The following is a 57671-nucleotide window of genomic DNA, read 5'->3' on the forward strand; positions in this document are numbered from 1 at the left end:
GACGAAGGCGAAGTCGCTTTCGAACCCGGCGCCGCTCACCGTACGTCGGCACGCCGGTGTCCTCCGGCCGCAGCTGGGAGCGCCGGGCCTGGAGGAAGTCGCCGAGCTGTCCTCTCGCGTTCATGGCTCGAAGTATTGCGAGCCCTGCCGGCCCCAGCCACTCCCTGCCAGGGGTAGGCACCGCAGGCGACCGGTACCGGTCGAGGCGATCAGCGGGCGGCGTCGCTGCCGCTGGCGGCGCCGGCGCGAAGGCCCTGATCGATGAAGTTGATCAACCAGGTGAAGCTCTCGTCGACGGACACGTCGATCTGGAAGCCACCGGCCGCCTCCAGGGTGGCGAAACCGTGCAGGACGCTGCGCAGCGTCCGCATGGCGTGGATCTCCTGGCCGGGATCCAGGCCGTACCCGCTCAGCATGGCCGCCCAGGAGGCGAGCACCCGTTCGCTGGCCGGGATGAACGGGTCGTCGGGGCCGGTCGGGCGGGTGGCGTTGGCGGCTGCGTATCGGCCCGGGTGTTCCCGCACGTACGCCCGCATCGCCTGCGCGCCAGCGGCGAGGGCATCGCTGCCGGACCGGCCCTGGATGCCGTCGCGGATGGCATCGCCGGCCTCGGTCATGGCCAGGACGGCGATCCGGTGCGCCAGCTCGGCCTGGCTGGTGACGTGCTTGTAGAGCGAGGGGGTCTTGACCCCGAGCCGTTCGGCGAGCAGACCCATGCTGAGGTTGTCGAAGCCGACCTCGTCGACCAACGCGGCCGCGGCCTCGGTGACCGATGCCGGGGTGAGCCGGGCCTTAGGCATTGGTCAGCGTCCGGGCGAGGAAGGGCAGGGCCAGGGCGAGGACCTCGTCGGGCGTCTGGGCGTGCGGGTAGTGGCCCGCCCCCTCGATGACAGCCAGCTCGCCGAGCCCTCGCGGCAGGTCGGCGAGGATGCGCTCCCCCTCGGCCCGCGGGTCGGCCCAGTCCGGGTCGGCGCTGCCCTGGATCACCAGGACCGGGCAGGTGACGTTGGGCAGTTGCCGACCGGCGTCGTCCGGGCTGCTCTTGGCCATGGCCTGGAGGACCTTCATCCGGCCGGGCTCACTCATCGTGGCCTCGATGCGCGTCAGCTCGCTGTGCCAGTCGGCGGGCTTGGTGGGGTACGCCAGGTCGAGGTACCTACGCCAGTTCGCCAGGCTGCCCCGCAGGAGAACCTGCGCCAGTTGGGTGAATCCGGCCCGGAAGCGCTTCACCCGCACCAGCCCGCCAAGGTCGAAGGACTGTGCGCGGGTGAACGGCGCCAGCTCGATGGCGCCGACGATCAGCTCGGGCGCGGTGGCGGCGGCGATGGTCGCGGCACCCCCGCTGATCGACTGGCCGATGATCACGGCCGGCCCGCCGAGATGGCGCACGACCGCGACGAGATCACCGGCGATGTCGGTACGGCTGTAGCCGTCCCAGCCGAGGCTGGAGTCGCCGCAGCCACGGATGTCGACGTTGGCGACCCGGTATCCGGCCGCGGCCAGGGCCGGGGCGAGGAAGCGGTAGGAGTGCCGGGTGTCGCCCATGCCGTGCGCCAGGACGACCAGTGGGCCCTGCCCGGTGACCTCGTAGGCGATGGTGTTGCCGGCAATGTCCAGGTATTCGGTCATGACGTCCTCCAGTGAAGCTAACGTGATTAGCTAAAGGCTAACCGCGTTAGCTTCAGAAGGCAAACGCCGGTCCCCGCTACTTCCCTCCGCCCATGCCGAGCTGGGGATAGAGGGCGTCGGGGGCGGCGACCGCTCCAGCCGGCCGAGCGACAGTGACTGTCGTACCGAAGTCGCTGTAGCGCAGCGACGCGTTCGGCAGCCCGCTGGCCTCCGGCATCAGGAAGCTGACCAGCCGACCCTCGGTGTCCAGCGATGCCCGGAACGCGTGGCTGCGCGCGCTGTCCGGGAAGACGGCACCGGGACCGGGGCGGAAGCTGATCCCGTTACCGGCGCCAATCCGGGTCGCGTCGAGTGTCCCCGAGATCTGCGGGCCGTCAGCTCGTGCGGTGACGATGGCGTCGATCAGGCGGCCCGAGCCGCCGGAGTCGTTCCTGCCCGGCGCGAAGCTCAGGCCGAAGTCCGACGGCATCCGGGCCGGGTCGAGGGCCATCCACCCGTCGCCGACACCGGGCATGGGTAGACCGGTCTTCATGTAGACCTCGTCGTCGATCATCCGGATCTCGATGACCCCACCCGGCGCCGAAATCTTGGCGTTCAGACGCTTGTGGACGTTGTCGGTGTGCGACAGCGTCGTGATCTGGCTGGCGATGTCGACGTCGCTGCGATAACTCGTCTGATTGACGAACGCCGTGCCCCCACGCAGCAGACCGATCGCCTCAGCCGTCGTGGTGGCATCAGCACTGGCGGCCGACATCGGGGCGGATTCAGTCTTGGGTGCGTTCTCGGTCGGCGCGCCAACCGAGCAACCCAGCAGGAGCAGGCCCGCAGAAATGCCGGCCAGTGTGGCTCGACGCGTCATGGCCATCACGGTAGGCCGCCTCAGCAAGGTCTGGTGCCCCATATAGTGCCGCGATGGAAACGGACACTGTACGGCAGGCTTACGGGTCCGTCGCGGAGCTCTACATCGAGCTGTTCGGCACGGGCCAGCAGGTGGACACCGACGACCTCGCCCTCATCAGACGACATCTGGGCAGCCGACCCGGCCGGGTGCTCGATCTGGGGTGCGGGCCCGGCCACCTCACCGCCTACCTTTGTGAGCTGGGCGTCGACGCAACGGGAATCGACCTGGTCCCCGAGTTCATCGCGCATGCGCGCGCGTCCCACCCGGGCGTCGAGTTTCACATCGGTTCGATGGAACGCCTGGACGCCGCCGAGGACTCCATCGACGGCATCCTGGCCTGGTACTCGTTGATTCATCTCCCGCCGCCGGAGGTCGACGGCATGCTCAAGGAGTTCCGGCGGGTGCTGGTCCCGGCCGGGCGGTTGGTCCTGGGCGTCTTCGACGCCGAGGAGGTCGGCGCCTTCGACCACAAGGTCCTGACCGCCTACCGCTGGCCGGTCGACGAGATCTCCGAACGACTCGGCCGGGCCGGTTTCCAGGAGGTCGAACGCCTCCGGCGACCCGGCACCGACGAGCATCGACGGCTTGCCGCCGTCGCGGCGATCGCGGTGTGAGGACGCCGAGGGCCGGCCTCCCCTCGTGGGAGACCGGCCCTCGCCCGGCTGAGCACCCGCGTGGACGCGGGCGTCCGTTAGAGCGCCAGCGCGATCAGGCGCTGAGCTTCCCGGCGATCTTGACGACCCGCTCGGCCATGTGGTCGAGGGCAGCGAACTGGGCGTCGCCCAGCGGGGCGTCGTTGCTTCCGCCGGTGACGTGCGAGACGCCGTACGGGTTTCCGTCGGCGAACTTCAGCGGGTCGGTGTAGCCCGGGGCGACGACCAGACCACCGAAGTGGTGAACGGTGTTGTAGAGCGCCAGAAGGGTCGACTCCTGACCGCCGTGCGCGGTCATGGATGCGGTGAAGCCCGCGTACACCTTGTCGGCGAGCAGGCCCTGCGCCCACTGCGGGCCGAGGGTGTCGATGAACTGCTTGAGCTGGCTGGCCACGTTGCCGTAACGGGTGGGCGTGCCGAACAGCACAGCGTCCGCCCAGACGACGTCGTCGGCGGTGGCCTTCGGCTCGTTCTTCGTGGCGTCGAAGTGCTGGCTCCAGGCGGCGTTGGAGGCGACGGCCTCGGCCGGGGCGAGCTCCGGAACCTGACGCAGCCGCACCTCGGCGCCCGCCTTCTCGCCGGCCTCGGCGAGGCGCTTGGCCATGGCGTGGAGGGTTCCGGTGGACGAGTAGTAGATGACGGAGAGCTTGGTCATCGGAGGCATCCTTCCCAAAGTAGTTGCCGCTGATAAATTTGCGGCCGCAACAATCTCGACTGTAGCAGCCGCCTCTGCGGCACCCCAACGTCCTGACCATGCCCACCTGCGTGACGCAGCACACCACTCGACAGACGGGGGCGGACCGCGGCCGCCCGGCCGATGAGACGGAATGATTCGGGCCCCTACGATGAGGCGATGGACCCCGCGGGGGCGCCACCGGCGGCGCGGTACCAACTGCTCGGGCCGGTCGAGGTGCGGTCGGCCTGCGGGGAACGGCTGGCCCTCGGCACGCCGATGCGGGTGCGCCTCCTGGCCGTACTGATGTCGCAGCCGGGCGCCGGGTGGTCCATCGACCAACTCGTCGACGAGCTGTGGCAGGGACGCCCACCGAAGACGGCAGCCGGCAACGTGAAGACCTATGTCTGGGCGTTGCGCCGGGCGCTGCGCGCCCCGGGCTTCCCCGACCCCGCCATCCTCGCCGGGCCCACCGGCTACCGCCTCGCCCTGGACGGGCTGACAGTGGACAGCGTGGCCTTCGACGACCTGGCCCAGCGCGGGTATTCCGCGCTGCGGCACTGTCACTGGGCAGCCGCCCAGGAGTCGTTCGAGGCCGCGTTGGCGCTCTGGCGTGGGGAGCCGTTCGCGGGCCTCCCCGGCTGGGGCGTGTTGCTCTCCGTCCGAGCGCGGCTCCAGGAGCAGCGGTCGAGCCTGGCCGAAGAGGTCGCGGACCTCCAACTGCGCGCCGGACGGCATCACGAGCTGATCGAACCGCTGCGGAGCCAGGTCGACGACGATCCGCTGCGCGAGCGCCCATGGGGGCAACTGATGGTGGCCCTGGCGCGGACCGGCCGGCGGGCCGACGCGCTGGCGACGTACCGGCAGCTCCGCCACCTCCTCGCCGAGGAGGTGGGAGTCGAGCCCGGTCCCGACATCCAACACCTGCACACCCGCATCCTGCGGGCGGAGCGAGAGCTGTTGACATCCGATCCGCGGCCACCGGAGAGAATCGCGCCGCGAATCGTCCCCCGGCAACTGCCGGCCCCACCGACGTTGTTCACCGGCCGGGCCGGGGACCTGGCCCGGCTCACCACGCTGCTGCTCGGTGACTCCCCCTCTGCCAGCATCGTCGTCATCACCGGTACGGGCGGCGTCGGAAAGAGCTGGCTGGCACTGCGCTGGGCGCACGACAACCTGCATCACTACCCCGACGGGCAGCTCCACGTCGACCTGGGGGGATTCGGCACCGCGACGCAGGAGGCGTCACCCTCAGCCGTCGTCGTACGCTCGCTTCTGCCCGCCCTGGGTGTGAAACCCCTGGAGATCCCGGCGGAGCCGGCGGCCCAGTTCGCCCTGTACCGCAGCCTGACCGCGGACCGACGGCTGCTCGTGCTGCTCGACAACGCCCGCGACGCGGAACAGGTGCGGCCGCTGCTTCCGGGGTCGACAGGCTGCGGTGTGCTCGTGACGAGTCGCCACACCCTGCCCGGCCTGGTCGCCACCGACGGCGCCCATCCCCTCGCGCTGGACCTGCCCAGCGACGACGAGGCGCGCCAACTGCTCGTCCGCCGACTGGGTGCGCAGCGGGCCGCCGCGCAGCCGGCAGCGGTGGACGAGCTGATCCGACGTACCGCGCGGTTGCCCCTGGCCCTGTCCATCGTGGCCGCCCGAGCCGCCGCCCGGCCCACATTTCCGCTCCAGGCCATCGCCGACGATCTGGCGGCGAGCCGGGGCGGGCTCGCCGCCCTGGCCACCGACGATGCCGCCACCGATGTGCGCACCGTGCTCTCCTGGTCGTACCGACTGCTCAGCGTGGACGCGGCCCGACTGTTCCGCCAGATCAGCCTGCACGCCGCCCCGGACGTCAGTGGGGCGGCGGCGGCCAGCCTCGCCGGGGCGCCACCGCACCTGATCCGGCCGGCGCTCGACGAGTTGACCCGGGCGAACCTGCTGGCCGAGCTGTCCCCCGACCGCTACCGCTGTCATGATCTGCTCCGCGCGTACGGGGAGGAGCTGACGCACACGCTCGACCGTCCGGCCGACCGTAGCGCCGTCCGCAGGCGCGTGCTGGACCACTACCTGTGTGTCGCTCACGACGCGGCGAGGCTGGTCGACCCCGGCTGGCAGCCGCTCGATCCGCCGCCCCTGCGCGCCGACGCGTCACCGTCGGCGTTCGCCGACCACCGGGCCGCGTTGGCCTGGTTCACCATCGAAGCGCGGGTGCTGCTGGCCGTCGTCGACGACGCGGTAGCGCACAGCTTCGACGCCCACGCCGGGCAGCTCGCCCAGTCCCTCACGCCCCTGCTCAGCCGGCTCTCGCAGTGGCACGACCTGGCCACCGTGCAGGCCGTCGCGGTCACTGTCGCGCAGCGTCGCGCCGACCCCCGGGCCGAGGCGCTGGCCCACCGGGATCTCGCGCTGGCTCACATCCAGCACCGCCGGTTCGGTGCGGCCCACCATCACCTCCAGCGCGCGATGGCCCGGTACGACCAGGCCGGCGACCGCCCGGGGCAGGCCAGCACCCACCTGCACCTCGCCTGGCTGTCCGACATCGAGGGCGACGCCGGGGCGGCACTGCCGCACGCCAGGCGGGCGCTGGCGCTGGCCAGCGGCACCGACGACCGGCTCGGCGAGGCGGCGGCGCTCAACGCCATCGGCTGGAGCCACGCGCGGCTGGACGAGCACGCTCGCGCCATCACCTATTGCAAGCAGGCGCTCGCGCTCTATGAGGAGGCCGAGGACCGGCTCGGTGCGGCAAACACCTGGGACAGTCTCGGGTTCGCCCATCACGGCCTCGGGAAACACCAGACCGCGGCGGACTGCTACCGGCGCGCGCTCACGCTCTATTCCGATGTCCAGGACCCGTGCGGAAGGGCGGACACGCTCGTCCGCCTCGGCGACATTCATCAGACGGTGGGCGACCACGACACCTCGGTCGACCTGTGGCGGCAGGCGTTGGCGATCCTCGACCGCGTCGGTCATCCACAGGCCGCGGTGCTGTCCGAACGACTGGCCGCGTACCGATGAAATCCCCGCGCCGGCCGTCCCCGGACCGGCATGGATCCGACGTGGACCGGCCGTCGGCAGGCTGGACGAATGTTGACCACGAAGAGAACCACCTTCCGGCATCCGCCCGGGGTTGATCGTCGACGGCGGCGGCTCCTCGGCAGCCTCTCGGCCGTCGTCGCGGTCCTCGTCGCCCTCTCGCTCAACGCCCCACCGTCGCTCGCGGGCACCACGCCAGCCGACGCCGACGGCACCGGGCCGGCCACCGTAGACACCACCGGCGGGTGGAACGGTCGGATCGACTGGCAGGCGTGCCCGGAACGGCCCGACGATCCGGGCACGCGGTGCGGCACCCTGCGCCTGCCTGTCGACTGGGCCCGACCGGGAGGGGAGACCTTCCCACTGGCGCTGGCTCGGCGCACCGCCACCGACCCGGCCGCCCGCATCGGTGCCCTGGTCTTCAACCCCGGCGGTCCGGGCCTGTCCGGGGTGGACGTGGCACTGACGGCCGAGAGCCAGCTCGGGCCGGACGTGCTGCGCCGCTTCGACATCGTCGGCTTCGATCCCCGGGGCACCGTCCGTAGCGCGCCGGTGCGCTGCTCATCGGCGCTGCTGGCCCGGCACCCCTCCCTGACGCCCGCCGACGCGGCGGAGTTCGAGCGGCTCCGCACCTACAACCGCCAGCTGCGCGACGACTGCCGCGCCCAGAGTGGCCCCCTGTTCGACCACCTGGACAGTGTGAGCGTCGCGCGCGACACCGACGCCATCCGGGCCGCACTCGGTGAGCGGCAGCTGAGCTTCTATCAGTGGTCCTACGGCACCCTGATCGGGCAGTCCTACGCCGAACTGTTCCCCGACCGTGTCCGCGCACTGGTCATGGACAGCGTGATGGACCACAGCCAGGGGGTGCGGGAGTACTTCCGCGGTGGTGCGGCCAGTAACGAGGAGCTGTTCCACGAATTCGTGACCTGGTGCGAGCGGAACTCTGGTTGCGCGCTGCACGGACGTGACGTGCCGGCGCTCTACGACCGCCTGATGCGCCGCGCCGACGCCGGCACGCTTGTCGACGCGACCACCGGCGCCCCGCTGACCTGGTTCGAGCTTGGGTTCGCGACAGTCGTCAACTTCTTCGACGCGACCTGGGCCGATCTCGCGAACATGCTGCTCGCGCTGGAGCGGGGCGAGGCCGCCGCACTCGCGTCCCCGATGGTGCCGGTCGACGGCGACGAGACCCTGACCGAGTACGCCCTGCCGGCGTTCTGCCAGGACTGGTCGCTGCCCGTCGACGGGTTCGCCGACTGGAACCGGTACCTCGACCTGTCCCGCGCCACGGCACCGCACCTGCGGGCCTCCCCGTTGGCAGTCCGCTTCGCCGCGATCTGCCTGGGCTGGACGGCGAACAACCCACAACATCGGCTGCGGGTCCGGACGAGCGCGCCGCTGCTGGTGCTCAACGGGCGGTACGACCCGGCCACCCCGTACGACGGGGCCCAGCGGGTGGTACGCCAGCTCGGCAGCCGTGGCCACCTCGTCACCTACGAGGGGTCGGGCCACGCCAGCTACCCACGGACCGAGTGCACCCGTCGTCAGGTGGAGCGGTACTTCATCACCAGAAGCACACCGCCGGTCGGCGCTAGCTGCCCGGCCGCCCCGGTCTGACGGGTCGACGTCATCACGGTGACGCCCCAGCTCACGGCAGGTGGTGCGACCGGTCCGACGGAGCGTCGGTCAGGTCCCCTACCCCGTCGGCTGGGGCGTCGCCGCAACCGTTTCCGGTCAGGAGCCGTCGGGCGGGTCGGCGGGCTGCTGTCCCGGCCAGAACGGCCACTCCTCGAATGAGCGGCACCGCCCGTCGTCAGCGAATCGCATGACCCACAGGTCGCGGTACTCCTGGTCGACCGGGTCGCCGTAGCGGACCTCCTGGCACGACACGGCGGTGTCACCCTCGACCGCGACGATCTTCGTGGTCAGCTGGAACACCTCGTCGGGGCCCTTGCGCTGCTTCTCCCACATCCGGGCGATGGCCGGCAGGCCGACGACGGGCGTCCAGTACGGCCCCTGCTGGTAGCTCGCGTCCTCGGTGAAGAGCGTGACCAGCGCGTCGGTGCCCGGGGTCCGCCAGAGTCGCTCGTAGGTGGCCAGCCAATCCGCGACGTGCTTCCTGTCCATGGCCCTCACCTTGCCATCCGAGCGCCGGTCAGCTGGGAAAACCCGCAGGCCGCAGGTGGTGCACCCATCGAGGCGCTGGCCGGCCTCGGCCCTGGACACCCTTGACATCGAAAGCTTCAGCCAGCCACACTCCCGATGCTAATTCGATTTAGCGACCATCGAAGCCCTCAACTCCCCGCACCGGACCAGACCGCGACGAGCGACCACCACAAAGGAGTCTTCGCGCATGAGGGAAACGACCGGAAGACGCAGGCTCCGGCTTGCGATCTCGATTCTCGCGCTCACGGCACTCGGAGCGGGGGCCGCCGTCCCCACGCCGGCTGCCGCCGCCGGCAGGCCCGCACCAGTGCCCGGTGCGACGGTCAAGGCGGACCGCACCTCACCGACCGGACAAACAGTCACCTTCGTCTACCGCAATCCCCACGCCACCCAGGTCCGCCTCGCCGGAGACCTGACCCTGCTCGACGTCAACACCGGCACCACGCGCTACCAGCCGGAAGAGTGGCAGCCGGGGCGCTACCACGCGGGCGGCACCGAGTTCCTCCGAGAGATGACCAGGGACCCGAAGGGGAACTGGTCGGTCTCGGTCCCGCTGCACGCCGGAGGTCTCAGCTACTGGTACCGGGTCTGGGACCCGACGCGGGGCTGGGAGAACAAGCGCATCTGGGACCCCGCCTCGACGAACCCCCGGCCGCCGGGCGACTCCTCGTTCCGGGTCAGGAACAACGACGTGCTCGACGCCGTGCACGTGCCGTACGCCAAGAAGCAGGACGACCCGGTGCTGAAGGCGCGTGCGGACTACGAGTTGCCCGTGGTCGACCGCGCGAAGCGGGGAACCGTCCGGTACGTCCCGTACACCACGATCCTGGGCGACAGCGGCCACTACCTCGGCGTCTACCTGCCGGCCACCTACGACGCCAACCGCGCGAAGCCGTACAAGGTCGCGTACCTCGCCCACGGCATCTTCGGCGACGAGACCGATTTCATGGTCCCCGCGAACGTCCCGAACATCCTGGACAACATGACGGCCAGGGGCGAGATCGAGCCAACGGTGGTCGTCACGATGGGCAACCACTTCACGGGCACCGGCCTCGGCTTCGCGTCCTACAACCAGACCAACGCGGCAAACAACCTGGTCCAGACGATCCTGCCCCTCATCGAGAGCAGCTACAACGTCTCGACCGAGCGCTCCGGGCGGGCCTACGCCGGGTTCTCGTACGGCGGGATGACGGGCGGCGTCGTCATCAGGAACTACCCGACCACCTTCGCGTTCTACGGACACTTCTCCGGCAATCCGTCGCTCACCACGCAGGACTACGACACCATCGCGAACGCGGTCGGGGACGACAACCTGTCCGTCTTCCTCGGCAATGGCATCTTCGAGGGCAACCTCAACGCCCAGAACGCCATCGCGAACAACTTCCGGGCCAGGGGATACGCCGCCGCGACGACCCAGGTCCCCGGCGCGCACGACGGAATGACGGCGGGCCAGCTGTTCACGATCTTCGCCCGGGATCACCTGTGGTCGGGGGTGGACTCCGTGTCGGTGACGCCGGCGACGGTGAACCTGACGAAGGGCTGGAACTGGGCCAGGCAGTTCACCGCCCAGGTGAGGACCAACGAGGGTGTCAGCCCGGCGGTGACGTGGTCGGTCCAGGGAGCGACCTCCACCGGCACCACCATCTCCGCGGCGGGTCTGCTGTCGGTCGCCGCCGCGGAGACCGCGTCGTCGCTCACCGTCGTGGCGACGTCGGTGGTCGATCCGACACAGTCACGCTGGGCTGAGGTCACACTGACGCCTCCGGGCCCGGCACGGGTCGCGGTGCAGGCGAAGGCCACGCCGGCCTCGGTCGTCAGCGGTGGCACGTTCACGCTGACCGTCGACGTACGGGCACAGTCTCCGCACCGCAAGGCTCCGAAGGTGACCGGCGAGGTCGCCGTCACCTTCGGCGGCACCACCCAGGTCGTTCCGCTCCGTGGTGGTGCGGCCGTCGTCGAACTGCCGACCGGCGGGCTGCCCGCAGGGGTGTACCCGGTGCACGTCGCCTACTCCGGCGACAGGGTCCACGCCCCCACCGCAGCGGTCCACCAGCAGCTACGGGTTCGCTAGCCAAAGGCGGTGGTGGGCCGGCGACCTGTCGTCGTCGGCCCACCGCCAGTTGTCCGGCCGGACCGTCAGCTCACGCCCCGAACCGCCTCGATGATGGTCTCGGCGACCTCGCTCGGCCGGGCCACAGCCATCGCGTGGGAGCCGCCGACGACCTCGCGCTGCCCCCGGGGGTTGGCCCGCTCGGCCATGAACCGGTGCACGTCGGCGGGGATGTTCTTGTCAGCGTCCCCGAACACGAACCAACTGGGCAGCGACCGCCAGGCGGGGTCGCCGGTGAGCTTGCCGCCCAGGCCTTCTTCGGTGATCGGCCGCTGGGTCCGGGCCATCAGCGCGGCCACGTCGTCCGACGAGTCCGCGCAGAACTGCGCGTGGTACTGGTCCTGGCCGATCGCCACCTCGTTCCCACCGCTCGACAGCGGGTACTGCACCAGCGTGTCGGCGAGCGTGCTGCCGGGGAACTTCGCCGACAGCGTCATTGCCGACTCTCCCGTGTCCGGAGCGAAGGCGTTGACGTACACGAGGGCCCGCACCGAGGTGTCGCCGGCCGCGGCCTGCGTGATCACCATGCCGCCGTACGAGTGGCCGACGAGGACGACAGGACCGCCGATCCCGCTGACGACATCCCGCACGTACGCGGCATCGCCCGCGACGCTCCGCAGCGGGTTCGCGACGGCCACCGAGTCGTACGCGGCGCCCAGCCGCTCGAGCACACCGTTCCAGCTCGCCGACTCGGCGAACGCACCGTGCACGAGCACGATGGTGGGCTGTGGATCAGGCATGACAGGTGCCCCCTCACTCCGTGAAGCTGTTCACCGCCGGTCGCACTGGTACGCCTGGATACCCGTTACGCGAGTGTGAAACGTTCGGCCCGACGGCTTGCGCCCGGCCTGCTGAACGTGTCGGTCGGGGCCGCGCCGGGCGTCCGGTGTCCCACCGTCGCCGTAAGGTGCACCAACCCGACGGGAAGGAGGCTGTGGTGGCTGCGACGACGTCGACTGAGACGGTGGCCGAGGTGATGGCCGAGCTGGCCGAGTTGGAGGACCCGAAGGCACGGGAGGTGAACGCCAGACACGGTGACGATCATGCGGTGCACCTCGGCGCGCTTCGCGCGCTCGCGAAGCGGCTGAAGACGCAGCACGACCTCGCGCGCCAACTCTGGTCGACGGGCGATGCCTCGGCGCGGCTGCTGGCAGTTCTGATCTGCCGTCCCAAGGCGTTCGAGCGGGACGAGTTGGACGTCATGGTGCGCGAGGCGCGCACCCCGAAGGTGCACGACTGGCTCGTGAATTACGTGGTGAAGAAGAGCCCGCACTCCGAAAATCTGCGGCGGGCCTGGTTCGCCGACCCCGATGCCGTGGTCGCGAGTGCCGGCTGGGCGCTGACCACCGAACGTGTGACGAAGAAACCCGAGGGTCTCGACCTTCCGGGGTTGCTCGATGTGATCGAGACCGAGATGAAGGACGCGCCGGATCGCCTGCAGTGGGCGATGAACCACTGCCTGGCGCAGATCGGCATCGAGCACGCCGAACACCGCGCTCGGGCGATCGCCATCGGCGAACGCCTTGAGGTGCTGAAGGACTACCCCACCTCCCCCGGCTGCACGTCTCCGTTCGCGCCCACCTGGATCGGCGAAATGGTGCGCAGAGCGGGATAGGCAGCGGGTTCTCGGTCAGCCCGCATCGGCGGGGTCGACGCCGTCTCCCGCGCGCCCCTATAGTGAGTTCCATTATGGGACTTACTGCGTTCTGGCGATGGTGGGTCGCCGGCACGACGAGCCAACTCGGCTCGGCGGTCGGCACACTGGCCCTGCCGCTGACCGCGCTGACAGTGCTCCACGCGTCGGCGTTCGAAATGGGTCTGATCACGGCGGCGGGCTACCTGGCGTACCTTCTGATCAGCCTGCCGGCGGGCGTGATCGTGCAGCGCCTGCCGCTGCGCGGCATGCAGGTCGTCCTGGATCTGGTCCGGGCCCTCGCCATCGCGTCGGTCCCGCTGGCCTGGTGGTACGACATGCTGACGGTGGCCCAGCTGGTCGCGGTCGCCCTGGTGGTGAGCTTCGCCAATGTGCTGTTCGACGTGGCGAACCAGACCTTCCTGCCGGAGATCGTGCCGCCCGCGCAGTTACAGGCCCGCAACAGCCTCACCTCGGGCACACACGCCGCCACCGCGCTGGGCGGGCCATCCCTGGGCGGTCTCGCCGTGCAGGTGCTGGGTGCGGTGCCGACGCTGTTCGTGGACGCCGTCAGCTACCTGCTCTCCGCCGTGCTGCTGCGCACCCTGCCGGCCCGGCGGGTGCAGCGACCGGCCGAGCGGCCGCCGATGATCACGATGATCCGCGAGGGCTGGCACTTCGTGCTTCGGCACCCGATCATCGGACCGGCCATGTGGGACGCCACCGCGACGAACTTCGTCAACGGCGCCATGCTCGCCCTGTTCCCCTTCTACCTGGTGCGTGAGCTGCACGCGTCGCCGCTCATGGTCGGGCTGTTGATCGCCGCCGACGGCCTCGGCGCGCTCATCGGCGCGGCGTTGACGACCCGCTTCACCGATCGGTTCGGCACCGCACGCGGCCTGATCATCGCGGCCTTCGTCGGCGTGGTCGGCGCGCTCATCATCCCCCTGGGCACCGGCACCGCCGCGTTCCTGGCCTTCGCGGTCGGAAACCTCATCTTCGCGAGTTCCACTGTGGTGCTCAGCGTGACCACCCGCACCTACCGGATGCTCGCCAGCCCACCGGAACTGCTGTCCCGGGTGATCGCCACTGTCAAGTTCGTGTCCTGGGGCGCCATCCCGCTCGGCGGCCTGCTCGCCGGCATCCTGGCCGGGCCACTCGGCGCGCGAACCACCCTGTTGATCTTCGGGGGGCTCACCGTGTTGTCCCCGATCATCTACCTGTCGACGCCGATCCGCCGACTGCGCGACCTGCCGCTCGACCCCACGCCGACACCCGCCGAGGCGAGGGTGTGACCCGATCGGGTGCGCTCCCGGTCCGTCCACATCGTTCACCGGAGATATCGACAGAAGGTGTAGCCCCCGGTCCCCCGGGGCAAGAACCCGCACATGGAGGGAACGGCAGGGTGCGAGGGTCAACAGCTCGGCCGGCGGCACCGCACCGGTGAGCCGGACCTGGCAGGCCTGGCGACCGCGCTGCCGGCGGCCTCCCTCTGATGCGGCTGAGGCACAGCCTCCCCCCGGTGGCGCTCGGCGCGGTGGCGCTCGGCGCGGCTCTGGGCGCCAACCCTGCCCACGCCGACACCCCATCGCCGTCGCGGCTCCCGCTGGTGGAGGTCGCCACCTCGCCGGAGGCCATCACGGTTTCGGTGGCCGACCTCGTCGAGGTGCGGCTGACCGTCCCTTTGCCCCTGCCGACCGCTGCCGTCTCCCTGCCCCTGCCCCTGCCCCTGCCGTCGACGGACCCGCTGCCCCTGCCGTCGGCCGTTCCGCTGCCGACGCCGTCGGCCGAGCCCTCCACCACCCGGCCAAGTCGGCCGGCCGGCACACCGTCGCCGCAGGCCACACCCGCGCCCTCGGCATCCCCGAAGGCACGGATAGCCTCACCGCCATCGCCGGCACCGTCGACGCGTGTACCGGCGACGGCGACCCGAAGCGGCGCTCGTGGCACGTCCGATGGTCACGCGTGGGCGCAGGCACGGGCGACGATGACCGCCGTCACCGGACAGCGGCCCAACCCGCCCGTCCGTCCCGCACCGGGGCCACCGGCGTTCGTGCTGGCGCTCGCGTCCGCACCGACCGGCGTCGGCGGCGGCGGCGCTGATCCACCCACGTCAACAGCCGAAGTTTCGCCGCCCATGTCGCCGCTGCGGCCAGGTCTTACCGTCACCGCCGTCGACAGGCGCGCTACCAGCCGTCCCGTCGAGCGGGGTCCTCCCCCGCCCCGACACCTCCTGATCACCCACTCGCGTCCACGACGTTGATCAGGAGAGGTTCATGGAAATCGCCGTTATCTGGATCCCCGCCCACATCGAGCCGTCGGAGCCCGCCGTCGCGAGGTGTCTCAGCCACCTTCGCGAACACTCCTACCGATTCGCAGGAATCATGCGGGCACCCTGGGAGACCGTCGAGCAGACGATGATCGACGGGGAGGTGGATGTCGTCGTCATCGCCGACTTCGCCCACCTCCCGCCGGATCGGTCCCCCCGGATCGAGCTGGCCAGCTCCCCCGACGGCGTCGCGGACGAGGACCGAACGGTTCCGGACCCACAGCTCGACTGACACCAGAAAGCGCCCCGTCCGCTATGGACGGGGCGCTTCGTCGAAGTAGCAATCTGCCGTCGTCCACGGCGTCGCGCTCATCGGCGAAGTGTCGGGGCCGAGAGGGCAGAATGTCGGGCGGTGGCATCATGCCGCCATCAACGGGACTGACAGGGAGCAGACCATCGGCACCTCCGACACGATCACGCTGTGGCGGCCCACCGGGCAGGCCGAACTCGACCTCGTGGCGGCGGCCGGCTGGCGGGCTTGGCCACCACGCCTTCCCGACCAGCCGATCTTCTACCCCGTGCTCAACCGCTGGTACGCCACGAAGATCGCCCGCGAGTGGAACGTCCCCGCCAAAGGCGTCGGTTACGTGACCCGGTTCGACGTGCGACGTTCCTACCTGGACCGCTACGAGGTTCAGCAGGCCGGTGGTCGCGATGTGCTGGAGTACTGGATTCCCGCCGAGGAACTCGACGACTTCAACGCCAACATCGCCGGCGCGATCACCGCCGAGGCCGAGTATCGGGGGGCAGTCGACGACGAGGAGTTCACCGACGCGGAGGAGGCCCTGGGGCGAGCGCTGCCCGAGGCGTGGCGCACCTACCTGCGGGGCGAGTCGTGGTTCCGGCGGGGTTGGATGGCCACCGAGGCGTACGTGTGGCTCAATTCCCCACGCGAGATGCTCGAGCTGCATGAGGCATGGGACCAGGCCACCGCCGCGCACCCCGGTATCGCGATCATCGGCGGTGACGGCTCCAGGGAACAGCTCGTCCTCGACCTGCGCAGTGACCCCGCCCCGGTGCTGCTTGTCGACATCGCCAGTGGCGGGTGGGACACCGCCATCCGGCAAGCCGACGATGTCAGCCAGCTCATCGACCGCATCGAGGCGGGCACCTTCGCGTTCGACCTGGAGGACTGACCCGAGCCGGGCAACGAGCTACCGCTGCCCCGGCCCGGTCACGACGCCCCGGCGAATCCCCGGGTCAGGCAGCGACGGCCGCCCGGACGTCGTCGTCGGCGGCGCGCAGCCGGGCGGCGGCCTCCTCGGCGGTGCAGTTCGCCAGCAGCAGCACGATGGCCGTCTTGGCGTGCCCGTTCGCCGCCGCGAGCGCCCGCGCGGCCGTGTCGAGGTCGGTGTCGGCGGCCTCGGCGACGATCCGCCGCGCCCGGTCGACGAGCTTCTCGTTCGTGGCGTTCATGTCCACCATCAGGTTGCCGTACACCTTGCCGAGCCGTGCCATCGTGGCAGTCGAGAGCATGTTGCAGACCAGCTTCTCGGCGGTGCCGGCCTTGAGCCGGGTGGAGCCGGTGAGCACCTCGGGGCCGGTGGGCACCTCGATGGCGACGTCGGCGTGCCGGCTGGTCACCGCGTCGGTGTTGCAGGCCACCGAGACGGTCGCCGCGCCGAGCGCGCGGGCGTGATCCAACCCACCGACCACGTACGGGGTACGGCCGCTGGCGGCGAGCCCGACCACAGTGTCGCGGGCGGTCAGGCCGACGGCGTCCAGGTCGGCGACGGCGCGGGTCGGGTCGTCCTCCGCGCCCTCGACGGCGACGCCGAAGGCTCGTGCCCCGCCGGCGAGCAGACCGATGACCCGCTCGGGCGTCGTACCGAAGGTGGGTGGGATCTCGACGGCGTCGAGCATGCCGATCCGGCCGCTGGTGCCGGCGCCGAGGTAGATCAGCCGTCCGCCCTGACGGAGCGACGCCACTATGACGTCGACGGCGGCGGCGATGTCCGGCACGGCCCGGCGGACGGCGTCGGCGACCGTCTGGTCCTCGTCGTTCATCGCGAGAAGCAACTCGGTGGGAGACATCAGGTCGAGGTCGCCGGTCTTGTCGTTGCGGGTCTCGGTGCCGAGGGTGCTGAGGTCCACGGGGTGCTCGTTCCTCTCGCTGGTGTGCAGTCGCCGGCCGGCGGGGAGAGGGCCTCCGGTGGCCCGGCGGCTCGCCGTCGAGCGTGTCCTCGCGACCGGCCGCCGCGGCCAGGCCGAGGGCGCAGCTGCGAACAGTCCCCGTATCAGCAGGCTGAAACCACAGCGTAACCAGCCCGGACGGGCAGTGGCAAAAAGTTTCGCGCTAGGCTGGCCCAACGTCACTTATTGACAACCGCTGGTTGGGAGCGAGCCGTGCGTCAACTCGACCTCGTCGTGATCGTGCTGTACCTCGTGGTGATCGCCTACGTCGGACTACGCCTGTCCGGTAAACAGAAGTCCGCCAAGGACTACTTCGTGGGCGAGGGTCGACTGCCCTGGTGGACCGTCTCGTTCTCCGTGGTCGCCACTGAGACCAGCGTCCTGACCGTGATCAGTGTTCCCGGCGGCGCCTACAGCGGTCAGGGCTTCGGCAACGTCGAGCTGGCCCTGGGCTACGTCATCGGTCGGGTCGTCGTGGCCGCGGTGCTCATCCCGCTCTACAAGCGGGGTGGGTTCGTCAGCGCCTACCAGTACCTCGGTGAGCGGTTTGGCCTGAAACTCCAAGGGCTCGCGTCGGTGACGTTCGTCTTCACCCGCCTGCTCGCCGAGGGTGTACGGCTGTTCGCCTCGGCCATCCCCATCAAGCTTCTTCTCGACGAGTTCGGGCTGAACGTCGGCTACCAGGCCATCATCGTCGTCCTGACGCTCATCACTGTGGTCTACACCTACCTCGGTGGCATCAAAGCGGTCATCTGGACCGACGCCATCCAGATGGGGCTGTACCTGGGCGGGGCGATCCTCGCCATCGCCGTGCTCAGCCACGCCGTCGGCTTCGACGGCTACTCGCAGGCGCTGGACGCCGGCAAGTTCCAGCTCTTCGACACCAACTTCGCCCTCTCGCACGTGCTCACCAGCCCGTTCGCCCTGCCGACCGCGATCATCGGTGGCGCGATCTTCGCGATGGCCAGCCACGGGTCGGACCAGCTGATCGTGCAGCGCATCCTGTCGACCCGCACGCTGCGCGAGGGGCAGAAGGCCATGATCTCCTCGGGCATCTTCGTGGTGATCCAGTTCGCGGCGTTCTCCCTGGTCGGCGCGCTGCTGTGGTCGTACAACAAGGGTCAGACCTTCAAGGAACTCGGCCTGGCCAGCAGCGACAACCTCTACCCGAGCTTCATCCTGCACGCCCTGCCGGTGGGCATCTCGGGTCTGCTGGTGGCCGGCATCCTCGGCGCCGCCATGGGCTCGCTCTCCTCGGCGCTGAACTCGATGTCGAACTCCACGGTCGCGGACTTCATCCACAGCTTCTTCCGCAAGGTCCCATCCGACGACGCGATGCTCCGCCTCGCCCGGGTGATGACCCTGGTCTGGGCGGTGCTGATGGCGGTCTTCGCCTGCGCGTTCAGCTCCAGCACCGGAAACGTCTACCTGACCGGTTTGACCATCGCCGGCTACACCTACGGGGCGCTGCTCGGCGCCTTCCTGCTCGGCCGTCTCGTCAAGCGGGCCAACCAGGTCGACGCGGTGATCGCCTTCCTGGTCACCGTGGCAGTGATGACCTACATCGTCCGCTACGTGAAGATCGATGTGACGACCGCCGGGACGACCACCGCCACCGCCATCGCCGCGCAGTGGCTGGTCCCGATCGGCGTCCTGATCACCCTGGTCGTCGGCGCGGTGTCCAGCCGGTTCCACCCGGCCCCGGAGACACCGTACGACCATGGACGTCGCGACGAGATCGACGACGACGCGGCGGCGACGCCAGCCGGCCGGGCGTGAAGGAGAACGTGATGCGCGTGATCGGCCTGATGTCCGGAACCTCCTACGACGGCATCGAAGCCGCCGCGGCCGAGTTCGAAATGAGCGGCGACACACTGCGGATGCGACCGCTGGGCCGGCTCAGCCACCCGTACTCCGACGAGTTGCGCACGCAGATCGCCGCGGCCCTGCCACCCGGGGCGACCACCACCGAGGCGATCTGCGTGCTGGACACCGGCATCGGCCAGGCCTTCGCCGAGGCCGGCGTGCGGGCCCTCGCCGAGCTGTGCGACGGCAGTGCCGACCTGGTCGTCTCGCACGGGCAGACCATGCACCACTGGGTCGAGGACGGCACGGTTCGGGGCACCCTCCAGCTGGGTCAGCCGGCCTGGATAGCGGAGGCCACCGGCCTTGCGGTCGTCGCCGACCTGCGCAGCCGCGACGTGGCCGCCGGCGGCCAGGGCGCTCCCCTGGTCGCCCTCTTCGACGCGCTGCTGCTGGGTGGCCTGCCCGGCGTCCCGGCCGCGCTGAACCTGGGTGGCATCGCCAACATCACCGTCGTCGCGCCGGACGCGGACCCGCTCGCCTTCGACACCGGTCCGGCTAACGCGCTCCTCGACGCCGCCGCCCGCCACTTCAGCGGCGGCACCGAGGAGTACGACCGGGACGGGCGCGGCGCCGCCGCCGGGCAGGTGAACCCGGACCTGCTGCGGCGGCTGCTCGACGAGCCGTACTACCGGCTGCCCGGCCCGAAGAGCACCGGGAAGGAGCTGTTCCACCTGCCCTACCTGCTCGCCGCCCTCGCCGACGCGCCCACACCGGACCCGCGGGACGTGTTGGCCACGCTCACCCGACTGACGGCGGTCACTGTGGCCGGCGCCTGCCGCGACCACGGCGTCACCCGACTCGTCGTCTCCGGCGGCGGCGCCCACAACCCGACGCTGATGCGCATGATCGCCGACGAGCTGCCCGGCGTCGAGCTGTCCTCCAGCGACGACCTGGGCATCGCGTCGGACGCCAAGGAGGCGCTGGCCTTCGCGCTGCTCGGCTACCTGACAGTGCACGGGCTGCCGGGCACCCTGCCCTCGGGCACCGGCGCGCGACACGCCTCGGTGCTCGGCAGCATCACCCCCGGCCGGCAGCCGCTACGGCTGCCGGCACCGGCCAGCACCCCGCCCCGCCGACTGCTGATCGCCGAGTCTCCGGTGGTCGACTGACCACCCTCCTGGGAGGATCGCCCATGAGCACCGCCGTACCCGCGCCGACCGCGGCCGGCGCTCGCGCCCGCGAGGTCGCCGAGCTGCTGCGCTCGCGCCTCGATGATCCGAGCCGGGCCAGCGCCGAGCTGCCCCGAAGGCTGGCGGCGGCGCACGACGCCTCGCCGTACCTCTTCGAGCCGCAGGCAGTGGTGCGCGCCGCCTCGGCCGCCGAGGTGGGGGCGCTGATGGCCGGCGCCCGGGAGGCCGGCGTGCCGCTGACCCTGCGCGGCGGCGGCACCAGCCTCGCCGGGCAGGCCGGCGGCGCGGGCGTGCTTGTCGACGTCCGCACCGACTGGCGGCACGCCGAGGTCCTCGACGACGGCCGCCGCATCCGGCTCCAGCCGGGCCTGACGATCCGGCAGGCCAACGCCCGGCTGGCCCGCTACCGACGCCGGCTCGGCCCGGACCCGGCCAGCGAGGCCGCCTGCACTGTGGGCGGCATGGTGGCAAACAATTCCAGCGGGATGACCTGCGGCACCACCGACAACGCGTACCGCACCATGGAGTCGCTGCGCTTCGTGCTCCCGTCCGGCACCGTCGTCGACTCCGGCGCCCGCGACGCCGACGACCGGCTGCGGGCCGACGAGCCCGAGCTGCACGCCGGGCTGCTGCGCCTGCGCGACCGGGTGCGATCGACGCCGGGGTCACGCGCCACCATCGAGCGGCTGTTCGCGATGAAGAACACCATGGGGTACGGGCTGAACTCGCTGCTCGACCACAGCACCCCGGTCGAGATGCTCGCCCACCTGATGATCGGCAGTGAGGGCACGCTCGGCTTCGTGGCCGAGGCCGTCTTCCGTACCGTCGAGATCCACGACCACGCCGCCACCGGCCTGCTGATCCTTCCCGGCCTCACCGACGCCACCGACGCGCTGCCGGCCCTGCTCGCCGCCGGCGCCCGTACCGCCGAGCTGCTCGACGCGGCCGCGCTACGGGTCAGCCAGCGCGATCCGGGCGCCAGCGCGGCCCTGCGCGGGTTGACGGTCACCGGCCACGCCGGACTGCTTGTGGAGTTCGCCGAGGACAGCGCGGAGCAGTTGGCCGCGACGCTGGCCGACGCCCGGCCCGTGCTCGACCGGCTGCCGGCCGTCACCGGCACCGAGCTGACCCGCGACCCGCGCGAACGGGCCAACCTCTGGCACCTGCGCAAGGGCCTCTACACCGCCGTCGCCGGGGCCCGCCCGCCCGGCACCACGGCCCTGTTGGAGGACGTCGCGGTGCCTATGCCGCGCCTGACCGGCACCTGCGACGGTCTGATCCGCCTGTTCGACAGGCACGGCTACCCGGACGCGGTGATCTTCGGACACGCCCGCGACGGCAACCTGCACTTCATGCTGACCCAGTCCTTCGACACAGCGGCCGAGATCGACCGCTACGCCCGGTTCACCGACGACATGGTCGACCTGGTGCTCGCCGAGGGGGGAACACTCAAGGCGGAGCACGGCACCGGCCGGGCCATGGCACCCTTCGTCCGCCGGCAGTACGGCGACGAGCTGTACGACGTGATGCGCGACCTCAAGCGGTTGTGCGACCCGAGCGGCCTGCTCAACCCCGGTGTGCTGCTCAACGACGACCCGACAGTGCACCTGCGGCAGCTCAAGGCCGTCCCGACTGTCGACCCCGAGCTGGACGCCTGCGTCGAGTGTGGCTACTGCGAGCCGGTCTGCCCCACCGCCGACGTCACCACCACGCCCCGGCAGCGCATCGTCCTGCAACGGCAGATCGCCCTCGCCACCGCCGCCGGCGACGAGGAGCGCCGCCGGGAGCTGACAGCAGACTACGAGTACGCCGCAGTGGACAGTTGCGCCGCGGACAGCCTCTGCGTCACCGCCTGCCCGGTCGGCATCGACACCGGCGCGGCGATGAAACGGCTGCGCGCCGAGCGGCACAGCCCTCGCGCCCAGCGCACCGCCCGCACCGCCGCCCGGCACTGGCAGGCCGCCGTGACGGGCGTCCGGGTGGGGCTGACCGCCGCGCACGCCGTGCCGACGCCGGTCACCCGCGCCGCCACCACGGCGATCCGCGGGCTCGGCGCCACCGAACTCGTGCCGCTGTGGAGCGACGACATGCCGCGCGCCGGCGCGCCCCGCCCCACCCCGCGCAGAGCGCCGGACGCCCAGGCGGTGTTCTTCGCGGCCTGTGTCGGCAGCCTCTTCGCACCCGAGGACGGCTCGTCCGGCGGTTCGGCGGCGGCGTTCCTGCGCCTCTGCGAACTGGCGGGGGTGCCGCTCGTCGTGCCGACTGGCACGGCGGGCCTGTGCTGCGGAACCCCGTGGCAGTCAAAGGGCTACCCCGCCGGTCACCGAGAGATGGCCGAGCGGACCCTGGCCGCGCTCTGGGCGGCCAGCGACGAGGGCCGCCTGCCCGTCGTGTGCGACGCGTCGTCGTGCACGCACGGGCTGACGCAACTGACCGCCGCGCTGGCCGAGGATGACCGGGCACGCTACGGCGCGCTGCGCTTCGTCGACAGCGTGACCTTCACCGCCGAGCACCTCCTGCCGGCGCTGCCGCAGCCCCGGCGACTGGGCTCGCTGGCCCTGCACCCCACCTGCTCCACAGTGCACCTGGGCGGCATCGACGACCTGCGCGCGGTGGCCGGGGCGGTCGCCGACACCGTCACCGTGCCGGACAGTTGGGGCTGCTGTGCCTTTGCCGGTGACCGTGGGCTGCTGCACCCCGAGGTCACTGCCGGCGCCACAGCGGCGCAGGCCGCCGAGATCAACGAGCGCGACCACGACGCGTACGCCTCCTGCAACCGCACCTGCGAGATGGGCATGAGCCGGGCCACCGGTCAGCCGTACCGGCATGTGCTCGAACTGCTCGTCGAGGCGGTCGAGCCGCCGGCGTAGCCGGTGTCGTACCCGCGAGCGCGCCGCCCGCCGCAGATCTGCGGCGGGCGGCGCGGTGGGTGCGGTACTCAGGAGAGCGCGATGGCGCGGTATTAGTGGCGCCGGATCGCTGGTAGTTCTTGCCCTCGTTTCCGGCGGGGCGCTGGCCCGGCCAGCGCGCCCCGCGGGCTTTCAGGCGACCTTGGGCGTGGCGCGCATGCCCACGTAGCAGACCCGAGTGCCGTTGGTGAGGGTGGAGAAGACCACCGGCATGTAGTCCTCGCTGAACGACGGTCCCGCGCCGGAGGCGGCGAAGACCGTTGCGGTGACCGGTTCGAGGTCCATCTCCAGGGGCGGCGACATGCCTGCCATGTCGTCGACGAACTCGTACCGCAGGTGCGGTGTGCCGTCGTCGGTGCGGGAGACGGTCAGGACGACACCCTCACGCCGGTACGTGCCGAGCAGCGGTTCGAGGTCGATCGGGGGTGGCACGGGGGCCGGGGCGAACGGCGCGGGCATTGTGACGTCGGCGAGTTCGGAGAGCAGATCGCGGAACAGGTCGGCGTAGAGCAGTCGGGCCGCGCCGCCGTTTGTCATCAGGACCACTGCGAGGTTCGCGTGCGGGACGACGCGCAGGTAGGCGTACTGACCGATGGCCGCGCCGTCGTGGCCGTAGCCGGGGACGCCGTTCCAGTCGTAGAGCGTCCAACCCAGACCCCACCCGTCGGCGCTCACCGTCCACTTGTCGGGCACGTCGACGGCGCGGTGTCGCATGGCGGCGACAGCTTCGGTGGACAGCACCCGGGAGCCGTCGGGCGCGAGGCCGCCGTCGAGGTGCATCCGAGCGAAGCGGGCCATGTCGCCGGCGGAGACGATGACCCTGCCCGCCGGCCCCATGGAGCGGGGCATCAGGTCCCAGGACGGGGCTGGGTCGGGATAGCCACCGGACTCGCCCAGGTGGCTCATGGCGACGCGGAAGCGCAGGGCCTCCTCCGGCAGCGTCATCGAGCGTGCCAGGCCGAGCGGCTCGAACAGGAGGCTCTTGAGCGCCTGGTCCCAGGTGAGGCCGGTGAGCTTTTCAATGACGCGGCCCAGGACGATGTAACCGAGCCCGCCGTACGAGATGGCTGTGCCGGGCGGGCAGTCCAGCGCCACCCGTCGGGCGGCGCTGACGTATCGGGCGAGGCAGTCGTCACCCCTGCCGCCGTCGAAGTTGAAGTCGTTTGTCACGCCGCCGGTGTGCGACAGCAGCTGCCGAACGGTGATCGTCCTGGTCGCCTCGGCGTCGGGGGTGGCGAACTCCGGCAGCACGTCCACTACCGGCGCGTGGAGGTCCAGCTTTCCCTGGTCGGCGAGCCGCATGATGAGCGTTGCGGTGTAGACCTTCGCGATCGAGCCGGACAGGAACACCGAGTCCGGGGTGACCGCCACGTCGGTGCCACGGTGCAGCACCCCACTCGCCAGCTCGTGGACCTGCCCGTCGAGCAGCACGGCCAGGCTCGCGCCGGGGACGTGGTGCGTGTGGCGCAGCTCGTCGAACCGCCGCTGCCAGCGGTCGACGTCGAATCGCCGGCTGGGCGACCTCCGTACGGACGGGGGGTGCAGGTCGCTGTCGGCGTTCCGGATCAGCGTCTCGGTCATGGTGCTTCCCTTCGGTCGGTCAGGCTTTGGTACGGCACGTGCCGTGCCGCTGGTGGATTGCGCTCAGTTTGGCCACCCACTCGGAGGATTGTCAACGGCACGTGCCGTGCCGTTACAGTGGCGGCATGAGCGACGACCGCCGCACCAGGGCCACCGACCGGACCAACGCGATCATGCGTACGACGTTGGAGCTGGCGCAGGAGGTCGGTTACGCCAAACTCAGTATCGAGGGGGTCGCGGCCCGCTCCGGCGTCGGCAAGCACACGGTCTACCGGCGCTGGCCGTCCAAGGGCGCCCTGTTCCTGGACGCGGTGCTCAACTCCGGCGAACCCGCACTCGACTACCCCGACTCCGGCGACATCGTGGCCGACCTGCGCCAACAGATCCACGCGGCGGTCGACCTCCTGGGCCAGCCCCCACTGGGCCCCCTCTACCGGGCCCTGGTCGGCGAGGCCCAGCACGATCCGATGGTCGCCGCCGCGCTCAACGAACGCTTCATCCGCCCGCAGGCGGACCGGACCCTCGCCCGGCTGCGGAGCGCACAGCAGCGGGGGCAGATCTCATCCGACTTCGACCTGGACGTGGCCATGGCGATCCTTTCCGGCCCGCTCTACTTCCAGTTCCTCATCACGCAGGAGCCGCTGACCCACGAGTACGTCGATCGCGTACTCGAGGCGCTGCTCGTGGGGATGACGCCACGGTTCTAGCGCGGGGCCGGCCCGCCGGGATGGTGGTCCCGGCGGGCCCGGCGTCACGGGCAGGGTGTCCGCGCGCAGACGTCGACGACCTCGCCGGTGAGCAGGAAGACCGCCTTCTGTTTCTGGGCTGCGGCCTGGGCGCGGGGGAACTCGTGCGGATCGTCGCCGAACTCCGGCCCGGCCGGGGCGAGGTTGGTCGGCGGCGGCGCGTACGCCGCGCCGCTGTTCCAGATCACGATCGCCGAGCCGGTGTACGGGTAGCGGCGGATCGGCGTGATGCCCCAGTACGGCCGCACGTCCAGTGACCAGCCGCCGGCGAGCGCGGGAGTGTGCAGGCGCGCGCCGATGGTGCGCGCCTGCACCTCCGCCGCGGCGGGCGAGACCTGCTGGTCGCCGAAGGCCACGTGCATCAGCACCTGGTGCGCCGGGGTGCGCGGTAGCGGCCGGTCGGTCATGTGCTGGGCGTACCCGTTGGCCTCGGACCGGTCCCACAACATCTGCAGCAGCGCGAGGATCAACTGTTGGTCGACAGTGTCCGGGTAGTAGCCGTCCAACACGGTCTGGAACGGCGCGAAGTCCACGCTGCGTTGCAGCAGTGTCGAGTAGTTCATCGCCGGTACGCCGAGCACCGACCGGGTCCAGTCCTGGGCGATGGCGGTCAGGGCACCCCCGTTGATGCCGCCCTGGCTGTTGCCGTCGTAGTGCAGCCCGCCGCCGCGATCGATCAGCGGCCGGGCGGTGGCGTCGCGGAACGCCGGATGGGCGGTGAACCCCGCCGGGTGGATCATCGCCCGACCCAGGAAGAGGAAGTTCAGGAAGCTCTGCTGCAACCGGTCCGCCACAGCGGGGAAGACGCTGAGGTCGGTGAACGCGTTGGCCACGAAGGGAACGTCGGCAGCGGCCATGCCGATCCAACTGGTCGCGCAGAAGGTGAAGTTGTGGGTGTTCGACATCGTCCTGACGTTGCCGGCGTTGATCTCGGTCGGTCGGCCGAGCAGTCCATGGCCGTAGAGCGAGAGGTGGGCCGGCCGCGCGGCCGAGGCGCTGCGCGGAATGTTGCAGACGAAGTCGGCCGCCAGCGTCGGGCCGGACGGCGTGGGCAGGGCATTCGGGGTGGGCGGCGTTCCGGCGCCGCCGGCCGGCCCGTAGTGCAGGCGGGAGCCGGGGCCGCCGTCGCCGGTCAGATAGGACGGTACGCCGATGGTGCCGGTCACCTGCCGGGCGATGAGCGGATCCTGCTCCGGTGAAAAGTCGGTCACCTGGGTGACGGTGACCGGCGGCGCGGCCCGGCCGAGGTCGGCGAACGCGTCGTCCCGGACCGCCACCATCCGCCCGGTCAGCCCGTGCCGGCTGGCCACAGTGAAGTCCCAGGCCAGGTAGAGACTGTGCCGCGTGACGCCGGCCCGGCTCAGCTCGGCGGCGATGCGCCTCAGCTGCTGCCCCCGAGCGTCCCGCCGCGTGAGGCCGGCACCGGTCAGGTACGCCGTGAACGCCTTCGGCGCCGGAATCACCGCCCCGTTGCCGTCGCGCAGGCCGCGCAGGCCGACGACGTAGCGGGTGCCCTCGGTCAGCGCCACCGCCGGCCGGATGATCAGCAGTTGCCGGTCGGGCTGGCCGGCGGCGTGCGCGTCCACCTCGGCCCAGTACGGCGTGCGCTCGCCGGTCCGGGCATTGAGCAGCACGATCGGCGCGTTCGACGCCAGCGAGCGGCCGATGTCGGTGACCGGCGCGATCCCGCTCGCCACGGCGTCGAGGCCGGGTACGCGCACCAGGATCGGTGAGCCCGGACTGAACCCGTCCTGCCGGTTCCACTCCGTCGGGTCGATCGGGGTCCCCTGCACGTTGGCGGGCATCGCGGCGGCGGCGAACCGCACCCGCTTGCCGGTGGGGCTGCTCCGGTCCGGCACCGTGAAGTAGTCGTTCGGGAACGGCAGCAGGCAGGCGGTCGGGTCGATCGGGTCGCAGGACGGGTGCGCGGCCGGCGCGGGAGTCGTTGGCGGTGCGGCGGGGGCCGCCGTGCCGAGCAGGACGGCGCCCGCCGTCACCAGCACGGACACGGTGAGACGGAGCCCTCCGGAGGTGGTCACACGCATCTCCTTCGACGCTGGACGGCGGATCGACGGGTGGTGTTCTTCCTACGCGTGTGAAAGAGACTCAGCAAGCGAAACACAGTCGCGGCCGGTGGTCGGGCAGCCCGATCACGCTCTGGCTGCCGGCCACCGGCCGCATCGACGACGACTAACGAAAGGTCAGTCGGTGATCACCGGCCAGGCGTAGGCGAGCAGGGCGCAGGCGGCGCCCAGAAGCGCGAGCGAGACACCCCTCGTGGGCAGCGGCAGAGCAGCGAGCACGATCAGGATGACGGCGACAACGTAGAGAAATGCCTGGACCGACATGGTGCTCTCCTCGATCAGGGGTAACGAGCGGCTGACTTCATCCGCGGGATGCCCCCGGTCGTGATCTCGGAAACCCTCCTGCCGATCACGGTTTGGCCCACAGTGGCAGGTGCGGATGGTCCGAAGCGATACCTACGTCGGGAGAAGAAGCGCTTCGGCGCCCACCGGTCGAAAGCCCGCCGCCTGAAAGGCGCGCACGCTGCGCGCGTTGCCGGCGGCCTGCTGGGCCCAGACCGGCTGGCCGTCGGGCACCAGATGTCGGGCGGCCGTGGCCAGCGCCCGCCCCAGGCCCCGGTGGCGACGCTCGTCGTCGACCTCCACCGCCGCCTCCCAACGACCGGCCACGCCGCGGCCGAGCACGACCCCCCACCCTCGGCGGCCCAGACGCGGATGTCGTCACGGCGCCGACGTGACCTGACCTCACGAGGATGACCGGCGTCCGCCAGTTCGGTCAGCGGCAACGGAGGTGGCCCGGCAAGGCAACTCGCGACGGTCAACAGGTCGATCGTGTCCATGCAGCGCCGGGTGCGGTCGAGCAGCGCACCCAGGAAACGCGGATTCATCGTGGCCGCCAGGGAGTCGCAGTCGAGGGTGGCCAACGTACGACGTACCCACTGGGGATCTTCGTCGGTGAACACCACCGAGTGTCCGGTGAAGGCGATGACTCCGGCGTCGCGGCGGCTCGGCTGCGACACCACAGTGGTCCCGCCGTCCGGTGGCGGGAAGTGCCCGTACGCCGCCGCTTCCAGGATCTCGGCCAAGGTGCGGTCCATGGTCATCTTCTCCCCCGGTATACGGACCAAACAGTGCTCGGACATCCTCCCGCTTGGAGTACGGCACTGTGCCGCGATGCATCGGCCCCCGCTTCGTCAGCTCCGTCGGCGCCTACGTCGCGTGGCTGCGGTACCAGATCCGAGGCCGACCGTCAGCGGTGATGTCGACGTCCGTACGCACCTGGTAGACCTGCTCTATTTGGCTGGTGGTGAGAACCTCGACGGGTGTGCCGGCCGCGACCACCCGCCCGTCGAACAGAAGCACCAGCCGGTCGCAGTACTGCGCGGCCAGATTGAGATCGTGCAGGGTCACCACGACGGTGCTGGCCGACTCGGCGAGGAACCGCAGCAGATCCAGCTGATGCCGGATGTCCAGATGGTTGGTCGGCTCGTCGAGCAGCAGCAGATCCGGTTGCTGCACCAGCGCGCGGGCCAGGTCCACCCGCTGCCGCTCACCGCCGGAGAGGCTGGACCAGCGCCGCTGCTCGAACCCGGCCAGGCCGGCGTCTGCGAGCGCGCGCCGCGCCAGGTCCAGATCGGCGGCGCCGACCCCGGCAAGGCGTGGCCGGTACGGGGTCCGGCCCAGCAGAACCACCTCCAGTGCGGACATCTCCACGTCGGTGGCCACCTGTTGGGTGACCACCGCGATCCGACGAGCCAACGCACGCCGGGGTATCGCGTCCACCGCGACGCCGTCGAGCAGCACCCGCCCGGACTCCGGCCGCGCCAGCCCGGCCAGTAGCCGCAGCAGGGTCGACTTGCCGGAGCCGTTCGGCCCGAGCAGCCCGACAGTGGCACCCGGTTCGGCGGTGAGCGCCACCCCGGCCAGGATCCGTACGCCGGCCACGCCCCACCCGATCCCGTCCGCTTCCAGCCGCGCCGGCGACGCTCCCGCCAGGGAAGGGTCACCGCCCAGTCCCCGGCCGGTGGTGCCCGGCGCGATCACGGCGTACCCGTCCGGCGCCGCATGACCAGCGCGAACACCGGCACCCCGAGCAGGGCGGTGAGCACGCCCACCGGCAGTTCCTGTGGTGAGAAGACGGTCCGCGCCACGGTGTCCGCCCAGATCAGGAAGATCGCGCCGATCACCGCGCAGGCGGGCAGCAACGTGCGATGCCGGGAGCCGAACAGGAACCGCACGGCGTGTGGCACTGTCAACCCGACGAAACCGATGGCGCCGCTCGCCGCGACCAGCGCGGCTGCCATCAGAGCGGTGACGGTGAACAGCAGCAGCCGGGTGCGCCCGGGAGAGAAGCCGAGCGAGCGGGCGGTATCGGTGCCGAACGCGAACGCGTCCAGCGCCGTCGCACTGGTCCAGCACACCAGCAGGCCGACGCCGACAACCACCGCGCCCAGCGTCACCGACGACCAGGAGGCCGCCGTCAGCGAGCCGAGCAACCAGAACGTCACGCTACGGGTGTCCTGGGTGTGCGCGTCGGAGATCACGATCAGACTGGTCACCGCGCTGAAGAGCTGTGAGACGGCCACCCCGGCGAGAACGATCCGGGTCGGCTCGCCGGCCCGCCGGCCGGCCAGCAGCAGCACCGCGCCGAACGCGGCCATGCTGCCGACGAACGCGCCGGTGGTCAGGTCGACCGGGCCGGCGCCGATCCGGATGCCGAGTACCAGCACCGCCACCGCTCCGGTGGAGGCGCCGGACGAGACACCGAGCAGGAACGGATCGGCCAGCGGGTTACGCGTGAGCGCCTGTAGGACGGCCCCGCACACGGCCAGACCGGCACCGACCAACGCGGCCAACAGCACCCGGGGCAACCGGAGATCCCACACGATGCTGTCCGGCAACGGCGGTAGGGGCTGCACCGGGAGGCCCACATGGCTGGCCACCGCGCGTAGGACGCTGTCGACCGGCAGATCGGCCGAGCCCACGCTGACCGCCGCCGCGATGGTGGCCAGTAGCAGGAGCAGTGCCAACGGAAGGACGTACCGACCATTTCTCGAGATGCCGGGAGGGGGTGGCGAGTCCCGCCGGCCGCTCGCCGAGACTGGGGATCGTGCGACTCGCGGGTTCATCGGCGGGCGAACACCACGTAGTCGTCCAGGTACTGCCAGACGGTGCCGACCTCGGCGAACCCTGCCGTGCGAAGGGCAGCCAGGTGGAATTCCAGTGACGCTGGGGCCTGCGGCGGCCGGTCGGCGAACCGCAGTTCCCGCTGGGCTGCCAGCCCGGCCAGTTCCGGGTGTCGGGCCGCCTCGGCGTACCAGGCGGAGTAGGTGAGCGCTCCGGCAGCGAATGTCTCCTGCTGCACCTGCGCGTCGTGCCGACCGGCGATGTCGCGCAGGGTGGGCGCCGATTCGTCGTATCGGAGGTGGTCGGCGTTGAGCAGCACACCACCGGCGGGCAGCAGCCGCGCCACTGTGGTGTAGACCCGCAGCAGTTGTTCCGGCGCCAGCCAGTGCAGTGCCGTCGAGGTGAGCACGGCGTCGATCCGCCGTCCGGTCAGAGCGTGCTCCCAGCCGTCGGCCACCAGGTCGACGTCGTGGACCTCGACCCGTGCGCTGTACCGGTTCACAGCACGCCGCGCGACCTCCAGCAGGATCGGGTCGTAGTCGACAGCGACGGCGGTGGCACGGGGGAACTGGGCCAGCATCCGGTCGCTGATCGCACCGGGGCCGCAGGCCAGATCGAGGATCGCGGGGTCGTCCGGGCAGTGCAGCCGCAGCACGTCGGCCATCACGTCGAACCGCAGGTCGCGGTGGGCCACGTAGGCGGACTGCTGGTCGTTCCAGAGTTCGAGCAGGCGGCGGGCGGCCGACTGGTCCAGCGCGGCGACCTCGGCGCCGGCCGGCGGAGTCATCGGGCGGTCCCGTGCAGGTGGGCGCCGACCAGTTCCGCCGCCTGGACGCTGCGGATCGACGGGTCCATCGACGAGCCGGGCACTGTGACGAACCGTCCGGCGACCACCGCGTCCAGCTTCGATGTCACCGGGTTGCGGCGCAGGAAGTCGATCTTCGATTGGGCACTGTCGCCGTCGCCGCCCCTGGTCAGATCGGCCACCACGATCACCTCCGGGTTGCGTTTGGCGATCTCCTCCCAATTGCCGGCCGGCCACTTCTGGCTGGCATCGGTGAACGTGTTGCGGGCGCCCAGCAGCGAGCTGATCGCGTCCGGAACCCCGCCGTGCCCGCCCACGTACGGGGTGCTCGTTCCGGAGTAGTACCAGAGCAGTGACGGGCCGGCGCTCGGCACGGCCGTCGGCGCCACACCTCGGGCGGCGTCCAACCGACTCTGCTGGTCGTGGATCAGCTTGTCGGCCCGCTCCGGGACGCCGAAGACGCCGGCGATGTCGCGGATCTCGTCGAAGATCCCGTCGAAGGTGACCGTCTGGGTGGCGTCCGCCGGTTTCTCACAGGCGAACTCGGAGAGGTACGCCGGCACGCCGAGCGTGGCCAGGTCAGCGCGCGAGCCGGCGGCGTCCGGAGCGTACGCGGAGGTGTAGGTCGAGTAGACGAAGTCCGGATTCGCCGCCCGGACCGCCTCTCGTGAGGGGTACAGCTTGGCCAGCACCGGCACCTTCTCGTACGCGGGGCGCAGGTCGGGCAGCACCGGGTCGGTCTGGTAGCTGGTGCCGACCATCCGATCGGCGAGACCGAGGCTGAGCATGATCTCGGTGGCGTTCTGTTCGAGTGCGATCGCGCGCTGGGGTGGCGCGGTGACGCTGACCGGCAATCCGCAGTTTGTCAGCTGGACCGGGGTGGCCAGGTGGCCCTGCGCGGCCGGCGCGGCGGCTCCCCCGTCGGAGCAGCCGGCCGCGGCCAGTACCAGGCACAGACCCACCTTAATGAAAACGGTTTTCATGGGCAGGAACATATCAACAGCGCCTCGGTGGCCTGGCCGGCGGGGGTGCGGTGCGCCAGCCGGCGGACGCGTGCCCGCATCCGCTCAGGCCGACGCGGTCGAGGGTGTGACCCGGAACCTCGGTCACACCCTCGACGCACTCATCACCATGGCGGGGCACCGCTGACGGGCCCCGTTCACGACCCCGGAAGGGTCAGCAGCCGATCCGGCTGGACCCCAGCGCGACGTCGTCGTACCAGAGGGTGTCGGCTCCGCCGCCGTAGCTCTCCCAGCCCAGTTTCAGGTCGGTGAGCTGCGGCCGCCAGGTGCGGTTGTGCCACTGGCCGTCGATGTCGTGCGTCGGTACGCCGTCCGCGGTCAGCCCAGGGATGGCGGTGCCGTCCACCCAGGTACGCAGCTGACCGGCCGCGCCGTCCACCATGAACTCCACACAGGTCCACCGGTTGGTGGGCAACGGCAGGCTCTGCGCCACCCCGGCCGGGCTCTGCTCGGGCAGGGTCGCGTCGTCGGAGGCGCGGTTCCACTGCAGGGCGCCGTTCTGGCCACCCAACCGCAGGTCCTTGCTGCCATCGGCGGCGTCGGCCATCGCCATCATCGTGGTGTGTTCGGTGGGCTGGGCGGTGGTGTGCCGGACCCAGATGCGGCCGTACCGGACGTTGCCCACGCTGCCGAGGTTCTTAGTGGACCTGATGAAGACGTGGTTGCAGTACCCGGCGGCGCCGCTGATCCGAACCGACCGGCTGCCGCTGTGCGTGGTCGCCGTGTCGATGGTGGCGGTACCGGCGCCGGAACAGTCCGGGCTCACCACGGCCCAGTCACCGGACGGCGTCGACCCGGTCTGGCCCTCGAAGCCGTCGCAGAGCACCGCGCCGGCACACCCGGTCGGCGGCTCGGTGGTGGGCGGCGGGGTGGTCGGCGGAGGTGTCGTCGGCGGCGGGGTAGTGGGCGGAGGTGTCGTCGGCGGCGGGGTGGTCGGCGGCGGCGTGGCGCCGTTGCACGGTACGCCGTTCAGGCTGAACCCGGTCGGCGCGCCACCACTGGAGCCGTACGTGCCCTGCAACCCGAACTCGGTGGAGCCGCCGGCCGGGATGCTGCCGTTGTACGACGCGTTGCGGGCGGTCACCGTCGATCCGGACTGGCTGACCGTGGCGTTCCAGCCGCTGGTGACCCGCTCGTCCCCGGCGTATGTCCAGGTGACGGTCCAGCTGGAGACGGCCGCGTCCCCCGGGGAGACCTTGACGGTGGCGGTGAATCCGCCGGGCCACTGGTTGGGCGTGTAGTCGACCCGGCAACCCTGGGCGGCCGCGGCCGGGCCGCTGAGTAGTGCCGCTCCGGTGGTGGTCGCGGCGGCGGCCAGCGCGGCGGCGACCACCAGGGTCGCGGCGGGGCGGGCGCGGAAAATCGTCATGAAGGGTCCTTCTGCCATCGAGCTGGGCGGAGACGGCACGGCGGCGCGTCCTGGACGGACGCGGCGCGACAACGTGCCCTGGATGTGGCGCGGCGGTGCGCCACAGCGACCGGTCGTGCGTACGACCAAAGTGCCCGGCTCGGGGGTGGACCTGTCAGCCGCCAACGGCCCGGTTCACCCGGACCCCGGCGGCGCCCACCCTCAATCTATTGACGATTGCCGATCGAATCAAGCGTCGGTGACCCCTGACTGCCGCGCCGATCTTGCAGTTTCAGTAGCCGATATGGGCGGGATGTCACTTATGCCGGGACAGTAAGTGCAAGATCGCGGAGCAGGGGCCGGTTTTCGGGGCCGTGTCGATCCGCGGGTTGCCCGTTCGACGTGGGGATGCTGGGACCGGGAGGCGGCCCCGTCGGATGAGGAGAACGCGATGTCGAAGTACATGTTGATCATGCGGGGCACCGATGAGACGAATGCGGCCATGATGGCCAACATCGACGAGATGATGGCCACCACCCGCCAGTTCATCGAGGACATGATGAAGGCAGACGTTCTCGTCGCGGCCGAAGGGCTGGACGATCCGCACCAGGGCGTCGTGGTCGACTTCGGTGGCGAGGCACCGGTGGTCACCGACGGTCCGTACGGCGAGACCAGGGAGCTGTTCGGGGGCTACTTCCTGCTCGATGTCGCCACGAAACAGGAGGCGGTCGAGTGGGCCGAGCGGGTCCCGGCGGTCCGCGGGTCCAAGATCGAGGTCCGGCGGGTGGCCGAGGCCGACGAGGTCCCGCAGGGTGGCGAATGCGACGGCCAGATCTGATGGGTACGGCCGACGTCGAGGCCGTCTGGCGGATCGAGTCGGCGCGGATCGTGGCCGCGCTGACCCGGTTCACCGGTGACTTCGGGCTGGCCGAGGACGCCGCCCAGGAGGCGGTGGCCGAGGCGCTGGTGTCCTGGCCGCGTGCCTCTCCGGCCAATCCGGCCGGGTGGCTGATGGCCACCGCCCGGCGGCGGGCGATCGACGCGATCCGCCGCCGGGTCGCCCTCCAGGAGCGGTACGCCCTGTTGGCGGCCGATCCCGCGCTCGTTCAGGAGATCGACCCCGACCGGATCGACGACGATGTGCTGGCGCTGATGTTCGTCAGCTGCCATCCGGTGCTCTCCCGCGAGGCGCGGGTGGCACTGACCCTGCGGGTGGTCGGCGGCCTGTCCACCGAGGAGATCGCCCGTGCGTTTCTGGTGCCGGTGCCGACCGTGCAGGCCCGCATCACCCGGGGCAAGAAGGCGATCGCGGCGGCCCGGGTGCCGTTCGAGCTACCGCCGGCCGGTGAGCGCCGGGAGCGGCTGGGCGGTGTGCTCAGCGTTCTCTACGTGATCTTCACGGAGGGGTCGACGGCCACGTCGGGCGACCGGCTGCTGCGCACCGACGTGGCGTACGAGGCGATCCGGCTGGCCCGCACACTTGCCGCGCTCCAGCCGAACGAGCCGGAGGTGCACGGCCTGCTCGGGTCCGGCGCCGGCCCTGGCCATCGTGGACGAGTTGGTCGCCTCGAACCGGCTCCCCGGGTCGCACCTCGTCCCGACCGTACGCGGCGAGCTGCTGACCCGCCTCGGCCGGCTTGCGGAGGCGCGCACCGAGCTGGAACTCGCCGCCCGGCTCTGCGCCAATCAGCGCGAACGCTCGGTGCTGCTCGGCAAGGCGGCGCGCTGAGCAACCTGGGGTGGGTGGCCCGTTACACCTCGTCCGACCCCGACGTGGCCGTGCAGCTCGTCTTCGGCGACGCGACCGTACCCGAGGACTCGGTCATCAGCCCGCGGGTGGACGACGTGGACGGCGCCTATGCCGAGGCGCAGCGGCTCGGTCAGGAGATCGTGCACCCGCTCACCACCGAGCCGTACGGCATGCGACGGTTCTTCGTCCGCGACCCGGACGGCAACGTCGTCAACGTGGCGGCGCACCGCTCCTGAGGCGATCGGGACAATCCCGAGGGATTGACCCTTACCGACGCCCGATGTTAACTGCATATCAACGATGTGGATCGATGTTCATCCGGTTGGTTCGAGCCTGCCTGGTGACACCGCTCCGCGTCGTCTCGCCATCGCCCTCGTTTCGGCGGACGCGGGCACACCGGGCACTTCCTCACAAGGAGCCCTGCATGCGCAGACGCGCCATCAGCACGCTCGCCGCCGCCGTCGTCACCGGACTCACCCTCGCCGCCGGTGCGGCGACGGTCACCTCGACCCCGGCCGAGGCCGCACCGCTGGGCAAGGTCCTGGTCTTCTCCAAGACCGCCGGCTTCCGGCACACCTCCATCGCCAACGGCATCGTCGCCATCCAGCAGCTCGGCGCGGCGAACGGCTTCACCGTCAACGCCACCGAGGACGCGACGACCTTCACGACCGCCAACCTCGCCCAGTACCAGGCGGTGGTCTTCCTCAGCACCACCGGCGACGTGCTCGACGCCGGCCAGCAGGGCGCGTTCGAGGCGTACCTGGCTTCCGGCGGCGGTTTCGTCGGAGTGCACGCCGCCGCCGACACCGAGTACGACTGGCAGTGGTACGGCGGACTGGTCGGCGGGTACTTCGCCTCGCACCCGGCCACCCAGCAGGCGACAGTGCGGGTCGAGGACCGAGCCAACGCCTCGACCGCGCACCTGCCGTCGACCTGGACCCGCACCGACGAGTGGTACAACTACCGGACCAACCCCCGCTCGGCGGTCAAGGTGCTGGCCAACCTCGACGAGTCGTCGTACACCGGTGGGTCGATGGGTGGTGACCACCCGATCACCTGGTGCCACAGCTATGGCGGCGGACGCTCCTGGTACACCGGCCTCGGCCACACCGAGCAGAGCTACGCCGACCCGAACTTCACCCGCATGCTGCTGGGCGGCATTCAGGTGGCGGCCGGGGCGGTGGCGGCCGACTGCCGGCCGGAGCCCGGCTACACCCCGCTGTTCGACGGCACCCAGGCCAGCCTCGGGCAGTGGCGGCAGGCGGGGCCGGGCGGCTTCACACTGGCCGACGGCACCCTCACGTCGAACGGTGGCATGGGGTTGCTCTGGTACCCGGTGCGTACCTTCGCCAACTACTCGCTCAAGGTCGACTGGATGATGCCGGGCGACGACAACGGTGGGGTCTTCATCGGGTTCCCCGATCCGCAGGGCGATCCGTGGGGCCCGGTCGCCGCCGGTCACGAGATCCAGATCGACGCCACCGACGGCGACCCGACGCGCACCACCGGCAGTGTCTACAGCTTCCAGGCACCCAACCAGGCCACCCGCGCGGCGGCGCTCAACCCACCCGGCTCCTGGAACACCTACGAGATCGGCGTACACGGCCAGCGGGTCGAGATCTGGCTCAACGGCGTCAAGATCAACGACTACGTCAGCAGCCGGGCCATCGCCAACGGCTACATCGGGTTGCAGAACGACGGTGCCGGAATGGACATCAACTACCGCAACGTGCGGATCAAGACCGACGGTCCGAGTGAGCCGCCCGCCACCGACCTGGCCCAGGGCCGGCCGGTGACGGCGTCCAGCGTGGAGCCGGGCAGCGCGCACGCGGCGGCCAACGCCGTGGACGGCACCACGACCACCCGCTGGGGCAGCGCGTACGTCGACCCGCAGTGGATCACCGTCGACCTGGGGGCCTCGTACGTGATCAACCGGGTGCGGCTGGCCTGGGAGACGGCCCACGCGCGGGCGTACCAGGTCCAGGTGTCGCCGGACAACGTCACCTGGACACCGGTGCACACCACCACCGCCGGCGACGGTGGCGTCGACGACCTCACTGTCACCGGCACCGGCCGTTATCTGCGGGTGTACGGCACCCAACGCGCCACCCAGTGGGGCTACTCGCTGTGGGACCTCAACGTCTACGGCAGCGCCGCCGGCGGCACAGTGCTCTCCCGGGGCAAGCCCGTCACCGCGTCCAGCGTCGAGCCGGGCAGCGCGCACGCGGCGGCCAACGCCGTGGACGGCACCACGACCACCCGTTGGGGCAGCGCATACGCCGACCCGCAGTGGATCTCGGTGGACCTCGGCGCGTCCCGCACCCTCGACCGGGTCCGGCTGACCTGGGAGGCGGCGTACGCGCGGGCCTACCAGATCCAGGTCTCCCCGGACAACGTCACCTGGACGCCGGTGCACACCACGACCACCGGCGACGGTGGCGTGGACGACATCGCCCTCTCGGCCACAGGTCGCTACCTGCGCGTGCAGGGCACCCAGCGCGCCCTGCCCGCGTACGGCTACTCGCTCTGGGAGCTGGAGGTGCACGGCCGCTGACCGCGGGCCGGAGTACGCCCTAGCGCAGCTCCACGATCCTGGCGCGGGTGTTGGCTGGGGCCTCCGGGTGCCCGCGCTCGACGTCGGCCCGGACGTCAGCAACGGTCTTGCCGGCCAGCTCCCGCCGCCAGGCCAGGTCGGCGCCACGCATGGCCTTGGCGAACGCGCAGGACTGTCGATAGTCGACGCCCGCGTGCTCGCCCGGGCCCTTGCGGAGGATCTGGTCGCACTGGAACAGCTCCTCCGGGCCCTCGATCGCGGCCACTATGTCCAGCAGGGAGACCTCCGCCGGGGCGCGGGCGAGCTGAAAGCCCCCGCGCGGCCCCGAGGTCGACGTCAGGATTCCGGCTCGGGCCAGGGCCTGGAGCTGTTTGTTCAGGTACGCCGGCGGCAGCTCGTAGAAGGCGGCGAGGGTGCTGGTCGGCACCGGGGCGTCCAGCCAGCTCAGGTTGAGGCACGTGTGGAGGGCCCATTCGACGCCCTGACTCATCCGCATGATCCTGGACTCTACCTGTCCAGAATTTGGGACGTCGGATGTGATCGCTGGCGTCGCTGATTCTGGACATCTAGTGTCTAGGAATCGTTGAACGACGAAGGAGTCGAAAAATGACTGTGGTACGCGCGGCCCAGGCCGAGGTTCTCGACAGCGATCCGGCCAGCGTGATCACGCTGCTCCTCGACCCCGAGCACACCGGCGGCGCCCTGACCAGCAACCGCACAGTGCTCAAGCACGGCACTGACGGTGCGCCGCCGCACCTGCACACCCACTCCGGCGAGTTCTTCTTCGTGCTCGACGGCGCCCTGGAGATACTCGTCAACGACGAACTGCGCACCCTGCATCGGGGGGACGTGCTCTTCGTCCCGCCGAACACCCCACACGCCTTCGCCCCCGCCGACGGCCGGGACGCCGACTTCCTCGTCGTGATCACCCCTGGCAAGCCCCGGTTCGACTACTACCGACTGCTCGACAAGGTGCACCGGGGCGAAGCCACCTGGCAGGACGTCGCCGAGACCCAGGACCGTTACGACAACCACTACGTGGACAGCCCCTTGTGGGCCGGCCGACGAGGCTGACCGACGCGACCTGTTCGTGCAGAGGCTGCCCCGTCGGCGCGGGTGATCCGCACCGACGGGGCAACGACTGTCGGACTGGCGCTACCTCTTGGCGATCCTGATCGTCGCGCTGCGGTAGTTGTTGCGCCTGTCGTTCTTCGTCGGGTCGTAGTTCTTCTCGATGTTGCCGGCGCTGTCGACCGAGAACCAGCGGAACGTCGTCGTCTCGGTCACGTGGAACACCTGCCCCGGCTCACGGAACTCGGTCGCCGCGTAGCGGGGCGATTCGAGCGTGGGCCGGCTGCCGTCGGTCGTGTAGTAGATGGTGGCCGGCTCGCTGGTCTCGAAGTGCACGTCGACAGGCCCGGAGTAGCGCCCCGCGCCCGGGACCAACCGGGACGTCGGGTCCTTCTTGTCCCTGCCCCAGTCCGCCGCGACCCGGAACATCTCCATGATCCCGTTGGCGTACTCCATGGTCTCGGCGTGGCCACTGACGAGCTCGGGGTTTCCGTCCCACTCCGGCTGGAACGAACCGCCCTGCCAGTCACCGGTGGCCGGGTTGTAGACGGAGCCGCCGACCTCCCAGCCGAACGCGTAGATCCCGTAGGTGTGGTACAGGTCCTCGCGTACGTTGCCCGCCGAGGAGTAGAGGACGTCGGACGAGCCGCCGACGTTCTCCGGCGTGACGACGGTTTCCCGGTGCGCCTTGACCTGCGACAGGATCCGGGCGGCGGACTGCCAGTAGAACGCCTCGTCACCCAGTGGCGGACGCGGCGTGGTGATCCGGCCGTCAGCGATGTAGGCGCCGGGCTGCCAGAAGAGCTGGCCACCGTTGGAGTGCACCGACATCATGAACTTGATGTTCTTGTACTTCTCGACCAGCCAGATGATGTTCTTCGACTCGGGCTCGGACAGCTCCTCCGGCCCCTGGTAGGTGCCACTGACACAGTTGGTCGACCCTCCCGCGTAGCCGTCGTGGCCCGAGCCGACCCGATAGTTCCGGTTCAGGTCGACGCCCCAGGAGTTCCGCTGAGCCGGATCGGCACTCGCGTCCGGGCAGTGGTTCGTCATGTTCTTACGCTGGGAGGCGAAGTTGTAGAAGCTGTAGTTCGCCCCGTCGGGGTTGTTGGACAGGATGAAGAAGACGTCGGTGTTCTCGACGATCTTCTTCGTCTCCCGGTCGGACCGGTAGTTGTGCACCAGACGCTCGGCCGACTCGAGGCTGGTCGTCGCCGGCACCCACTCGCGGGCGTGGTCCTGCGCCTGGATGAGCACACCGGGCTTCTTACCGTCACGGTGCTTGCCGATCCGCAGGACCGGGATCGTCGCGGGGCCTCGCGGCACCTCGCCCTCCGGTGCTCCGACGCGCTTCTGGTCGAGGAAGTCGGTCAGCGCGACCGGGCCGGCCGTCGGAGCGACGATGCCGGTGCCCTCGTTGGTGCGGTACGGGTGCGCCCGGTCGATGAGCCCCGCGGAGCGGCTCCGCAGCGCCTCGGCCACCTCGGCGGCCGTGCTCGTCGGTGCGCCCGAGGCGTCGGTGGCGAGCAGGACACGGACCGCCGTGCCGGTGACCTCCACCGCCAGCGGGAGATCCGGCTCGGGCCGGTCCACGAAGTCCACAGTGACGTCGTTGCCGCCCTGGTGACCCCATGCGGCCGAGGAGACGACGACCGCAGCCTGCCCCGCGCCGCCGATCTGGGCCTGCGCCTTGCGTTGGTACCCGTTCGTCTGGTTCGGCAGGTAGACGATCTCGGCGATGTCCGGGTACTGACGGGCGATCTCCTTGGCGCGGCTGTAGAGCTGCTGCGGGTGCCGGTAGCCGTCCACGAAGTCCGACTTGTAGGACGGGTTCGCCGTCAGCGGCGGCGGGGCGTCCTCCAGCCAGTTGGAGACGGCACCGGTCGCGACGCCACCGGTGGAACTCGTCAGCTTGATCGTGTTGGGGCGTACGTCGAGCTTGAAGAGGTTCCGGTGGAACATGTACTGCCCGGAGTCGACGAACCGGCTCATCGTCCGGGCGAAGCCGAACGGCGTGCCCTTCCCCGAGTCGTTCTCCAGCTGCATCCCGACGATCGGGTCCGCCTGTTGCCCCTCGGTGGTCCGCGCCTCGACGTAGAGGAAGCCCTGACCCTTCGTGGTGAACCAGTCGGCGCGGACGACGCGTACCGTCGCGTCGTGGCTCGCCGGCTGGGCCGCCCGCGCGCTGGCCGCGCCGATGCCGAGGCCGCCGTCGGCCTCGTCGCTCCAGGCGAAGCCGGCGCTCTCGCCGAGCACCTCGACGCCCATCGCCGTCAGTTCGGTGACCTGCTCGGCGGTAACCACCGCTTCGCCCTCGATGCCGTTCGGCACGCGCCGGAGGCCGTGTTCGAGGTCGAAGCCGGCCGCTGCCACCTTGTCCAGCATGTCGGCGCCGGTCAGCCTGATGTGTACGAGGCGTACCGACTCCCGATCCTCAGGCTGGGATCGGCTGGCGGCGGCCGATGGCCCCGTGGGATCCGCGCCCGCAGGGCCGGTCGTCACGAGGATGCTGCCCACCAGGGTGGACAGCGCGAGCAGCGCGATGCGCCGTTGTGATCGCCGCATTCCCCCTCCTTCTGCCTACGACGGGTGATTGCCGGCGGACCGGTCCGGTGAGCGTATGTGCGTTAGCGGCTGCAGTGGTTCACGTCGATCGAATTTGAGCATTCCTTGAGGCGACCGTCGCCGACTCCGCGCCGCCGCGTCAGTAACCTCGGCGGCCTCTCCCCCGGCCGAGGGAGCGCCTCCCCATCTGTCGGGGAGGAGAGCTGATCCGCAGCCGGCGATCGTAGGTCCATGGCTGTCGTTGAGATACCGACCCGTGCCAGACCGTGGGCGCTGGCGTGTGCCGTGTTCGTCGTTGCCGCGGTGACTCAGCGGCTCTACTGGATCGCGGGTGGCCGGTGGGGGTACACCGCGTGCGACCGCACCGATCTGGTCGACCCGGCGGGCGGGTGCGGTGCGGACCAGGTCGTGGCGTTGCCGCTCTGGTCGGGGTGGGGCGCGGTGGGAGTCGGCGTCGCCCTCGCGGTGGTGCTCGGGTGCACGGTCCGGTTCCCCGGCCGCTGGGCCACCGCCGGCAGCTGGGCCGCCGCCGCGCTGCTCCTGGTGGCCGCGTTCCCGCTGCACCTGCTCTTCGAGATCCCGGCGGCGCTCGCGGGACGGCCCTCGGACTGGCGTGACCTCGGAGCCCGGCTCCTGCTGGTGGCCGGTGGCGTCCTGTTCGCCGGGCTCGCGAACGCATCCGGGCCCCGGCGCGGACCGGCCGCCGTCGGCTACCGGCCGGTGCCGCGGTGGACGCGCCGCTGGGCGTACGTCGCCGTGGCGCTGCCAGTGGTCGGCTGGGCCGTGCCCCACGCGCTGTGGGTGCTCGGCGTTCCGGTCGGCATCTCCGAGCGGGAACTGAACGACATCGAGCGGAACCTCTCCACGGCGACGGGTTTGGCGATCACGCTCGTCCCGCCGCTGGCCGGACTGCTCGTTCTCGGGCTGGTGCGGCGGTGGGGGCAGCAGTTTCCGCGCTGGGTGCCGGGACTGCACGATCGACAGGTCCCCCGACCGCTGGCGGTGATCCCGGCCGGCGTGGTGGCGCTCACGCTGGTCACCTACGGCGTGCTGAGCATCGCTGTGCTCGTCGGCCGACTGCTCACAGGTGACACGCGCTGGTCCGACGTGTGGGACGGGTGGGCCGTCACCGCCACGCTGCTGGTCTTCCTCGGCTGGGGAGTGTCGTTGGCCGTCACCACCACCGGTTACGCCCTGGCCACCTCGACCGACGCCGCCATGACCGCCTCCCAGGATCGGAGCGTCCATGAACCACGCTGACTCCGCCCGCATCGCAGCCACCGCCCCGCCGACCTGGGCGATCTGGGCCGCCTACGCCGTCCCGCTCTGCGTTCTGCCGTCCGCGCTCTGGCGACTGTCGTTGGTGTTCAGCGACGATGGCACCACGCACTGGTACATGGTCTTCCTGTCCGCGCTGTCGATGGGACTGGCCCTGTTGACACTCGGGCTGGTGCACCGGTGGGGACAGCGAGTTCCGCACTGGGTACCCGGCGTCGGAGGCCGTGCCATCCCGGCGCGTCCGGTCGTGCGCATCGCGCTGACCGGCGGCTGGTTGCTCGTCGCCATCTGCGTGTACTTCCTCCTCAACCAGAGGTTCCATGTCGTGCAGAGCATCTGGGTAGGCATCGGTGAGGACGAACCGGTGCACCCGACTCCCGGTTGGGAGGTGCTCCGCTACTACGCCCCAATGCTCGCGTGGGGCCCGCTCGTCATCGCCGTGGCCGCCAACTACCGCCGGCGTGCAGCCAATTTTCGACGACTGGAGAAGCCATGAGGATCCGCAGCACGAGGCGACCACCGAGCGCACCATCGTGTGCGGCGGCGATGGCGGCGGCACCACCTGCGGAGACAGCGCTTTCTTCGTGGGGTGGCTCACCCTCGCGACCGCCTACCGGGACAAGGATTTCGGCCAGTGGCTCGCCTCTGACGACCGGTACGCCGATGAGATCCTGACCCGGCCCGTCCTGGAGTTGAGCTGAGCAGCGCCGCGACAAGCCCTCGTCGCGTACTCCTTCCCGGTCAGAACGTGGCGATCGGGTTGACCGGGCTGCCGGACGTGCCGGCGAAGCGGACGGGTGCGACCGCCAGGTGGAAGTCCCACTGGGCGAGTTCGGCAGCCGCTGTCGCGCAGGCCTCCAGGTCGCAGTTGTCGAGCATCCACAGGCCCATCGCGACGAGGCTCACGGCGTGGACCGGCATCAACACGTCGTCGTACCCCGACGGCTGAACGTCCTGTGGTGTGTCGGCGCCGATCAGCGCGACTCCCCGTTCGTGCAGCCACGGCAGGCAGGACGCGTGCCAGCCGGCCTGCGTGAAACCGCTGGCCGCGCCGTTCTCGTGCCGGAACCGCCCGTAGCCGGTCCGCAGGAGTACCGCGTCGCCGGGTCGCACCCGCACACCCTGGCGACGCTCGGCCTCCTCGAGATCGTCGGGAAACACGCCCTGCCCCGGTTCCAGCCACTGCACACCCCGGGCCGACGCGACGTCCAGCAGGACACCACGCGTGACGATCCCGTTCGCGGCTGCCGTGACGGCCGCCCACGCTGAGCCCGTCGCGGCGTCGACAAACGAGTGCGACCGCCCGTTGTACATAGTGCCGTCCCAGTAGAGGTGGCACGGCGAGTCGAGGTGGGTGAGGGTGTTGCCGTGGTACGAGATGCCGATCCGCTCGGACGAGAAGCCCCAGCGCCGGTCGGCGTGGAAGGCGGGCGGCATGTTCTCGGCACCCGGCATGTCGGCGGTGCACGGGCACGTCGTCGTCGACCGCTCCATGTCTCCCGGTGCGGAGACCTCCCACGCGCAGGACACGCTTCTGCCGTGTCGTACGGCCCGCGCCGCCGCCAGCCGGACATCGTCGGTGATGTGGTTCAGCGTGCCACGTTCGTCGTCGTCGCCCCACCGCCCCCAGTTGGACAGCGTGTCGAAGTACCCGAGCACCTCGTCCTGGGTCGGCATCGGTCGTCCTGCCGTCATGTCAGCATCGACTCCTCGTGTCACGCGGTGTCGAGGCACCGCAGGTCAGGGTATTCCGCCGCATGATCGACGGACGACCGCAGGCAGCGCAGGTGCGCTGCCGTCGCCGTTCTACTCACTGAAGTCGGTCACGGAGAGCGCCTCGTCCAGCCGGCCGGCGGTCAGATCGTCGTGGCGGATGACGAAACTGCCGTAGTAGAACCCGTCGGCCAGCGGAAAACGGGCGAGCGACACCCACTCGCTCGTCAGCCGGTGCTTCTCCTGCTCCACCTGGGAATACCACTGCGCCACCGGGACGACGATCTCACCGGCCTTCTCCCGCCCGGCTAGGGTCTGCTCCGCGATATTCCTCATCACCTCGTCGTCGGCATACCCGCCGATATCGGCGCTGGCGAGCCCTTCATCGGGCGGCCAGAGGCCGTCGGCCAACGCGCGGAGCTCCTCCAGGTGCGGCAGGTCACGCTTCAGGTCATGGGCCAGCTGCTGCTGGAAGGGCGACAGGTCGTCCTCGTCCTCATCGTCGTGCGTGGCGATCCATGGGGGCAGCTCCGCGCCCAGCGTGGCGTGGAGGTCGTACTGCTCGCCGACGAAGTTGGGGATGCTGGGTTCTTCCGCCACCTCGGTTGCGGTGTCGGCCGGCACGTACACGACTCGGGCGTACCTCCGGTCGCCGGTGCCACCGGCGAGGTGGTCCTCCTCGTGGGCCAGGAAGAAGAGCAGCGACCCATCTGCCGGCAGGCCGAAGCCGTCGACTCTCGGCGGCGCCGCGCAGTCGACGGAGAAGATGAACGGCAACGGGCTGGCTCCGGCGGTCGGCCAGTCGGTGCCCACCGGCAGTCGGGGCAAGCCACCGAACTGCCCGACCGGGGCACCGCCGGAACCCCCGCCCAACCGGATCGACAGACGCAGCTGTTCGGTGAACCTGCCGATCTCGTCGTCCGGGATGCCCGCCGCGAGCGCGGCACGGCGGAGCTGGCCTTGATGATCCATGGCCCAGCATGATGCCATCAAGCTACGACGAGAGGATGCTGGGCGGCCGGATGGCTCGATGGTCAGAGACCCTGACCCACCTCGACCAGGTAGCCGTCCGGGTCGCGCAGGTAGCAGCGGATCTCCGTTCCGTGGTCCTTCGGCTCGGTGAGGAAGTCCGCGCCCCGGGACTTCCACTCCTCGTAGAGTTTCCGAATGTCCCGGACCCGGACGTTCATCGCGCAGCTCAGGGTGTTGGAGTCGGCTGGCGCTTTGGCCTGCACCGTCGGCTTGTCGTCCGTCGGACCGCCCTCGACGTTGATGATGATGTAACTGTTGAAGAACTTCATGATCAGTGGGCTGCTCTCGTGGACGCAGGTCGCCCCGAACACCCGCTCGTAGTACTCCCGCGACCGCGCCAGATCGCGAACGATCAGCAAGGTTGCGAGGAACATGCCGTCCTCGGGCTCGAAGTAGTCGGGTGCCGGGTTGGCCAACGCCATGACCGTCCTCCTGTCGTCGCCCGTTCAGCGCGAGAAGTCGGGCGGTGTCGTATCCCCCGCAGATGGTGGCGAAAACGCCACCGCGGCGGGTGGTGTCCCGACTGACCCGACAGGTGCCGACCCGGCCGGGGGATGGCATATCGCTCTGGCGAGGGAGGCCGGGTGCCCGTGGCGGTGCGATGGTGAGGCCAGGACCGGTGGCCGCTGTGGCCGAGCGGGTTGGGGTGACGATGACGCAGCAAGCTGTGCGGGTGGCGCGGATGTTCGACGGCGAACGGCTCGTGGACGGTGGGGTGCTGGTCCTGGTTGACCAGGGGCGCGTCGCCGAGGTGCACCGGGGTAACGCCGAGGTGCCGGAAGGCTGGCCGGTGCGCGAGGAACCGAACGGCACGCTGCTGCCCGGTCTGGTCGACGCGCACGTGCACCTGTGCGCCGACGCCGGGTCCGACGCGCTCGGCCGGCTCGCTGATCGTCCCGAGTCAGACCTCGACGGGGTCGTCGAGGCGTCGCTACGTACGCAGCTGGCGGCGGGCGTCACGACGGTCCGGGACTTGGGCGACCGACGTGACGCGGTGCTGCGGTGGCGGGATCGGCGGGTGCGGGACGACCTACCAACGGTGGTGGGGTCGGGCGCACCGCTCACCAGCGTCGGCGGGCACTGCTGGTCGCTGGGGGGTGAGGCGAACGGTGTCGACGGGGTCCGCGAGGCCGTACGTCTGCGGGCGGCGGCCGGAGCAGACCTGGTGAAGGTCATGGCCAGCGGCGGGGTGTTCACCCCGGGCACCGACACCACGAGGCCGCAGTTCACCGATGAGGAACTGGCCGCCGCACTGACACAGGCCCACAAGCTGGGTCTGCCGGTGACCGCGCACGCGCACGCGCTCAGCGCGGTCGAGCAGGCGCTGCGCGTCGGCGTGGACGGCATCGAGCACTGCACCTGCGTGACCGCGGCCGGCGCCCGTGTTCCCGCTGAGCTCGCGGACCGGCTGGCCGCGTCGGGGGTGGCGGTCTGTGCCACGCTCGGCACCGACCCGGCAGTGGTCACGCCACCTGAGGTGGTGGAGATGGCGGCACGGGCCGGGCTCAGTGAGGCCGCGCTGCGCGACGGCGTCGCCACACTGCACCGGGCCGGGGTCCGCCTGGTCGCCGGTTCGGACGCGGGCCTCGGGCCCGCGAAGCCGCACGGGATCCTGCCCGAGACGCTGGTCGAGTACGTGGCCTGCGGCATTCCCGCCACGGTCGCTCTCACCGCGGCGACCTCGGTCGGAGCCGAGGTGTGTGGCCTGGGGCGACGCAAGGGCCGCGTCCACCCCGGGTTCGACGCCGATCTGCTGATCGTTCACGGCGACCCGACGAGCGACATCACTGTGCTGCGCCGCCCGCTCGCTGTGTACCTCGCCGGTGACCTCGTGAGATAAGGGGCGTCGCCGGGTCAGGACGAGCGGAGCTGCTCGCGGACCCAGGCCCGGTCGGGGTTCACGACGGCCTGGTCGCCGAGCACGACGGTGGGCACTGTCTCGTTGCCGCCGGCCACCGCCCGGACGGCGGCGGCAGCGGCCGGGTCGTTCCAGATGTCGACCCAGTGCGCCCGCTGGGCGAGCCGGCCGAGGGAGAACCGGAGCCGCAGGCAGTAGTGACAGCCGGGACGCCAGTACACGATCGGCCGGCCGTCCACCGCGCTGGCCCGTTGCGCCTCGGCGGCGCCCATCGAGCGGGGGAAGGCCCACGGCGACAGCAGCAGCGCCAACGCCAGGAAGACCAGCAACTCGACGCCGCCGACGACAGGCAGACCGTCGGCCAGTTGCGTCACCGCCACCAGCACGCCGAACGCCGCCATCAGGATCGCCAGAACCCACCGTCGCAGCACGCCGAGGACCCTACCTCCAGGTACGCGATGGCCGCTTTTCCGGCCAGGTGGGCGGCCACAACACCTTGACAGGTATCGATGTTAACGCCAACATGAACTCCGCCACCTGATTGCAACGCCACAGTCACATTCCCAGCCCTTCGCGCCTCTCCCCCGGTCCTGCCCGACGTCGCCGCGCGGCGACGACCGGATCGGCTACGGGATCGCCGCGGTCGTACCGGTGCTGGTCAATGACCGTTCCCAAGCTCGCGGAGGACAGATGCCGCTGCCATTCCCTCGAACCGACCCGAACAGCCGTCGGGCCGTCCACCGGGGGCCCGCCGGCCACGACATCCCTCGGCGTCTGCGGTCGATGCTGGCCGCGGTGCTGGCGATGTTGGCGGTGTCGGCCGGCCTGACCGTGGCCGCGCCGGCGCAGGCCGCACCCGCCGTCACCTACACGAACCCGTTGGTGAACCAGCGGGCCGACCCGCACATCTTCCGGCACACCGACGGCTACTACTACCTGACCGCGACGGTGCCGCAGTACGACCGGATCGTCCTGCGCCGCGCGACCACCCTGCAAGGGTTGGCGACGGCGGCGGAGACGACGATCTGGAGCCGCCACACCAGCGGCGAGATGGGCGCCCACATCTGGGCGCCCGAGATTCACTTCATAAACAACAGGTGGTACGTCTACTTCGCCGCCGGCCGCACCGACGACGTGTGGCGGATCCGGATGTACGTGTTGGAGAACGCCAACCCGAATCCGCTGGCCGGTTCGTGGACCGAACGCGGCCGGATCTCGACACCCTGGGACACCTTCAGCCTGGACGCCTCGACCTTCGTCGCCAACGGCGTGCGCTATCTGACCTGGGCACAGCAGGAACCGGCGATCGGAAACAACTCCAACGTCTACCTCGCCCGGATGGGTGCCAATCCGTGGCAGATCACCGGCACCGTGACTCGGCTCGTCGTCCCGACGTACGACTGGGAGACCCGCGGCTACCGGGTCGCCGAGGGACCGGCGGTGATCCAACGAAACGGCCGGATCTTCCTGACCTACTCGGCCAGCGCCACGGACGCCAACTACTGCCTCGGGATGCTGAGCGCCTCCGCCAGCGCGAACCTGCTCGACGCCGCCTCCTGGAGCAAGAGTCCCAGCCCGGTGTTCGCCAGCAACGCGGCCACCGGCCAGTACGGCCCCGGCCACAACTCGTTCACCGTCTCCGAGGACGGGCAGAGCGACATCCTCGTCTACCACGACCGGAACTACCGCGACATCACCGGCGATCCGCTCAACGACCCGAACCGACGCACCCGACTGCAAAAGGTGTACTGGAACGCCGACGGCACCCCGAACTTCGGCATCCCGGTCCCCGACGGTGCCACACCGGTGCGGCTGCGGTCACATGACCAGGCCGGCAGCTACATCCGGCACTACGACTACCGAGCCCGGATCGAGCCGAACGTCACCAACCTGGCCGACACCCAGTTCCGCATCGTCACCGGCCTCGCCGGCGGCGGTTCGGTGTCGCTGGAATCGACCAATTTCCCCGGTTACTACCTACGCCACCGGGGCTACGCCCTGTACGTGGAGAAGAACGACGGCTCGGCGCTGTTCGGCGGAGACGCGAGTTTCCGTCGTCAAGCCGGCCTCGCCGACAGCGCCGGGATCTCCCTGGAGTCGCAGAACTTCCCGGGCCGCCACGTACGCCACCGCGACGGACTGCTCTATATCGAGGCGGTCAGTTCGAGCGCCGAACGCGCCTCGGCCACCTTCCATCTGGAGTAGGCGCCCGCTGTCGTCGACACCCGTCCAGGTACGCCCGAAGCCCATTGCAGCCAGGAGGAGCGATGCCGTTCATCAGCACGAGAAGACCGTCCGGCAGTGGGTCGATGCGTCGCGGCCGACGTACCGGCCTGGTGCTCGCCATGATCACCATGCTGGTCGGCGCGGTTGGCGCCGTTCTGGTCGGCGCACCCCCGGCAGCGGCGGCGAGCATCGACACCAACGCCTACTACGTCCTGGTCAACCGGCACAGCGGCAAGGTCCTCGACGTCCGGGACACCTCGACGGCGGACGGCGCCGCGATCCAGCAGTGGTCCCGTAACGACGGCGCGTGGCAACAGTTCCAGTTCGTCTCCTCCGGCAGCGGCTACTACCGCCTCAAGGCCCGGCACAGCGGCAAGGTCGTCGACCTCTGGGAGTGGAACACCGCCGACGGCGCCGAGTACCGCCAGTGGTCCGATGCCAACGGCACCAACCAGCAGTTCCAGGTCCTCGACTCCGACAGCGGTTACGTCCGACTGATCAACCGCCACTCGGCCAAGGCACTCGAGGTCTGGGAGCGGTCCACCGCCGACGGCGGCCGGATCAGTCAGTACGCCGACCTCAACGGCCCGAACCAGCAGTGGCAGCTGGTCGCGGTAGGCGGCAGCACGCCACCGACCACCGGCTGTGGCAGCGGGTCGAGCAACGCCGAGGCCGTACTGAGCGGGAGCACCTGGACCGCCCGCAATGGCTCGTCGACTGTCTACTCGGGTTCGGACATGCTGTCGGCGATGCAGGCGGCGGTCAACTCGCTCTCGGCGGGTCGTACGTCGAAGCAGCGGGTGGTGGTTCGTGGCTCCGGCTCGATGAGCGCGGGGTCGCGGTTGTCGCTGCCGTCGTACACGACCCTTGCCGTGTGCGGCACGATCAACGTGACCGGGTCGGGCTCGGGCGACCAGGCGCCGGTGTACTCGCGGGGAACCACTGACGTCGAGGTGCAGAACCTCACCCTTACCGGTTCGCCGCTGTACGGGATCTTCATGCGCAACGTGAACAACCTGACTCTCAGGCAGATCGACATGCGGCTCTCCGCCGGTCTGGGCGTGCGCATCGACAACCACGGTGGAGATCGAGCGGTGAAGGTCCGCAACGTCCGCATCGACAACGTGTACGTGTCGGGAACCGGTACCCACGGGGTCGAGACGTACGGCGTTGACGGTCTGACGATCGGCACTGTCACGGCCCGGAACACCCGGGACTCCGGCCTACTGCTCAACGACACGATCAACGCCACGGTGGGCACCGTCGACGCGCAGGGCGCCGGGGCCGGAACCGGGTACGCGGCGTTCCGGATGGCCAACCGCAACGGCCGGGTAGGCAACTCGTACCCGACGAACATCCGGGTCGGAACCGTGCTCGCGTCCGGCGGCGGCCGGGGGATCTTCTGCGTGTCCGAGTCCGGTGGCGCGGTCATCGACCGGGTGACGATCTCGAACACGGGCAACAACGCGATCCTGGTGGAGAACTGTTACAACGTCGTCATCGCCGGGGTGTCCGGGACGGTGACGGGCGGTGGCGAGGTGCGGATCGCGGCCCGGAGCGAGTTCCCGATCTCCTCTGGCATCCGGTTCCAGAATCTGACAGTCAGCGGGACCAACATCACCCAGAGCCCCTGCGGTGGGGCGAACAACACGATCAGCAACGTCACCCGGGTGAATTCGACCCTGACATGGTGCTGAGAGCCCCTCGGCAGAGCGACTCACGAAAATTGCGAACGAGGGCTATCGTCGCCAGATGCCGAGCTCCCGCATCGCCGTGACCGCCCTGGTCGCACTCACGGTCGTCGACGTCACCCACACCCTCGTCGCTCTTGGGGCATACGAGCGCCGCGTCGGCGGGGTGACCCATGACGGGTCCGGCATAGTGGAGATCCTCGACAGCATCGTGTCGCTTCGTGAGTTGTCCACAGCGACATTCTGTCTGCTGATCCTCACGCTGCTCACCGCCTCGGCCAGCGTCGCCAACTGGTTCATCCAGACCCGGCGCGCGCGACCAGCGGGCGCACCCACAGCAGGAAGGACGAGGTGGTGGGTTAGCGCCCTCATCGCCGTGCCCCTCAACCTGATCGCAGCCGAGCGGTACCTTTCGGCCACCGCGAACGGCGGCGAATACATGCACGCCGTCCTGGCGGAGACCACACTGCTACTGGTCGCCGCAGCTGCGGCGCTGGTGGCCACCACGACCGCCGGTATCCAGTTCATCCGGCGCCAGGTCGGGGTTTCGCCGGCTGGCGCTTGCGGGTAGCGATGGCCCATGAACCGCAATCTCGTCAAGGCTCTACAGGTCGCGTGGGAGCTGCCGGAGTTCCGTGCCGGGGTGCGACACGTCGTCGATCTCGAGGAGATTGCGGGGCTGCTGGCGACGCTGTCCGTTCCGGACCATGACCACGAGGTGGAGCGCAGCCTGCTGAGCCTGCTGCGGTCCGCCCTGGACACCGTCGAGATTCGGGAAGCGGTGTTGCTGCTTCTGGAGCGGGACGAGGTGCGCAGGCCGCTCGTCGCGGCGGCGGTGGAGCCGTTGGCGGACCGGCCGGGTCAGGCTGCCGCCATCGCGTCGGCGGCCGAGGATCCTGTGGTGCGGCGTGAGGTACGGGCGGTGCTGGCCAGCGCCAAGGTACGCGAGCTGATCTGGCAGGCGATCGAGAACCAGCTGAGCGACAACCGTTTCGGCCTGATCCGCCGGGCGGCGGCGCTGTTCGTGTGGCACCCGCGCGTCCGGCGTCTCGCGTGGGCGGTGCGCCGGCACGGCGTGTTGCGGGAGCTACGCCGAAAGTAATGATCCACGCCGACCGATGCCAGAGGCGTAACAACTCTGTTAGCGTTAACAGTTATGACGATCAATCAGAGCCGGATCGGTCGTCACGAGCAGGTCAACCACGTGACAGCGCAGCAGACCGGTGCCGACCGGGCCGACGGGACCGAGAGGGCGCGTACCACCACCACCACCCAGGAGGACAAGACATGACGCACGATCAGAATGAGCAGGTGAGCGGCGAACGGAAACTGCTGACCCGGCGCACCGTCCTGACGACGATGGGAGCCGTACCGGTCGCAGCGGTCGCGACGGTCGTGGGGGCCACCGAAGCCGTCGCCGCACCGGCAAGCATCAACCCGTCGGCAACGCGGCAGACGATCCGCGGTTTCGGCGCCATGGCCCACGCGGCCTGGATCGGCGACCTGACCGCCGCCCAGCGGGACACGGCCTTCGGCACCGGCGAGGGTCGGCTGGGCTTCTCCCTGCTGAGGATCCCCGTCAACGAGAACCAGGCGGACTGGAGCCGCGACCTGGCGACGGCGCAGCGTGCTGTCGCGCTCGGAGCCACCGTCTTCGCATCGCCGTGGAACCCACCGGCCAGCATGATCGAGACCTTCACTCGCGGCAACCAGACCAACGCGAGGCGGCTCCGATACAGCTCGTACGGCGCCTACGCCACGCACCTGAACGACTTCACCGCCCACATGCGCAACAACGGCGTCAACCTGTACGGCATATCGGTGCAGAACGAGCCGGACTACGCGGCCGAATGGACGTGGTGGACGTCCTCGGAGATGCTCCGGTTCCTGCGGGAGAACGCCGGCTCGATCAGCACCAGGGTCATCGCGCCGGAGTCCTTCCAGTACGTGAAGTCCGTGTCGGACCCGATTCTCAACGACTCCGCGGCGCTCGCCAACGTGGACATCATCGGCGCCCATCTCTACGGCACGTCGTACACGAACTTCCCCTACCCCCTCTTCCGGCAGAAGGGCGCGGGCAAGGAACTCTGGATGACCGAGGTCTACTACCCCAACAGCAACACCAATTCGGGTGACGCCTGGCCCGAGGCGCTCGACGTGGGGGAACACGTCCACCGCGCCATGGTGGACGCCGAGTTCCAGGCGTACGTCTGGTGGTATCTCCGGCGCAGTTACGGTCCCATGCGGGAAGACGGCCAGATCAGCAAGCGCGGTGCCATGATGGCGCACTTCGCCAGGTTCGTCCGCCCCGGGTACGTACGGATCGACGCTACGGCGAACCCCGCCTCGAACGTCTACGTCTCGGCGTACCGGGGCGGCGACACGGTCGTCATCGTCGCCATCAACAAGAACACCTCGTCGGTGAGCCAACAGTTCACGCTGTCCAACGCCACCGCCTCCGGCAGTGTCTCGAACTGGCTGACCGACGGCAGCAGGACCGTCGCGCCCCAGGGGGCGCTCAGCATGTCGAACGGCTCGCTCACCGTCACGCTTCCCGCCCGAAGCGTGATGACCTTCGTGACCAGCGTGAGCGCCACCAGCCCCGGGGACACCTACAAGCTGGTCAACGTCGACACCGGCCTGGTTCTCGGCGTACAGAACATGTCCACCGCCGATGGCGGTCTGGCCGTGGTCTGGGGTGACAGCGGCACCGCCGACCACAACTGGGTCCGGGTCACCGACGGCAACGCGTTCCGGTTCCGCAACGTCAACAGCGGCAAGGTCCTCGGCGTCGAGAACATGTCGACCGCCGACAACGCCCGCGTCATGCAGTGGAGCGACAACGGCACCGCCGACCATCGCTGGACCCTGGTGGCGAACAGCGACGGGTCCTACCGGATCCGTAACGTCAACAGCGGCAAGGTGCTCGCCATCCTCAACGGGTCCAGCACCTGGGGCACCCAGGCCGTCCAGTACGCCGACAACGGCAGCACCAGGAACAACTGGCGCCTGACCCGGGTCAGCTGAACGTCCCCGGCTCCGGGTCGACCTCGCGGGGCCGACCCGGAGCCGAACCTCCGCCTCGCCGGCCGGCAGATCACCGACGGCGGCGGGCCATCCACTGCCAGATATGGGTGCCGTTGAGGCTCGGGTCGTTGCGGGCCACGTAGATCCAGGACCAGTGACCGGGGAACTGGTAGCCGTTCCAGACGACGCGGTCGTACAGGCTGATCAGCGATCCCGGGATGAGGTCGTGGGCGTGGATCGTGTTGGTCTCTGGTGGCACTGTGTCGTCGTCGCGCGAGGTGACCAGCCAGGTCGGGGTCCGAATGCTCGCCAACTCCGCGTCGGTGATCAGCGGCGGGCCCTCCCCGCTGAGCGGCTCGACGACACCGCAGATCGGCACCGAGGCGGCGAACAGGTCGGGGTAGGTCGAGGTCATCTCCAGGGACATGTAGCCGCCGTTGCTGCAACCGACCACGTAGATCCGGTCCGGGTCGACACGCTTGCGACGGACGAGGTCAGCAACGATCTCGCGGATCAGCGGGGCGAACCGGGGGCCGTCCTCCATCCAGTAGGAGGTGCTCTGCGGAGCGACGACGTACGCGCCAGAGAAGATCCGCTGGGCCTGCGGAGTGGCGAAGCCGAGCGCTCCCCGGTTGGCACGCAACGTGGTCTCGTTGTCGTAGTAGTCGTCAGGCAGAGAGGCGCCCTCGCCGCCACCGTGCAGCCAGACGATCAGCGGTCGCCGGCCGTGCCGGGGCGAGTGGTCGGGCGAGTACAGCCGGTACTTCATACCCGAGCCCGAGACGTGGTAGCTGAAGGCGTCCACCTCCGGGTTCGACAGCCCTGCCTGCACGAAGCGGCTGATGGTGACCGGCGAACCGTGCCGTCGGACGACCGGGGTGTTCTGGGTGATGGTGTAGACGAGGTCCAGCCGGACGTTGCGGCCCCTGCTCAGGATGTAGCCAAGGGTCCCACCGCCGGGTTGACCCTCGGCGTGGCTCAGCTCCAGCACGATGTTGCCGTGCCGGTCGAGTCGGGCCCTGGTGACAGTGCGGTCCAGGTCGTACTCGCTGAAGATCTGGTCGCCGGGAGCGATCGGGATCGGGCTGGTGGCCTTGGCGTGCACTGTGAACGTGCCGGGGGTCAGCCCGGCCGGGTCGATCGGCCCGAGCCGGCGGGTGTCGAGGGTGACCGAGGTGACCTGCTCACCGCCGTCGAGCGTTCTCGCGTCGAGGGTGAAGCTCACGCTGGTGGAATGGCGCCCATCGGCGTGGGCGGCGGCGCCGGGCAGGGCCAGGCCGATGGCGGCACCGGCCCCACCGGTCAGGACGGTGCGGCGAGTGACAGACGTGGACATGCGGGCCCCCGGTACCTTGCGATGTAGAAGCTCATCGATGGCATCTCAACGTAACGCCGCGGAGATCCGCTGGCAACCGGTGCCGGCACGAGTGATCAGGGCGCCCCGCGCCCTCGGAGCTACGCGGAAGACGCCCTGACCAGTCACGGGAGGAAGGCCGCCCGCACAGTCAGCTCAGGCGCTGGAACACCGAGAACGGGTAGACCCAGGCGGGGTTGAAGATGAGGCCCAGCCGGTGCAGGTACCGCTGGCAGGCGCTCGGCTGCGCCGGGTCGGGGCAGAACGTCACCCACAGCTCGGAGTAGCCGTCCTTCTCGGTCGGGCTGTAGCTGACGACCTGGTCCCGCACGACGAACTGCATCGAGGTCAGTCGGGGGTCCTGCACGTCGTTGGGGAAGGAGAGGGACGTGTCCAGGCCGTACAGCACGATCTCGTTGGAGAACAGGCAGACGCTCGCCTGGAAGTGCAACTCGTAGATGGTGGTGTAGGCGGCAGTCTCGTAGACCTCCTCGGAGACCTCCTCGCGGTAGCACGGGGTGCCCGGCGGGAACGCGGGCGGCGTGGGCACCGGGATCGCGTTGGTCGTGATGTCACCGGTGGTGCGGGCCGAGCCGCTCGACGGCGTCGCGCGCAGGCCGCCGTCGGAACAGGCCGCCTTCGTCGTGCAGATGGCCGCGCCGGGCGCCGCCGACGCGGCCGCCGCCGGGACGGTGAGCGTCGCCGCGAGCACGGTCAGGGCCAGGACCAGAGGCTTGAGATGTACGGACACGTAACCTCCAATGGTCGATCAGTGCGTTCTGCACCCGAGCAGAATCGCCGATCGGGCCGGGCCTCTGGCCGGGATTCCGTACACCGCGCGCGACCTCGGGGACCTCTGGGGTGAGGCGGACACTCTCAGCCGGCTCGGTGACACCCGCCACGCCCTCGGCGATCCCGTTTCCGGCCGGGCCGACGGGCAGCGGGCACTGGACATCTTCACGGCCCTCGACCATCCGGACGCCGCCGCCGTCCGCGCCAAACTCCAGCTCACGTAATCGAGCCCATCGCCCAGAGACCGGCCACCCGGGTCGTACTTTGGGACGATCTGGAGTCGCACCACCGTTCGTACGATGAATCAATGCATCCTCGCCTGCACGCGGTGTCGACCGAGCCGCGTGTCTCCCCCGCTCCGGCGCGGACGTGGCGCGACTGGGCGATGATCGCCGCTCTCGCGCCGGCGATCGTGGTGGAAGGAATCTTCCGACCCGATCTGCCCTGGCGGGTGGGCTGCGTCGTGGTCGCGCTCGCGCTGCTGCCCACGCTCCTGTGGCGGCGTACCGCACCGCTCGCGATGGTGGTGATCGCCTTCGGCTGCACGACGGTCGCCCCGTTCGTGCTACCCGGCGATCCCTGCCAGCTGTTCACTGCGAGCTTCCTGGTCCTCCTGGTCTACGCGCTGTTCCGCTGGGGCTCCGGCCGGGAAGCCGTGCTCGGTTCGTTCTTCGTGGTGGCCAAGGTGACAGCCGCCGGGCTGGTCGGCTCGGTCGACGGCGGTGAACTGGTCGCCGGCTTCGCGGTGATGTTCGCCGCCGCCACGCTGGGTGTCGCCATCCGCTTCCGCGCCGCCACCCGGCTGCGCGAGCTCGATCGGGTGAAGCTGTTGGAGCGTGAACGGCTCGCCCGCGACCTGCACGACACGGTTGCCCACCACGTGTCGGCGATGGCGATCCGCGCTCAGGCCGGCATCGCCGCGTCGACGACCGAGCCGGATGCCGCC

At 70.3% G+C, this 57671-nt stretch carries 51 protein-coding genes and 2 pseudogenes (2 of these 53 running past the window's edge); 28 read left to right on the forward strand and 25 right to left on the reverse strand.

The features are described from left to right. From NIE111_RS09580 to NIE111_RS09595, 4 genes are all read right to left on the reverse strand, one after another. Positions 1–39 carry the beginning of a hypothetical protein gene (locus tag NIE111_RS09580; protein WP_238684035.1) on the reverse strand. It extends 213 nt beyond the left edge of the window, so 39 of the gene's 252 nt are visible here — the first part of the coding sequence; the start codon lies at positions 37–39; its stop codon lies beyond the left edge, outside the window. Between the two features lie 170 nt (positions 40–209). Continuing rightward, entirely contained in the window at positions 210–800 is a 591-nt protein-coding gene (locus NIE111_RS09585; protein ID WP_238684036.1) for a TetR/AcrR family transcriptional regulator, read from the reverse strand. Then, a complete protein-coding gene (locus NIE111_RS09590; RefSeq protein WP_238684037.1) occupies positions 793–1629 on the reverse strand; it encodes an alpha/beta fold hydrolase in 837 nt (278 codons plus the stop codon). The genes NIE111_RS09585 and NIE111_RS09590 overlap by 8 nt, the downstream gene beginning before the upstream one ends. Before the next feature lie 76 nt (positions 1630–1705). Continuing rightward, positions 1706–2488 (reverse strand): hypothetical protein, encoded by a 783-nt coding sequence (locus tag NIE111_RS09595; RefSeq protein WP_238684038.1) that lies wholly within the window; start codon positions 2486–2488, stop codon positions 1706–1708. Between the two features lie 53 nt (positions 2489–2541). Between NIE111_RS09595 and NIE111_RS09600 the strand changes: the two genes are divergently transcribed. Beyond that, entirely contained in the window at positions 2542–3144 is a 603-nt protein-coding gene (locus NIE111_RS09600) for a class I SAM-dependent methyltransferase (protein WP_238684039.1), read from the forward strand. A 94-nt stretch (positions 3145–3238) separates the two neighbouring features. Here NIE111_RS09600 and wrbA read toward each other — a convergent pair whose 3' ends face one another. Continuing rightward, complete coding sequence (gene wrbA, locus NIE111_RS09605; protein ID WP_372488296.1) at positions 3239–3847, reverse strand: NAD(P)H:quinone oxidoreductase; 609 nt, start codon at positions 3845–3847, stop codon at positions 3239–3241. Positions 3848–4036: 189 nt separating this feature from the next. Between wrbA and NIE111_RS09610 the strand changes: the two genes are divergently transcribed. Further along, a complete protein-coding gene (locus NIE111_RS09610) occupies positions 4037–6865 on the forward strand; it encodes an AfsR/SARP family transcriptional regulator (RefSeq protein WP_238684041.1) in 2829 nt (942 codons plus the stop codon). Between the two features lie 69 nt (positions 6866–6934). Continuing rightward, entirely contained in the window at positions 6935–8503 is a 1569-nt protein-coding gene (locus NIE111_RS09615) for an alpha/beta fold hydrolase (RefSeq protein ID WP_238684042.1), read from the forward strand. A gap of 117 nt (positions 8504–8620) precedes the next feature. Here NIE111_RS09615 and NIE111_RS09620 read toward each other — a convergent pair whose 3' ends face one another. Further along, positions 8621–9013, reverse strand: coding sequence for a YybH family protein (locus tag NIE111_RS09620; protein ID WP_238684043.1), 393 nt, complete (start codon positions 9011–9013; stop codon positions 8621–8623). 346 nt (positions 9014–9359) lie between these two features. Between NIE111_RS09620 and NIE111_RS09625 the strand changes: the two genes are divergently transcribed. After that, positions 9360–11123, forward strand: coding sequence for an alpha/beta hydrolase-fold protein (locus NIE111_RS09625; RefSeq protein WP_238684044.1), 1764 nt, complete (start codon positions 9360–9362; stop codon positions 11121–11123). Between the two features lie 65 nt (positions 11124–11188). Here NIE111_RS09625 and NIE111_RS09630 read toward each other — a convergent pair whose 3' ends face one another. Then, on the reverse strand, positions 11189–11902 hold the full coding sequence (locus tag NIE111_RS09630) for an alpha/beta fold hydrolase (protein WP_238684045.1): 714 nt from the start codon (positions 11900–11902) through the stop codon (positions 11189–11191). A gap of 236 nt (positions 11903–12138) precedes the next feature. On the opposite strand from NIE111_RS09630, the gene NIE111_RS09635 reads away from it, so the two are divergent. From NIE111_RS09635 to NIE111_RS09650, 4 genes and pseudogenes are all read left to right on the forward strand, one after another. Continuing rightward, positions 12139–12777 (forward strand): DNA alkylation repair protein, encoded by a 639-nt coding sequence (locus tag NIE111_RS09635; protein ID WP_274530921.1) that lies wholly within the window; start codon positions 12139–12141, stop codon positions 12775–12777. Between the two features lie 74 nt (positions 12778–12851). After that, positions 12852–14090: an MFS transporter gene (locus NIE111_RS09640; protein ID WP_238684047.1), complete on the forward strand. Its 1239-nt coding sequence runs from the start codon at positions 12852–12854 to the stop codon at positions 14088–14090. 981 nt (positions 14091–15071) lie between these two features. Next, positions 15072–15356: a hypothetical protein gene (locus NIE111_RS09645; RefSeq protein WP_238684048.1), complete on the forward strand. Its 285-nt coding sequence runs from the start codon at positions 15072–15074 to the stop codon at positions 15354–15356. A 163-nt stretch (positions 15357–15519) separates the two neighbouring features. Continuing rightward, a pseudogene (locus NIE111_RS09650) lies at positions 15520–15867 on the forward strand (ADP-ribosylation/crystallin J1); the annotation flags it as partial. A gap of 457 nt (positions 15868–16324) precedes the next feature. On the opposite strand, the gene murQ reads toward NIE111_RS09650, so the two are convergent. Then, positions 16325–17218, reverse strand: coding sequence for an N-acetylmuramic acid 6-phosphate etherase (murQ, locus tag NIE111_RS09655; protein ID WP_238684049.1), 894 nt, complete (start codon positions 17216–17218; stop codon positions 16325–16327). A 252-nt stretch (positions 17219–17470) separates the two neighbouring features. Between murQ and NIE111_RS09660 the strand changes: the two genes are divergently transcribed. From NIE111_RS09660 to NIE111_RS09670, 3 genes are read left to right on the forward strand one after another with little or no spacing between them, the layout of a single operon-like run. Continuing rightward, entirely contained in the window at positions 17471–19036 is a 1566-nt protein-coding gene (locus NIE111_RS09660; RefSeq protein ID WP_238684050.1) for a sodium:solute symporter, read from the forward strand. Positions 19037–19047: 11 nt separating this feature from the next. Continuing rightward, complete coding sequence (locus NIE111_RS09665) at positions 19048–20232, forward strand: anhydro-N-acetylmuramic acid kinase (protein ID WP_238684051.1); 1185 nt, start codon at positions 19048–19050, stop codon at positions 20230–20232. Between the two features lie 23 nt (positions 20233–20255). After that, positions 20256–23123: an FAD-binding and (Fe-S)-binding domain-containing protein gene (locus tag NIE111_RS09670; RefSeq protein ID WP_238684052.1), complete on the forward strand. Its 2868-nt coding sequence runs from the start codon at positions 20256–20258 to the stop codon at positions 23121–23123. Positions 23124–23294: 171 nt separating this feature from the next. On the opposite strand, the gene NIE111_RS09675 is transcribed toward NIE111_RS09670, so the two are convergent. Continuing rightward, complete coding sequence (locus tag NIE111_RS09675; RefSeq protein WP_238684053.1) at positions 23295–24743, reverse strand: serine hydrolase domain-containing protein; 1449 nt, start codon at positions 24741–24743, stop codon at positions 23295–23297. A gap of 125 nt (positions 24744–24868) precedes the next feature. Between NIE111_RS09675 and NIE111_RS09680 the strand changes: the two genes are divergently transcribed. Then, positions 24869–25450 (forward strand): TetR/AcrR family transcriptional regulator, encoded by a 582-nt coding sequence (locus tag NIE111_RS09680; RefSeq protein WP_238684054.1) that lies wholly within the window; start codon positions 24869–24871, stop codon positions 25448–25450. Between the two features lie 44 nt (positions 25451–25494). On the opposite strand, the gene NIE111_RS09685 is transcribed toward NIE111_RS09680, so the two are convergent. From NIE111_RS09685 to NIE111_RS09720, 8 genes and pseudogenes are all read right to left on the reverse strand, one after another. Further along, positions 25495–27528, reverse strand: a complete 2034-nt coding sequence (locus NIE111_RS09685) for a hypothetical protein (protein WP_238684055.1) — start codon at positions 27526–27528, stop codon at positions 25495–25497. Between the two features lie 162 nt (positions 27529–27690). Next, positions 27691–27837, reverse strand: a complete 147-nt coding sequence (locus NIE111_RS09690) for a hypothetical protein (RefSeq protein WP_167337290.1) — start codon at positions 27835–27837, stop codon at positions 27691–27693. A 132-nt stretch (positions 27838–27969) separates the two neighbouring features. Beyond that, positions 27970–28610, reverse strand: a pseudogene (locus NIE111_RS09695) (GNAT family N-acetyltransferase). Positions 28611–28722: 112 nt separating this feature from the next. After that, a complete protein-coding gene (locus NIE111_RS09700) occupies positions 28723–29556 on the reverse strand; it encodes an ABC transporter ATP-binding protein (protein ID WP_238684056.1) in 834 nt (277 codons plus the stop codon). Beyond that, complete coding sequence (locus NIE111_RS09705; RefSeq protein ID WP_238684057.1) at positions 29553–30542, reverse strand: FecCD family ABC transporter permease; 990 nt, start codon at positions 30540–30542, stop codon at positions 29553–29555. The genes NIE111_RS09700 and NIE111_RS09705 overlap by 4 nt, the downstream gene beginning before the upstream one ends. 95 nt (positions 30543–30637) lie before the next feature. Beyond that, positions 30638–31426: a class I SAM-dependent methyltransferase gene (locus NIE111_RS09710; protein WP_238684058.1), complete on the reverse strand. Its 789-nt coding sequence runs from the start codon at positions 31424–31426 to the stop codon at positions 30638–30640. Beyond that, positions 31423–32427, reverse strand: coding sequence for an ABC transporter substrate-binding protein (locus NIE111_RS09715; protein WP_238684059.1), 1005 nt, complete (start codon positions 32425–32427; stop codon positions 31423–31425). The genes NIE111_RS09710 and NIE111_RS09715 overlap by 4 nt, the downstream gene beginning before the upstream one ends. 193 nt (positions 32428–32620) lie before the next feature. Beyond that, the gene (locus tag NIE111_RS09720; protein WP_238684060.1) at positions 32621–33835 is read right to left on the reverse strand and encodes a cellulose-binding domain-containing protein; all 1215 of its coding nucleotides are present in this window, start codon (positions 33833–33835) and stop codon (positions 32621–32623) included. A gap of 430 nt (positions 33836–34265) precedes the next feature. Here NIE111_RS09720 and NIE111_RS09725 point away from each other — a divergent pair, with 430 nt between their 5' ends. The 3 genes from NIE111_RS09725 to NIE111_RS09740 all read left to right on the forward strand — a co-directional run bounded on the left by NIE111_RS09725 (position 34266) and on the right by NIE111_RS09740 (position 38118). After that, positions 34266–34652 (forward strand): YciI family protein, encoded by a 387-nt coding sequence (locus NIE111_RS09725; protein ID WP_238684061.1) that lies wholly within the window; start codon positions 34266–34268, stop codon positions 34650–34652. Continuing rightward, the gene (locus NIE111_RS09730; protein ID WP_308193652.1) at positions 34634–35800 is read left to right on the forward strand and encodes a DUF6596 domain-containing protein; all 1167 of its coding nucleotides are present in this window, start codon (positions 34634–34636) and stop codon (positions 35798–35800) included. Before NIE111_RS09725 ends, NIE111_RS09730 begins: the two co-directional genes overlap by 19 nt. Before the next feature lie 188 nt (positions 35801–35988). After that, positions 35989–38118 (forward strand): ThuA domain-containing protein, encoded by a 2130-nt coding sequence (locus NIE111_RS09740; RefSeq protein WP_238684062.1) that lies wholly within the window; start codon positions 35989–35991, stop codon positions 38116–38118. A 19-nt stretch (positions 38119–38137) separates the two neighbouring features. Here the strand turns inward: NIE111_RS09740 and NIE111_RS09745 are convergent, their stop codons facing one another. Then, positions 38138–38614, reverse strand: coding sequence for an RrF2 family transcriptional regulator (locus NIE111_RS09745; RefSeq protein WP_238684063.1), 477 nt, complete (start codon positions 38612–38614; stop codon positions 38138–38140). Positions 38615–38724: 110 nt separating this feature from the next. Here NIE111_RS09745 and NIE111_RS09750 point away from each other — a divergent pair, with 110 nt between their 5' ends. Beyond that, a complete protein-coding gene (locus NIE111_RS09750; RefSeq protein WP_238684064.1) occupies positions 38725–39192 on the forward strand; it encodes a cupin domain-containing protein in 468 nt (155 codons plus the stop codon). Between the two features lie 81 nt (positions 39193–39273). Here the strand turns inward: NIE111_RS09750 and NIE111_RS09755 are convergent, their stop codons facing one another. Next, complete coding sequence (locus NIE111_RS09755) at positions 39274–41754, reverse strand: M14 family zinc carboxypeptidase (RefSeq protein WP_238684065.1); 2481 nt, start codon at positions 41752–41754, stop codon at positions 39274–39276. A 231-nt stretch (positions 41755–41985) separates the two neighbouring features. On the opposite strand from NIE111_RS09755, the gene NIE111_RS09760 reads away from it, so the two are divergent. From NIE111_RS09760 to NIE111_RS09770, 3 genes are read left to right on the forward strand one after another with little or no spacing between them, the layout of a single operon-like run. Beyond that, entirely contained in the window at positions 41986–43014 is a 1029-nt protein-coding gene (locus NIE111_RS09760) for a hypothetical protein (RefSeq protein ID WP_238684066.1), read from the forward strand. Beyond that, a complete protein-coding gene (locus NIE111_RS09765; RefSeq protein ID WP_238684067.1) occupies positions 43001–43528 on the forward strand; it encodes a hypothetical protein in 528 nt (175 codons plus the stop codon). The genes NIE111_RS09760 and NIE111_RS09765 overlap by 14 nt, the downstream gene beginning before the upstream one ends. 37 nt (positions 43529–43565) lie before the next feature. Next, positions 43566–43733 carry a hypothetical protein gene (locus NIE111_RS09770; protein WP_238684068.1) on the forward strand — a complete coding sequence of 56 codons (168 nt, stop codon included), beginning with the start codon at positions 43566–43568 and terminating at the stop codon, positions 43731–43733. 40 nt (positions 43734–43773) lie between these two features. On the opposite strand, the gene NIE111_RS09775 is transcribed toward NIE111_RS09770, so the two are convergent. The 3 genes from NIE111_RS09775 to NIE111_RS09785 form a co-directional block, all read right to left on the reverse strand. Beyond that, positions 43774–44727, reverse strand: a complete 954-nt coding sequence (locus NIE111_RS09775) for a cyclase family protein (protein WP_238684069.1) — start codon at positions 44725–44727, stop codon at positions 43774–43776. Between the two features lie 111 nt (positions 44728–44838). Then, positions 44839–45717 (reverse strand): DUF1963 domain-containing protein, encoded by an 879-nt coding sequence (locus tag NIE111_RS09780; protein ID WP_238684070.1) that lies wholly within the window; start codon positions 45715–45717, stop codon positions 44839–44841. Between the two features lie 62 nt (positions 45718–45779). Next, positions 45780–46199, reverse strand: a complete 420-nt coding sequence (locus NIE111_RS09785) for a VOC family protein (RefSeq protein WP_112583511.1) — start codon at positions 46197–46199, stop codon at positions 45780–45782. A 230-nt stretch (positions 46200–46429) separates the two neighbouring features. On the opposite strand from NIE111_RS09785, the gene NIE111_RS09790 reads away from it, so the two are divergent. Next, a complete protein-coding gene (locus NIE111_RS09790) occupies positions 46430–47617 on the forward strand; it encodes a metal-dependent hydrolase family protein (RefSeq protein WP_238684071.1) in 1188 nt (395 codons plus the stop codon). Between the two features lie 14 nt (positions 47618–47631). Here NIE111_RS09790 and NIE111_RS09795 read toward each other — a convergent pair whose 3' ends face one another. Then, complete coding sequence (locus NIE111_RS09795; RefSeq protein ID WP_238684072.1) at positions 47632–48066, reverse strand: glutaredoxin domain-containing protein; 435 nt, start codon at positions 48064–48066, stop codon at positions 47632–47634. A gap of 259 nt (positions 48067–48325) precedes the next feature. Here NIE111_RS09795 and NIE111_RS09800 point away from each other — a divergent pair, with 259 nt between their 5' ends. From NIE111_RS09800 to xynC, 6 genes are all read left to right on the forward strand, one after another. Next, on the forward strand, positions 48326–49840 hold the full coding sequence (locus NIE111_RS09800) for a family 43 glycosylhydrolase (protein WP_238684073.1): 1515 nt from the start codon (positions 48326–48328) through the stop codon (positions 49838–49840). Between the two features lie 62 nt (positions 49841–49902). Further along, on the forward strand, positions 49903–51558 hold the full coding sequence (locus NIE111_RS09805; RefSeq protein WP_308193653.1) for an RICIN domain-containing protein: 1656 nt from the start codon (positions 49903–49905) through the stop codon (positions 51556–51558). 55 nt (positions 51559–51613) lie between these two features. After that, positions 51614–52123, forward strand: a complete 510-nt coding sequence (locus tag NIE111_RS09810) for a hypothetical protein (RefSeq protein ID WP_238684074.1) — start codon at positions 51614–51616, stop codon at positions 52121–52123. A 9-nt stretch (positions 52124–52132) separates the two neighbouring features. Next, positions 52133–52654, forward strand: a complete 522-nt coding sequence (locus NIE111_RS09815) for a hypothetical protein (RefSeq protein ID WP_238684075.1) — start codon at positions 52133–52135, stop codon at positions 52652–52654. A gap of 54 nt (positions 52655–52708) precedes the next feature. Next, positions 52709–52843: a hypothetical protein gene (locus tag NIE111_RS31965; RefSeq protein ID WP_274530870.1), complete on the forward strand. Its 135-nt coding sequence runs from the start codon at positions 52709–52711 to the stop codon at positions 52841–52843. Between the two features lie 68 nt (positions 52844–52911). Next, positions 52912–54579, forward strand: a complete 1668-nt coding sequence (gene xynC, locus NIE111_RS32390) for a glucuronoarabinoxylan endo-1,4-beta-xylanase XynC (protein ID WP_504858752.1) — start codon at positions 52912–52914, stop codon at positions 54577–54579. Positions 54580–54649: 70 nt separating this feature from the next. Here the strand turns inward: xynC and NIE111_RS09830 are convergent, their stop codons facing one another. Beyond that, positions 54650–55915 (reverse strand): prolyl oligopeptidase family serine peptidase, encoded by a 1266-nt coding sequence (locus NIE111_RS09830; protein ID WP_238684076.1) that lies wholly within the window; start codon positions 55913–55915, stop codon positions 54650–54652. A gap of 169 nt (positions 55916–56084) precedes the next feature. After that, positions 56085–56684 carry a hypothetical protein gene (locus tag NIE111_RS09835; protein ID WP_238684077.1) on the reverse strand — a complete coding sequence of 200 codons (600 nt, stop codon included), beginning with the start codon at positions 56682–56684 and terminating at the stop codon, positions 56085–56087. 10 nt (positions 56685–56694) lie between these two features. Between NIE111_RS09835 and NIE111_RS09840 the strand changes: the two genes are divergently transcribed. Next, positions 56695–56949 carry a hypothetical protein gene (locus NIE111_RS09840; RefSeq protein ID WP_238684078.1) on the forward strand — a complete coding sequence of 85 codons (255 nt, stop codon included), beginning with the start codon at positions 56695–56697 and terminating at the stop codon, positions 56947–56949. An 83-nt stretch (positions 56950–57032) separates the two neighbouring features. Beyond that, positions 57033–57671 carry the 5' portion of a sensor histidine kinase gene (locus tag NIE111_RS09845; RefSeq protein ID WP_238684079.1) on the forward strand. 501 nt of this gene lie beyond the right edge of the window, so 639 of the gene's 1140 nt are visible here — the first part of the coding sequence; it begins with the start codon at positions 57033–57035; the stop codon falls past the right edge of the window.

It is taken from the genome of Micromonospora hortensis (assembly GCF_022230935.1).
GTDB classification, from domain to species: domain Bacteria; phylum Actinomycetota; class Actinomycetes; order Mycobacteriales; family Micromonosporaceae; genus Micromonospora; species Micromonospora hortensis.

Coding starts and splice junctions, on each gene's coding strand:
- NIE111_RS09840 (WP_238684078.1), top strand. CDS start 56,695: ATGGTCGATCAGTGCGTTCTGCACCCGAGCAGAATCGCCGATCGGGCC.
- NIE111_RS09720 (WP_238684060.1), bottom strand. CDS start 33,835: ATGACGATTTTCCGCGCCCGCCCCGCCGCGACCCTGGTGGTCGCCGCC.
- NIE111_RS09665 (WP_238684051.1), top strand. CDS start 19,048: ATGCGCGTGATCGGCCTGATGTCCGGAACCTCCTACGACGGCATCGAA.
- wrbA (WP_372488296.1), bottom strand. CDS start 3,847: ATGCCTCCGATGACCAAGCTCTCCGTCATCTACTACTCGTCCACCGGA.
- NIE111_RS09830 (WP_238684076.1), bottom strand. CDS start 55,915: ATGTCCACGTCTGTCACTCGCCGCACCGTCCTGACCGGTGGGGCCGGT.
- NIE111_RS09790 (WP_238684071.1), top strand. CDS start 46,430: ATGACGCAGCAAGCTGTGCGGGTGGCGCGGATGTTCGACGGCGAACGG.
- NIE111_RS09610 (WP_238684041.1), top strand. CDS start 4,037: ATGGACCCCGCGGGGGCGCCACCGGCGGCGCGGTACCAACTGCTCGGG.
- NIE111_RS09600 (WP_238684039.1), top strand. CDS start 2,542: ATGGAAACGGACACTGTACGGCAGGCTTACGGGTCCGTCGCGGAGCTC.
- NIE111_RS09690 (WP_167337290.1), bottom strand. CDS start 27,837: ATGTCGGTCCAGGCATTTCTCTACGTTGTCGCCGTCATCCTGATCGTG.
- NIE111_RS09590 (WP_238684037.1), bottom strand. CDS start 1,629: ATGACCGAATACCTGGACATTGCCGGCAACACCATCGCCTACGAGGTC.
- NIE111_RS09730 (WP_308193652.1), top strand. CDS start 34,634: ATGCGACGGCCAGATCTGATGGGTACGGCCGACGTCGAGGCCGTCTGG.
- NIE111_RS09715 (WP_238684059.1), bottom strand. CDS start 32,427: ATGAAAACCGTTTTCATTAAGGTGGGTCTGTGCCTGGTACTGGCCGCG.
- NIE111_RS09630 (WP_238684045.1), bottom strand. CDS start 11,902: ATGCCTGATCCACAGCCCACCATCGTGCTCGTGCACGGTGCGTTCGCC.
- NIE111_RS09710 (WP_238684058.1), bottom strand. CDS start 31,426: ATGACTCCGCCGGCCGGCGCCGAGGTCGCCGCGCTGGACCAGTCGGCC.
- NIE111_RS09750 (WP_238684064.1), top strand. CDS start 38,725: ATGACTGTGGTACGCGCGGCCCAGGCCGAGGTTCTCGACAGCGATCCG.
- NIE111_RS09745 (WP_238684063.1), bottom strand. CDS start 38,614: ATGCGGATGAGTCAGGGCGTCGAATGGGCCCTCCACACGTGCCTCAAC.
- NIE111_RS09675 (WP_238684053.1), bottom strand. CDS start 24,743: ATGACCGAGACGCTGATCCGGAACGCCGACAGCGACCTGCACCCCCCG.
- NIE111_RS09760 (WP_238684066.1), top strand. CDS start 41,986: ATGGCTGTCGTTGAGATACCGACCCGTGCCAGACCGTGGGCGCTGGCG.
- NIE111_RS09805 (WP_308193653.1), top strand. CDS start 49,903: ATGCCGTTCATCAGCACGAGAAGACCGTCCGGCAGTGGGTCGATGCGT.
- NIE111_RS09670 (WP_238684052.1), top strand. CDS start 20,256: ATGAGCACCGCCGTACCCGCGCCGACCGCGGCCGGCGCTCGCGCCCGC.
- NIE111_RS09595 (WP_238684038.1), bottom strand. CDS start 2,488: ATGACGCGTCGAGCCACACTGGCCGGCATTTCTGCGGGCCTGCTCCTG.
- NIE111_RS09755 (WP_238684065.1), bottom strand. CDS start 41,754: ATGCGGCGATCACAACGGCGCATCGCGCTGCTCGCGCTGTCCACCCTG.
- NIE111_RS09645 (WP_238684048.1), top strand. CDS start 15,072: ATGGAAATCGCCGTTATCTGGATCCCCGCCCACATCGAGCCGTCGGAG.
- NIE111_RS09620 (WP_238684043.1), bottom strand. CDS start 9,013: ATGGACAGGAAGCACGTCGCGGATTGGCTGGCCACCTACGAGCGACTC.
- NIE111_RS09680 (WP_238684054.1), top strand. CDS start 24,869: ATGAGCGACGACCGCCGCACCAGGGCCACCGACCGGACCAACGCGATC.
- NIE111_RS09815 (WP_238684075.1), top strand. CDS start 52,133: ATGAACCGCAATCTCGTCAAGGCTCTACAGGTCGCGTGGGAGCTGCCG.
- NIE111_RS09640 (WP_238684047.1), top strand. CDS start 12,852: ATGGGACTTACTGCGTTCTGGCGATGGTGGGTCGCCGGCACGACGAGC.
- NIE111_RS09810 (WP_238684074.1), top strand. CDS start 51,614: ATGCCGAGCTCCCGCATCGCCGTGACCGCCCTGGTCGCACTCACGGTC.
- NIE111_RS09635 (WP_274530921.1), top strand. CDS start 12,139: ATGGCCGAGCTGGCCGAGTTGGAGGACCCGAAGGCACGGGAGGTGAAC.
- NIE111_RS31965 (WP_274530870.1), top strand. CDS start 52,709: ATGACGATCAATCAGAGCCGGATCGGTCGTCACGAGCAGGTCAACCAC.
- NIE111_RS09585 (WP_238684036.1), bottom strand. CDS start 800: ATGCCTAAGGCCCGGCTCACCCCGGCATCGGTCACCGAGGCCGCGGCC.
- NIE111_RS09780 (WP_238684070.1), bottom strand. CDS start 45,717: ATGGATCATCAAGGCCAGCTCCGCCGTGCCGCGCTCGCGGCGGGCATC.
- NIE111_RS09775 (WP_238684069.1), bottom strand. CDS start 44,727: ATGACGGCAGGACGACCGATGCCGACCCAGGACGAGGTGCTCGGGTAC.
- NIE111_RS09615 (WP_238684042.1), top strand. CDS start 6,935: ATGTTGACCACGAAGAGAACCACCTTCCGGCATCCGCCCGGGGTTGAT.
- NIE111_RS09725 (WP_238684061.1), top strand. CDS start 34,266: ATGTCGAAGTACATGTTGATCATGCGGGGCACCGATGAGACGAATGCG.
- NIE111_RS09740 (WP_238684062.1), top strand. CDS start 35,989: ATGCGCAGACGCGCCATCAGCACGCTCGCCGCCGCCGTCGTCACCGGA.
- NIE111_RS09765 (WP_238684067.1), top strand. CDS start 43,001: ATGAACCACGCTGACTCCGCCCGCATCGCAGCCACCGCCCCGCCGACC.
- NIE111_RS09785 (WP_112583511.1), bottom strand. CDS start 46,199: ATGGCGTTGGCCAACCCGGCACCCGACTACTTCGAGCCCGAGGACGGC.
- xynC (WP_504858752.1), top strand. CDS start 52,912: ATGGGAGCCGTACCGGTCGCAGCGGTCGCGACGGTCGTGGGGGCCACC.
- NIE111_RS09800 (WP_238684073.1), top strand. CDS start 48,326: ATGCCGCTGCCATTCCCTCGAACCGACCCGAACAGCCGTCGGGCCGTC.